Consider the following 57,671-nt stretch of genomic DNA (forward strand, 5'->3'; position numbering starts at 1 on the left):
GCTGGAACAGCACGACCCCGATGCGATCATCGGCTGGAATCTCGTGCAGTTCGATTTGCGTGTGCTCCAGCAGCACGCCGAACAATATCGCGTGCCGCTGCGACTCGGCCGCGGCGGTGCGGTGATGGAATGGCGCGAGCATGGCCACAAACAGAATCACTTCTTCGCGGGTGCCGCGGGAAGATGGATCATCGACGGTATCGAGGCATTGCGCTCCGCAACGTGGAGTTTCCCTTCGTTCAGCCTCGAACATGTATCGCGCACAGTGTTGGGCGAAGGCAAGTCGATCGACAATCCGTACCAGCGCATGGATGAAATCCAGCGCCGCTTCGATGAGGACAAACCTGCGCTCGCGCAGTACAACCTGAAAGATTGCGAACTGGTCACGCGTATCTTTGCAAAGACCGAGTTGCTGCCGTTTCTGTTGGAGCGCGCAACCGTTACCGGCCTGCCTGCGGATCGAAACGGTGGATCGGTCGCGGCGTTCACGCATCTGTATATGCCGCGGATGCATCGGCAAGGCTATGTCGCGCCAAATCTCGGTGACGTAGCCGGCGCCGCGAGCCCTGGCGGCTTCGTGATGGATTCACGGCCCGGTCTTTACGATTCCGTCCTGGTGCTCGACTACAAGAGCCTGTACCCGTCGATCATCCGGACGTTTCTGATCGACCCGCTGGGTCTCGTGGAAGGCATACTGAACCCCGGCGACGATCAATCGGTACCGGGCTTTCTCGGCGCCCGATTCTCGCGCACGCGCCACTGTTTGCCGTCAATCGTCGGGCAGGTATGGCAAGGGCGCGAAATCGCCAAACGCGAGCACAACAAGCCGCTTTCGCAGGCGTTGAAGATCATCATGAACGCCTTTTACGGCGTGCTTGGATCCACGGGCTGCCGGTTCTTCGACCCGCGTCTCGCTTCGTCGATCACCATGCGCGGCCATGAAATCATGCACAGCACACGCGAGTTGATAGAGGCGCAAGGCTACGAAGTCATTTACGGCGACACGGATTCGACTTTCGTATGGCTGAAACACGCACACGACGAGGAAGAAGCGAGCCGCATCGGTCGGGCGCTTGTCGAGCATATCAACGCGTGGTGGCGGCAGAACCTGCAAGAGCGTTTCGGTCTCGATAGCGCACTCGAATTGCAATTCGAGCGGCACTACAAGCGTTTCTTCATGCCGACGATTCGCGGCGCCGAGGAAGGCAGCAAAAAACGCTACGCCGGGCTGACTATCTTGCCGGACGGCAGCGAGGAGATCGTCTACAAAGGGCTCGAAACAGTACGGACCGATTGGACGCCGCTCGCCCAGCAGTTCCAGCAGGAACTCTATGGACGAATATTCAGGCAACAACCGTATCAGGATTACGTGCGCGACTACGTGCGCGATACGCTGGCAGGAAAGCTGGACGATCAGCTCGTGTACCGCAAGCGGTTACGCCGCTCGCTCGGTGACTACGAGCGCAACGTGCCGCCGCATGTGCGCGCGGCACGCGTGGCCGACGAGTTCAACCGGCAACAGGGGCGTCCGTTGCAATACCAGAACGGCGGCTGGATCAGCTATGTGATGACGACCGCCGGACCGGAACCGCTCGAAACGCTGCGCTCGGCGATCGACTACGAGCACTATCTGACACGGCAGTTGCAACCGGTCGCTGACGCGATCCTGCCACTCTTGCGCGACGACTTTACGACCTTGACGTCGGGACAGAAACAGCTGTTCTGAACGTGGCGTAACGTTTGTTCAGCCGTTTCTGCTGGGGCAAAAGACCGTTAAGGTCTATCGTCGAAGACTACCCAAGGTCAAAGCGATCGAGGTTCATCACCTTGTCCCAAGCCGCTACGAAATCACGGACGAACTTCTCCTGCGCATCCGAACTTCCATAAACTTCAACGAGCGCCCGCAGTTGAGCGTTCGAACCGAAGACCAGATCGACACGCGTGCCGGTCCACTTCACCTCCCCTGTTGCACGATCACGGCCTTCAAATACATCGTTGGCGTCCGATACCGGCTTCCACTCCGTGCCCATGTCGAGCAAACTCGTGAAGAAGTCGTTGGTCAGCGCCTCGGGCCGCCTCGTAAAGACACCGTGTTGCGTCTGTCCGTAGTTGGCATTCAGGACGCGCAAACCACCGGCGAGCACGGTCATCTCCGGCGCGGTGAGCGTCAGCAGTTGCGCCTTGTCGACCAGCAGTGTCTCAGCCGATACCGGAGACGTGCCCTTCTGGTAGTTGCGGAAACCGTCTGCGTACGGCTCGAGCACGGCGAAAGCGTCCACATCGGTTTGTTCCTGCGAGGCGTCCATGCGTCCCGGCGCGAACGGAACCGTCACCGCGTGACCGGCGTTTTTCGCCGCCTGTTCGACGCCTGCACAACCGGCCAGGACGATCAGGTCGGCAAGCGAGACTTTCTTGTCTCCGGACTGCGCGCTGTTGAACTCCCTCTGGATACCCTCGAGCGTCTCCAGCACCTTCGCCAGTTGGGCTGGATGGTTGACTTCCCAATCTTTCTGCGGCGCGAGGCGAATGCGGGCACCGTTTGCGCCGCCCCGCTTGTCGGAACCACGGAACGTGGATGCCGATGCCCAGGCGGTCGAAACCAGTTGCGACACAGACAGCCCTGAAGCCAGAATCCTGCCCTTCAGCGCGCCAATGTCCTGCTCATCGAGCAAAACATGATCGAGCGCGGGGATGGGGTCTTGCCAGAGCAGTTCTTCTGCCGGAACTTCCGGGCCGAGATAGCGCGCGAGCGGGCCCATGTCGCGATGCGTCAGCTTGAACCACGCGCGGGCAAATGCGTCGGCGAACTGATCCGGATGCTCGTGGAAGCGCCTTGAAATTTTTTCGTAGGCGGGATCGAATCGCAACGAGAGATCGGTGGTCAGCATGGAGGGCGTACGGCGTTTCGCCGGGTTGTACGGATCCGGCACGGTATCGCTCCCCGCACCACCCTTCGGCGTCCATTGATGCGCGCCGGCCGGGCTCTTCGTCAGCTCCCATTCATAGCCGAACAGGTTGTTAAAGAACTCATTGCCCCACTTCGTTGGCGTGCTGGTCCAGATCACTTCGAGGCCGCTGGAGATCGCGTCACTGCCCCTACCCGTGCCGAAGCTGCTCTTCCAGCCGAGACCTTGCTGCTCGATGGGTGCCCCTTCCGGCTCGGGTCCCACATGAGACGCAGGACCGGCCCCGTGCGTTTTGCCAAATGTATGGCCGCCGGCGATCAGCGCAACCGTCTCTTCATCGTTCATCGCCATGCGCGCAAACGTCTCGCGAATATCGGTGGCCGCTGCGATCGGGTCCGGGTTGCCGTTCGGGCCTTCCGGGTTGACGTAGATCAGCCCCATCTGAACGGCACCGAGAGGATTCTCCAGATCGCGCACGCCCGAGTAGCGCTTGTCACCGCCCAGCCACGTGGTCTCGGCGCCCCAATAGACGTCTTCGTCCGGTTCCCAGACATCTTCGCGGCCGCCGGCGAAACCAAAGGTCTTGAATCCCATCGACTCCAGCGCGACGTTGCCCGTGAGAACGATGAGGTCGGCCCATGAAATTTTCTGGCCATATTTCTGCTTGATCGGCCAGATCAATCTGCGTGCCTTGTCGAGGCTGACGTTGTCGGGCCAGCTGTTGAGCGGTGCGAAACGCTGCTGGCCGGAACCCGCACCGCCGCGGCCGTCGCCGGTGCGATAGGTGCCGGCGCTATGCCATGCCATACGAATGAAAAAAGGCCCGTAGTGGCCGAAGTCAGCCGGCCACCAGTCCTGCGAGTCGGTCATCAGCGCAACGAGATCCTTCTTTACTGCTGCAAGGTCGAGACTCCTGAACTGCTCGGCGTAGTTGAAGCCCTTGCCCATTGGGTCCGACAGCGACGAATGCTGGTGCAGGATTTTCAGGGGTAGTTGATTAGGCCACCAGTCACGGTTCGACGTACCGCCACCGGCGGTGAACTTGAAAGGGCATTTTGCTTCGGTCGACATACGTCTCCTCCGTTGATCACACCTGGCTAGTTGGCCGCGACAGGCAGCCGTTCAATGGCATCGCTTACATCCTAATGCCCCACATCCTAGTGCGGAAATAGGTTTATTTGATGGCGACGCAACAGGAAAGCTAAGGCATGCAATGCGCAAACCGGGACCCCTGAGAGTCGAGAGCCGTTCACGCCCAGGAATCGGAGTTCACATTCGCGATGCCAGAGGTCCGAATCGGGATCACGGTGCCTCGGATCGCAACGGTGTGTTCCGGCTGCAGCAACAAATCTATCTCACAATTTGCGACTGGATCATTATAATGCCTAGGCAACTATTGATTAGGCGCCTAAATAATGACCGAAACTTTTCATCTCTCGTCCGCGGCCGGCGGGGGATACGAAATGGGCGAAAACGTGGGTTATCTGGTCGCACGGGTGACCTCGACGCTGATGAATCTCGTCACGCAGCGCACCCAGGCCGAGCTCGACATTACGGCCGCCCAGGGGCGCACGTTGTACATGGTCGCCAGCGGCAGATGCGTCCTCGCAGTCGAACTGGCCCGGGAATTCGGCATCGACGCCAGCGCGGTTACACGCCTGATTGACCGCCTCGCGCAGCGCAAGCTGCTGACCCGTGAGCGCAGCACGGCGGACCGCCGTGTCGTCCGGCTAGCTGTGACGCCGGAAGGTCAGGACATTGCTGCCCAGATGCCCGTCATTTTCAACGAGGTGCTCGACAGGCTGCTGTCCGGCTTCACGCCAGAGGAAGTCGGATTTCTAAAAAACATGCTGCGTCGCCTGCTCGTCAATCACGCTGATTTCATCGAGAAAAATCATGTCACGGCAACCAATTTTGATAGAAAATCGTAAGAAACCAGTTGCTGAGTCCATTATTAAATCGTACTTCGGTTCACGGAATGGGCTGATGCGGGGCATTTCCCTGCGCGCGGCCGGGTTGTCGCGACGCATGGTTCTAGCTACCGCGATGACAACACTCGTCCTCGGTGGCTGCGCGAATTACGCCGGCATCAGGAGCGACCGGCAGATCGCGAAGCCGGCGCAGTACGAGTCGACCCGGAGCCTGCCGGCCGAAAGCGGGCAATGGCCGGCATTCGACTGGGCGAACCAGTTCGGCGATCCGCAACTGCCGAAGCTGATCGCCGAAGCGCTGGACGGCAACCCATCGATCGCTCAGGCCCAGGCGCGCCTGGCGAAGGCCTCGTCGTATATCGAAAGCACGCGCTCGGCCCTGTCGCCGAAGGTCGACGCCAGCTATTCGTGGAACCGCGAGCTGTTCTCGAGCAACGCGCTGTACCCGCCTCCGTACGGAGGCACCTGGTATAGCGAGAACAATGCGCTCGCCAGTGCATCGTGGGATCTCGACCTGTGGGGCAAAAATCGCCAGCGTCTCGGTCAGGCTGTGTCGCAGGAAAAGGCCGCCGAAGCCGACGTGCAGCAGGCCCGCGTGACCCTCGCCGCGTCGGTCGCCAGCACCTATAACAGGCTGGCGCAGCTATATGCGCTGCGCGATATCGCACAACGCGAAATCCGCAATCGCGAGGATATCGGCCGGATCACCAACGGCCGCGTCACCGCCGGGCTCGACACCGATGTCGAGAGGCAGACCGCTGTCGGCAACATCGCCACAACCCGCTCGAACCTCAGCGATCTCGACGGCCAGATCACAACCACGCGTTATCAGCTCGGCGCGCTGCTCGGCAAGGGTCCCGACCGTGGCCTGCAGATCGCCGCACCAGTGCTGAGCCCCGGTGCGACCGTCGCGCTGCCGGACAACCTGCCGGCCGATCTCGTATCGCGCCGGCCCGATATTGTTGCGGCGCGCTGGCAGGTCGAGGCGGCAATGCACGACGTGAAAGAGGCGAAGGCCGAGTTCTTCCCGGACGTCAATCTCTCCGCTGGTTTCGGTTTCGATGCGTTCGGCTGGGGCCGCTTTCTGACTTCCGCGAGCCGGCAGGCACAGTTCGGCCCGGCGGTACATCTGCCGATCTTCGATGCCGGCGAATTACGCTCGCAGCTGAAGGGTCGCTATGCCGACTTCGATCTCGACGTCGCGAACTACAACCAGACGTTGATCAACGCGCTGTCCGATGCGGCAACGCAGGTGTCGTCGATCCGTTCGATCGATCAGCAGATGGGCGACGCGCAGCGCGCACTCGACGCTGCGACGAAGGCGTACCAACTGGCCGCGATCCGCTACAAGGCCGGCCTGTCGGAACAGTTGCAGGTGTTGAGCGCCGATCAGAACCGCCTTGCCGCCGAACAGACGGTGACCAGTCTCAGGATGACCCGCCTCGATATGCAGATTGGCCTCATCAAGGCGCTCGGCGGTGGTTTCGATGCGACGCAGGCCGGCCTCGTGGTGCCGGGCGATGCCCCGGTCGCCGCTGCGAGTGCCCACCAGGTGTCGGCGAACTGAGCCCAACTGAACCCGAATGTCCATCCCGATGAACGACACAAATTGAAAGAGCACGGAGCTAACCATGAACACCCCGCAGCAACCTGCCGCCGAAACCCAACCGGCCGGCAACGGCAAGCGCAAACACATGACGGCGTTGCTCGTCATCGCAATCCTGCTCGCCGCGATTGCGTACGGCCTTTACTACTTCCTCGTCGCCCGCTTCCATGAAGACACGGACGATGCCTACGTGAACGGCAACGTCGTGCAGATCACGCCGCAGGTTACCGGCACGGTGATCGCCGTGAACGCGGACGACACGCAAACCGTCAGGGCCGGCGACCCGATCGTCGTACTCGACCCAGCCGATGCGCGCGTCGCGCTTCAGCAATCGGAAGCGAACCTGGGACAGACGGTCCGTCAGGTACGCGGCCTGTTCGCCAACGACGATCAATATCTCGCTCAGGTCGCGGTCCGTCAGTCGGACCTGTCGCGCGCGCAGGACGACCTGCACCGCCGGCTGACGGTTGCCGGCACGGGCGCCGTGTCGCAGGAAGACATCTCGCACGCACGCGACGCCGTGAAGAGCGCAGAAGCAGCGCTCGACGCCGCGCAGCAGCAACTCGCCGCGAACCGCGCACTGACGGCCAATACGACCATTGCGGGCCATCCGGACGTGCAGGCCGCCGCCGCGAAAGTGCGCGACGCGTATCTCGCGAACGCGCGCAACACGCTTCCCGCGCCAGTCACCGGCTACATCGCGCAACGCTCGGTGCAGGTCGGCCAGCGCGTGTCGCCGGGCAACCCGCTGATGGGCATCGTGCCGCTGAATGGCGTGTGGATCGATGCGAACTTCAAGGAAGTGCAACTGAAGCACATTCGCATCGGCCAGCCAGTCGAACTGACGGCGGATGCATACGGTTCTTCGGTGGTGTTCCTCGGCAAGGTGGTCGGCTTCTCGGCGGGCACGGGCTCGGCGTTCTCGCTGCTGCCCGCGCAGAACGCGACCGGCAACTGGATCAAGGTCGTGCAGCGCCTGCCCGTGCGTATCGAGATCGATCCGCAGGAACTCGAAAAGCACCCGCTGCGTATTGGTTTGTCGATGCAGGTCGACGTGAACGTCAAGGATGACTCGGGCAGCGAACTCGCCAACGCCAGGAACACCGTCTACCAGACCAGCGTGTTCGAGAACTACGGTAACCAGGCCGACGCGGAGATCGCCCGGATTGTCGCCGAAAACGCTGGAACGAACCGTGCCGCGCAAAAGGTGGCCACTCATGCGGCAAAGACCGGCGCAAAACCGATCGCACAGGTCGATTCGAAACTGATGTAAGCGTCACCGACACCTTACGAGACTTCCCATGGCTCAGGCACCCGCTTCACCTCCCCCACTGCAAGGCCGTCAGCTCGTTCTTGCCACGATTGCCGTCGCACTGGCCACGTTCATGACTGTGCTCGATTCGTCGATTGCCAACGTCGCGATTCCGAACATTTCAGGCGACCTCGGCGTGTCCGTCGACGAAGGCACGTGGGTCATCACGATGTTCGCCGCCGCCAACGCAGTGTCGATTCCACTGACCGGCTGGCTCACGCAGCGCATCGGCCAGGTCAAGCTGTTTGTCGGTGCCATCCTCGCGTTCGTGCTCGCGTCGTGGCTGTGCGGAATGGCGCCGACCTTACCGATACTGCTTGCCGCGCGAGTGCTGCAGGGCGTCGTAGCCGGCCCGCTGATCCCGCTGTCGCAAGCACTCCTGCTCGGCTCGTATCCGAAAGAGAAATCGGCGACGGCGCTATCGCTGTGGGCGATGACCGCGACCGTCGGTCCGATTGCCGGGCCGCTGCTCGGCGGCTGGATCACCGACAGCTACAACTGGTCGTGGATCTTTTACATCAATATCCCGGTCGGCATCTTTGCGGCCGGCGTCACCTGGACGATCTACCGCACCCGCGAAACGCAGACCCGCAAGCTGCCGATCGATGTTGTTGGGCTCGTTCTGCTGATCGCGTGGGTCGCCTCGCTACAGGTGATGCTCGACAAGGGCAAGGATCTCGACTGGTTCCACTCGACCACGATCGTCGTGCTTGCGATCACCGCACTGATCAGCTTTGCGTTCTTCCTGATGTGGGAGCTGACCGAAGAGAATCCGATCGTCGATCTCCGGCTTTTCGGGCAGCGCAACTTCCTGGGTGGAACCATCGCGATCTCGATTGCGTATGCAGTTTTTTTCGGCAATCTTGTGCTGTTGCCGCAGTGGATGCAGGAGTACCTGGGTTACCGCTCCGTCGATGCAGGGCTCGTCACCGCACCGCTGGGCATTTTCGCGGTGATACTCGCGCCCGCGATGGGCCGTATCATGGCGCGCCTCGATGCGCGCATCATCGCAACCCTCGCGTTCAGTGGGTTCGCGATCGTCTTTTTCATGCGTTCGCGATACCTGACCGACATCGACACATGGCATCTGGTACTGCCGACGCTGCTACAAGGCATCCCGATGGCGCTCTTCTTCGTGCCGCTGACAGCCATCATCCTGTCGGGCCAACCGGCGCATCGCATTCCCGCAGCCGCGGGGCTGTCGAATTTCGCGCGGGTGTTTTGCGGTGCGGTCGGCACATCGCTCGCCAGCAACGAGTGGAACAATCGCACCGTGCTGTATCACACCCGGCTCACCGAGCAGGCCAGTCCCAACAACCCGCTGTTCAGCCGGTGGATGGATTCGACGCAGTCGCTGCTGCATCTGAACACGCAGTCCGCGCACGCGCTGTTCGATTCCACGGTGAGCAACCAGGCTGCGATGCTGGGACTCGACGATGTCTTCTACATCTCGGCGATCATCTTCATCGTGATCATTCCGCTGATCTGGATCACGCGGCCGGCGAAGGGCGGTGGTGGCGCCGATGCAGCGGCGGCCGCGCATTGAACGGCGACGAGGAACCTCTCCTCGCTGCAGGAGTCAGGCAGTGAAGCCAGCAGCGTCACCTCGTCGCCTTCGATATCGACACAGACTCGTCTCTCCACGCTACTGAGATATTTTTTCGAGCTCAATACCCTTCGTACGCGGTCCCATCAACCCGATTGCCAGCATGACGATCAGCATCGCCCCAGCGATAAAGACGAAAACACCCGTGGTGCCAAACTGCTTCAACACGGCGGCAATCAGAAACGCTGTGAAGATCGCCGAAAAACGGCTCCACGAATAGACGAAGCCCACCGCCCGCGCCCGGATACTGGTCGGAAAAAGCTCGGTCTGATACGCATGGTAGCTGTACGAAATGATATTGCCCGCGAGCGTCAGACACACGCCAAGGCTCACCAGCAAGACCGCGCCGGACGCCTGGCTGAACCACAGGCCGCACACGATATTCACGGCCGCCATCACCACAATCACCGTCTTGCGCTCGAAGCGGTCGCCGATAAAGAGGCCTATGACCGGACCAAGCGGCGCGGCTAATGCAATGACGCTCGAATACATCAGGCTCGTCGTGATCGTAATGCCCTGCTTGATCAGCAGCGTCGGCACCCAGTTCGCAAAGCCGTAGAAGCCGACCGTTTGGAAGATATTGAAGATCGTCATCATCAGCGTGCGGCTGCGGTACGGCGGGACCCACATATCGCGGAAGCTGCCACGTGGCGCGACCGGCACCGGCGGTGCGGGCGGCGGCAGTTCACGGCCGTATTCGCTGCGCACTTTCGCTTCGAGTTCGTTCATCACGCGATCGGCTTCGGCGAGACGCCCTTGCTGCGCGAGCCAGCGGGGGCTTTCCGGCAACGCGCGCCGGATCCACCAGACAAACAGTGCACCGTGTGCGCCGATCAGCACTACCCAGCGCCAGCCATCGAGTCCGAACGGTGTGCGCGGCACCAGCAGATAGGACAGAAACGCCACCACCGGCACCGCCGTGAAACCGACGGCCTGCTCGCACGCAAAAGCGCGGCCGCGAATCTGTTTGGGCACCAGCTCCGAGATATACGTGCCGATCGTCACCAGCTCGACGCCGATGCCGACCCCCGCCACGAAGCGCCAGAAATTCAGACCCGTCGCCATTTCCTGAAACGCCATCACGACGTTGGCCGCCGTGTACCACAGCAGCGAATACGTGAACACGGCGCGGCGCCCGAAGCGATCCGCCAGAAAACCGCATGCGATCGTGCCGATGAACAGTCCGCTGAACAACGCCGCAATGAAACTCGCGACACCGGTCGAGCCGAACAGGCCATGCGTCGTTGCGGTCAGCAGGCCGCTTTTGACGAGACCGGGCGCGACATAGCCTGAGTACAGCAGATCGTAAAGTTCGAAGAAAAAACCGAGACTCAGCAACACCACCAGCTTCCAGATGGAACGCGTGGCGGGCAGCCGGTCGAGGCGCGCGGAAATACTGCCGGCGTCGAGCGTGGTAGATGCCGCGACTGAGGAAGACGCTGCGCCGTCGGCGCTGCGCGCGACGGACCCGGCGTGATCGGGGGATGCCATATTGTTTGTCTCCTGGTAACGCGGGTCATGCAGGCGATGCACGATGATGCTCGCCGGGGGCCAGTCTTGTGCCGGCCTTTCGTACTTTCGCGTATTACGCGCACCACGATGCCGGGCCACAAGGTGTGTGGCCAGCATTCTAGCTGCGTGCGCGCTTCAGTTGTTCGAAGGTGGTAATTTTTCCAGCTAACGCGCTTGCTGCAACGGTGTAGGGGCTCGCGAGCCACACATTGCCCGGGCCTGAGCGGCCGGGGAAATTGCGGTTGATCGCGCTGATCGTCACCTCGTTCGCGTCGGCCGACTGCCCCGGGCCGCAATTCGCACACGAACCGCAGCCGGGCATCACGAGCGTCACGCCCGCGCGCTCGAAAACCGGCAAATAGCCCTGGCTCTCGCAATACGCACGCACCGCCATTGTGCCGAATTGCAGGAAGAGACGCGTGCCCTTGGGCACACGCATACCCTGCTCCACGCCCCAACGCAATACCTTGTGATAGAAGTCGAAGTCCTCGCGCTTGCCCGCCGTACACGAGCCACCATACGCGATATCGATCGCGACGTCCTGCTCCAGTTGCGGCGCCGGTACGCCGTTGCCCGGATCGCCAGGACGCGCGAGCATCGGTTCGATAGCGCTGGCGTCGATGCGAATCGTGTCGTAATAAGTGGCGCCGGAATCGCTTTTCATCCAGTTTTCAAGGGTGAAATCGACGCCGCGCCGCTCCTTCAGAAACGCCACCGTGCGTTCGTCCGGTTCCACAATGCCCGTGAAGCCGCCCAACTCAGCAACCATGTTGGTCAGCGTCGCGCGCTCGTCGATCGACATCGCGCGCACTGCCGCGCCGCCGTATTCGAACACGAGGCCTATCGCGCCACCCGAGCGGATCGCATCCATCTGCAACAGATGCAGCACGACGTCTTTCGCTGTGACGCCGTTGCGCAACGCGCCGTCGATTTCAATGCGCAAGGTCTCCGGCACTTTGCAGCGCACGTAGCCCGTCACCCAGCTATTGGCGATTTCCGTTGCGCCCGCACCGAATGCGAGGCAACCGAGCGAGCCCGAATGCGGCGTGTGCGAATCGGTGCCGCACGCAACCTGCCCCGGCAACGCGTACTGTTCGGCCATCAGCGCATGGCAGATGCCTTCGGAACCCGGCGCGTTGTCGAGCGCGCCGTGCGAGCGGACCGGATAGTCGCGCGAAAACGACGTGTGCCCTTCCATCAGATTGGCAACGCCCGGCAGCAATCCGTCGCGTACGTGCGGAATGCTTTGCGAAGCGAGCACCAGATGATCCTGGAACGCGATGATGTGATCCGGAGCATGCAGCGGCGCGGGCTTGCCGAACGCGCGATGCATCAGATGCGCGCACATGCCAGTGAAGTAGTCATGGCTGAAGCGCCAGTCGGCGGAGATGAACACGCCGTCGCCGCGCTGCGCGCTTTCAATGCCAGGATGAAGATGGCGCTCGATAATCTTCTCGACCAGCGTCTTCGGTTCGGCGCCGTTTGCACCATGGGCAGCATCTCGCACACGCGGTGCGGGCCAGTCCGCGAACTTGCTGTACGCGAGCAATCCGCCGCTGCGAATAATCTGCTGCGTAAGCGCATCGCGGCCTTTGAGAAACTCGTCGATCGGCACCGCTTCTCCCACGATCAGACGATCGAGCACGGAGAAATCGGTCGTAGTGAGAATGCCGATGTTGTCGCAATTCTGCTGATAGATGCGCTCAAAACTCTCCGCGACGATCAAACGGATGCCCGCCGACAACTCCGCCAACGGACTCGATTCGCGCGACGAACCTTTGCCGTAACGCTTGCCCGCCACCGTCACCTGAAAGCCGCCGTCCCTGATTGCGTTGCGGCCGATCGGCAGGCGTTCGCCCGCCTTGAAGCCAACGTACGGATACTGGCCGAGGCGCTCGTCATAAGTCAGCATGACGGTCACCGGCGTGATTTCGTCGGTGGAGACGTTATCGCGCAGCGCACCTGCCGCGGCACGCGTGAAATTTTCACCGGCCAGTTGCGCCTCGATTACCGCGGCGTCCTGTGACAGGTACAGCACGCGGCCATCCAGACGAATCGTATCGCTCATATGCGTTCTCCTTGCGCTCACTATACGGCGCGTGTCCGCGATGCCGAAGTGCCGGTCGGGCAACGCAGACCTCTCGTTTGGAGAATGATACGAGGCGCCCTGCGAGCTAGGGCTTGCTGCCAAGAAATCCCACCAGCGCCGCGGCGCTAGCGCTTAACTGATCACGCGACTTGAAGATCATGATGAGATGCCGCACCGCCCAGGCATCGCTCAAGGACAGCAAACGCACGTCGAGCGCGTTCACATAGAGCAGTGCCACCTGCTCGGGCACGATCGCTATCCCGAGGCCCGCGTGGACCATCCGGCATAACGCATCGAGGCTGCTGACGCGGATCTTTACGTCGAGTTGCCGCCCCACGCCGGCCGCCTGCTGCGCGAGAAGCTGTGTCAGCGCGCTCTCGCTGCGCAGGCCGACGAAACTATCGTCGAGCAGCGCCTCGAACGCCACGCGCGAGACGCTGGCAAGACGATGGCCACCCGGCACCAGCACCGCCAAGCGGTCTTCCCGATAAGGCATCTGTTCGAAGACTTCGCTACCCGCCACCGGGTTGCAGATGCCAAAGTCCGCGCCATGCTCGCCGACGATACGCAGCACGTCCGCGCTGTTCTCCTCTTCCAGTTCGATCGACACTTCCGGAAACACGCGCCCGAACGCCGCCACGTCTTCCGGCAGAAACTGTACGATCGACGAGAGATTCGCCACCACCCGTACCCGCCCCTTCACCCCCGACGAAAAGCGCGACAACTCGGCGCTCATCTGTTCGATGTTGCCGATGATCGCCAGCGCAAAGCGCAGCACGGTCTCGCCGACCGGCGTCACGGTAATGCCGCGTGACTGGCGTTGAATCACCGGCAAGCCGATCATGGCTTCGATCTCGGCGATGCGCCGGCTCACCGCGGAAGACGCGATGAACTCGCGCTCGGCCGCGCGCGCGATGTTCTGCTCCTGGCAGACGGCGACGAACAGGCGTAGCGAGGTGAGATCGAGCTTCTTGAGGAGATTTTCCATGGAGGTTGCGCTTCACATTTGGACCAGGCCCAACGCTAGCATATAGGCGATCATTGGCTTCACCCCTCTTCCGGATTGATTCAGTTGAGGGCTAACGTCGCGTCCCAATAGGGACGAAGAAAGCGGGACGTAAACGTCCCGCTTTCTTCTCACCTTGTGCTTGTGCTTACGCGTCCAGATAAGCCACTTCGCCATGCAACTCGGTATCGAGCCCCTGCTGCTCGGCGGCTGCATCGACCTTAACGGGCGTCACGCGGTTGATCAGCCATAACATGCCCCACGTGAACGTGAACGCCCAGACGCCGGACACGAGCACCGCCACGCATTGCTTGACGAAGAAAGCGCCGCCGCCCAACAGCAGGCCATCCGCGCCATTGGGATTCCACGCCTTCGACGCGAACACGCCGAGCAGAACGGTACCGACCAGGCCACCTACGCCATGCACGCCCCACACGTCGAGCGCGTCGTCGAGGCCGAGCCGGTTTTTCAGCGCAACCGCGTAGTAACAGATCACACCAGCAGAAATTCCGATCACCGCGGCTGTGCTCAACGACACATAGCCTGCCGCGGGCGTGATGGTCGCGAGGCCGGCGACCGACCCGGTCAGCAAGCCGATGAATTTCGGTTGCCGTGCGTTGGCCCATTCGATCAGCAGCCACGTAATGGCAGCGAACGAAGCGGCGACATCGGTGTTAAGGAAAGACGAAGCCGTGACGGCGTCGACGCGCAGCTCGGAGCCGGCGTTAAAGCCGTACCAGCCGAACCACAGCAGGCCCGTGCCGAGCGCGATCAACGGCACGTTGTGCGGCTTGTGCGTGACGGTCTGACGGCGCCCCACATACAACACCGACGCCAGCGCGGCGAATCCGGCGGTGTTGTGGACCACGATGCCGCCTGCGTAATCGAGCACGCCCCATTTCGCGAACAGTCCATCTGGACTCCATACCATGTGCACGAACGGGAAATACACCAGTACCAGCCAGCCGGTCAGAAACAGGAAGTACGCTTTGAACGTCACGCGGTTGGTGAACGCACCGGTAATCAGCGCCGGCGTGATGATCGCAAACATCATCTGATAGGCGACGTGGACCACTAGCGGAATGCCCGCGTCGTTGCCCGTGTACATGGTTTGCAGCGTAATGCCGTGCAGGAACGCATAGTAGGTCGGGTCGCCGATGATGCCGTGCCAGCTTGGGCCGAAGCACATCGAGTAGCCGAACGCGAACCACAGCACGGTGGTCCATGCGAGCGAGATGAAACTCTGCATCATGATCGCCAGCACGTTCTTGCGTTCGACAAGGCCACCGTAGAAAAACGCGAGACCCGGCGTCATCAGCATAACGAGGCTCGCGCAGAGCAGCATGAAAGCAGTATTGCCAACGTTAATCGGCATGGTTGCGGGAAGCACAGCTTGTCTCCTTGATTGTCGTCGTGAGGTGTGCCCCCAGTGGTGCGTGGCACTGGCGTCGAAAAGAGCCCTTCAGTGCGGAACTTGCTTGCAATTTGTAGGGTTCATCTGTTTTCGCGCGTTTGCAGCAGGCGAAAAGTATTCCCGCGCCGGGGGTGGCGCAATACGGCTGGACGATATAGTGGGATTCACGTGACCCGTATGGCCGTCTCAGGCCCCTGCTGGCGACCGCTCGCCACCGCTGGCGCGCAATAAGCGCGGGTAAACCACGTCCGCTCGGCCAGCCGTTGAGCCTGGCTGGGCCTGGCCTGGCCAAACACCGGGTGCCACATCTGCCCCGCTGACAATCGGTCCCCTGACGAGAATTCCTTGGCGTTTTAGCCTTCGCCTCGCCATCGCGCGAGGTCGACCAGCCATTGATCGTCATGACTCCGCAAAAACGTCGCTTTTTCGCGTCAGTTTCATCGGGGCCGCTCCGGCCTGCCAACAGGCCACATCGGTTAAAAAACACCTATGATTTGAAAGAGATATTTCTTACAAAACGATATTCCGTCACTTCATGAAACAGCTTATTGTAAAAATCCAAAAAGACTTTGGAACCGGTTCCATTTACCATGACGCCGAAATCCGACGACTGCCCCAGGGGCGGCGCCACGGCGCCCTCCCATCTCGTGACATAGAACAATATGGCTCAATCTCCTCTCACTTCTCGTCGTGGCTTCCTGCGCACGGCCGTCGCGCTGGTTCCCGCCGGGACCCTCGCGGGCTGTGAAGTCAAGCAATCCGCAACCACCGCCGCGCCGGGTTCAAACGGCGCCTCCGGCGCCGACTACAAGCCGCATTTCTTCGACGCGAAAGAATGGGCCTTCGTCCATGCGGCCGTCGACCGTCTGATCCCCGCCGACAGTGAAGGCCCGGGCGCGGTCGAAGCCGGTGTGCCCGAATTCATCGACCGCCAGATGGACACGCCGTACGCGCACGGCGCGCTCTGGTACATGCAGGGGCCGTTCGCCCAAGGTGCGCCGGAACTCGGCTATCAGTTGAAGCTCGTGCCGCGCGATCTGTACCGCCTGGGCATCGCAGCGGTCAACGCCTACTGCACGAAGACCTACGCGCACCCGTTCGACGCCCTCGACGCACCCACGCGCGACACCGTACTCACCGCACTGGAGAAAGAATCGATCGATCTCGCGGACGTGCCGGCCGGCGTCTTCTTCGGCCAGTTGCTGCAAAACACCCGCGAAGGCTACTTCTGCGACCCGATCCACGGCGGCAATCGCGACATGGGCGGCTGGAAGATGATCGGCTTCCCCGGCGCGCGCGCCGATTTCATGGACTTCGTCAATCAGAATGGCCAGGCCTATCCGTATGGCCCCGTATCGATCCAGGGAAAACGCACCTGATGACCACGCAAACCAAACCGCACGTCGACGCGGTAATCATCGGCTTCGGCTGGACCGGTGCCATCCTCGCGAAGGAACTCACCGAGGCCGGCCTCAAAGTGGTCGCGCTCGAACGCGGCGAGTATCGCGACACCTATCCGGATGGCGCGTATCCGAACACGATCGACGAGCTGACCTATAACGTCCGTAAGAAGCTGTTCCTCGATCTCTCCAAGACCACCGTGTCGATCCGTCATAACGTCGGCGAAACGGCGCTGCCTTACCGGCAACTCGCGGCATTCCTGCCGGGCGAAGGCGTCGGCGGTGCGGGGCTGCACTGGTCGGGCGTGCATTTCCGGATCACACCGGAAGAGCTGCGTCTGAAGAGCCACTACGAAGAACGCTACGGCAAGGGCTTCATTCCGGAAGGCATGACGATCCAGGATTACGGCGTCAGCTACGACGAACTCGAACCGCATTTTGACTTCGCCGAAAAAGTGTTCGGCACCTCGGGCCAGGCCTATAAGGTCAACGGCAAGGTGGTCGGCGACGGCAACGTGTTCGAAGCACCGCGCACCGACAACTTCCCGCTCGCCGCGCAGTTGAACACGTACTCGGCCGAGCGCTTCGGCAAGGCCGCGCGCGAACTCGGACTGAACCCGTACCGCTTGCCTTCGGCGAACACGTCGGGTCCGTACACGAACCCGTACGGCGTGCAGATGGGTCCGTGCAATTTTTGCGGATTCTGCAGCGGCTACGCGTGCTACATGTATTCGAAGGCATCGCCGAACCTGAACATTCTGCCCGCGCTCAAGCAGTCGCCGAACTTCGAACTGCGCTCGCGTTGCCACGTGCTACGCGTCGAACTCGACGATACGAAAAAACGCGCCAAAGGTGTGACCTACGTCGACCCGGCAGGCAACGAAGTCTTTCAGCCCGCGGATCTCGTGATTGTCGCGGCGTTCCAGTATCACAACGTCCACCTGCTTCTGTTGTCGGGCATCGGCAAGCCGTATGACCCGATCTCGGGCGAAGGCGTAGTGGGCCGCAATTTCGCGTATCAGAACCTCTCAACGATCACCGCGTTCTTCGACAAGGACACCTTCACCAATCCGTTCATCGGCGCGGGCGGCAACGGCGTCGCGGTGGACGACTTCAATGCCGACAACTTCGATCACGGTCCGCTCGGTTTTGTCGGCGGCTCGCCGTTGTGGGTGAATCAGGCCGGCACCAAGCCGATCAGCGGCATCGCGACACCGGCGGGCACGCCGAACTGGGGCGTCGACTGGAAGAAATCGGTAAAGGACCACTACGCCCACACGATTTCGATGGATGCGCACGGCTCCAACATGTCGTATCGCGACGTCTTCCTCGATCTCGATCCGACCTATCGCGATTCGTACGGCCAGCCGTTGCTGCGCATGACCTTCGACTGGAAGGACAACGACATCAAGATGGCCCGCTACGTGACTGGACAGATGCACAAGATCGCGCAGCAGATGGGACCGAAGGACATCAACGTCTATACGCGCGAGTTCGGCGCGCATTTCGATTCGCGCCGCTATCAGACCACTCACCTCGTCGGCGGCGCGGTGATGGGTACGGATCCGAAGACGAGCGTGCTGAACCGATACCTGCAAAGCTGGGACGTGCACAACGTGTTCGTGATGGGCGCGTCGGCGTTTCCGCAAGGCATCGGCTACAACCCGACCGGTCTCGTCGCCGCGCTCGCCTATTGGTCGGCGCGTGCGATTCGCACGCAGTATCTGAAGAACCCCGGGCCGCTGGTGAGCGTATGAAGAAAAAGATCGATATGAAACGCCTGAGGCAGGCATTCAGGCGCGCGGGCGCAGCGTCGTTCTGCGCAGTGGCGACGTTGTCCGCGCCGCTCGGTGCGCATGCGGCAGCGCAATCTCAATCCGACGCGGCCCTGATCGCACACGGCGAATATCTCGCCCGTGCCGGTGACTGCATTGCATGTCACACGGCGCAATCGGGCAAGCCCTTCGCGGGCGGTCTGAAGTTCGACACGCCGATCGGCGCAATCTATTCGACCAACATCACGCCGGACCGCAACACCGGCATCGGTTCATGGACCTTCGCGCAGTTCGATCGCGCAGTACGCGCCGGCGTGCGGCCGAACGGCGACACGCTGTATCCGGCAATGCCGTACCCGTCGTATGCGCGTTTGAGTCAGGACGACATGCACGCGCTGTATGCGTACTTCACGCAAGGCGTCGCACCGGTGAACCAGACGAACCGCGCGGTCGATATCGTCTGGCCGCTATCGATGCGCTGGCCGCTCGGCATCTGGCGTTATCTGTTCGCGCCTGAACCCGTAGCCTTCGACGCGAAGCACTACGCCGACCCGGTGATTGCTCGCGGTGCATACCTCGTTCAGGGCCTCGGCCACTGCGGCGCCTGCCACACACCGCGCGCAGTCACGATGCAGGAGCGCGCGCTGAGCGATCTCGACGGCACAGCGTTTCTCGCGGGCGGTGCGACGATCGACGGCTGGATTCCGTCGAGCCTGCGCGGCAATCCGCGCACCGGCATCGGCGCCTGGAGCGAAACGGATCTCGTGCAATTCCTCAAGACGGGACGCACGCAGCACACCGCGGCATTCGGCGGCATGACGGACGTCGTGCAGCACAGCATGCAGCATATGAGCGACGCCGATCTGACCGCGATCGCACGCTACCTGAAAACGCTGCCCTCGACCGATCCGAAGGAAACGCCGTACGTGTACGACGATACGGCGGCTCGCGCCTTGCGTACCGGCGACGCCACAGCGCCCGGCGCCGCCGTGTACCGCGACAACTGCACCGCCTGCCACCGCAGTGACGGCCGCGGCTACACACGTGTTTTCCCGGCACTCGGTGGCAATCCGATCGTGCAAGGCAAGGACACGACCTCGCTGATTCACGTTCTGCTGTCCGGCAGCACGCTCCAGGGCACGGCAACCGCGCCGTCTTCGTTCTCGATGCCGGCCTTCGGCTGGCGCCTGAACGATCAGGAAGTCGCCGACGTGACGAACTTCGTGCGCAACAGCTGGGGCAACACCGGTTCAACGGTCAGCGCCGCGGATGTCGCCAAGCTCCGTAAGACCGTCACAGTGCGTGTGCCCGAGATGCCGCCTGGCGCCGCGCTCAGTCATTAATTCAGCTATTAAACCGCGCTGTCCCTTGCTACGCGTTCGCAATCAGAGCAAGTAACAAGGTCCGCGCAAGCCGCTTCCCCCCTGCTTCACGCAGTCTGCTCCGTTGTTCACGAGCGGACTGTGTGCACGCGGAAAAAAGAGAGATCGCCATTCAGGCGACTTGAGATAGACGATCCAACCGAGCTATAAAACGATGAAAAAGCACTTGATTGCTGCACCCCTGCTGTTGTCCTTCGCCGGCATTGCGTCCGCGCAGAGTTCCGTCATGCTGTACGGTATCGTCGATGCCGGTATCACGTATCGCAGCAACGAGCGCACCGGCTCCACCGGCGCTTACGCTGGACACTCGAACGTCGCGATGACAAGCGGCAACCTCTCCGGCAGCCGCTTTGGCATCAAGGGCCAGGAACAGCTCGGCGGCGGCTGGAACGCGCTGTTCCAGCTTGAAGACGGCTTCGACATCACGAACGGCAAAACCGGCCAGAACGGCGGGCTATTCGGACGTCAGGCCTTCGTCGGTATCGGCAGCCAGCAATATGGCACGGTCACGCTCGGCCGTCAGTACACGTCGCTGAACGACTTCGTCGCGCCCGTTGCGCCGGTCGCGATGGTCGGTGGCTACGGCGCGCATCCTGGCGACATCGACGATCTCGATCAGACCGCGCGCGTCAATAACTCGATCAAGTACACGAGCGCGAACTACTCGGGCTTTACGTTCGGTGCGCTGTATGGCTTCGGCGGTCAACCGGGCAGCCTGAAACAGCAGAACACGTGGAGCGTGGGCGCGGCATACGGCAACGGCCCGCTGCATGTGGGCGTCGGCTACGAGCGTTCGGACAACAGCAAGAGCGGGACGAAAGACGCGACAGCCGGCAAATGGAACGGCACGGACGACGGCCTGTTCAATTCGTCGATCAATGAAGGCTACGCGAGCGCGCAATCGCAGCAGATCATTGCCGCGGGCGCCACATACAATTTCGGCCCAGCCATTGTCGGAGTGAACTATAGCAACGTGCAATACCGCTCGGGCGCCGATTCGTTGTTCAACGGGCATGCGACATTCAACGTCGCGGGCGTGTTCGGGCAGTGGACCATCCGGCCGGCCGTGCAACTGTTCGCGGGTTATAGCTACACACGCGGCGGTGAAGTGGAAGGTGTGGATGAGCGCGCGCAGTATCACAACGTCACGCTTGGTGCGCAGTACAACATGTCCAAGCGTTCCACGGTCTATCTGATGGGCGGCTATCAGCACGCGTCCGGCGTCACGCTGGATGCACTCGGCAATCCGGTCGCCGCGACCGCATCGGTCAGCGACAAGGGCAACGGCCATTCGTCGGACGCGCAGTCTCAGGCTATCGTCAGCATCGGCTTGCGGCACCGGTTCTGATGAGTCGGAGTGGCACTGGGGCGGTTGGCCGGCGCCGTTGTGCTGCACGCCGCGTCGGCATGGCTGACCGCTTGCGCGGACCGGTAGTGGACTGACAGGAAAGCGCCCGTGGCGATTCGCTCGCCTCGGGCGCTCAGTGCTGTTGCTGGACCGCGTCGATCATCTCAAGATGACGCGCTTCGGTCTCGTCGTCGGCGGGAAACATGCATTCGATGCGCAGTTCCTGCGCAGCGACAGTTTGCGGCGTGCCCACGGTGGCGATCATTGAAAAGTAGTTCAGGACCTTGCCGTCCTTGACGAAGCCAATAGGGATCACCGGCATCGCCGCCGAGGCGGACCCAGCCCCCAAGGTGCGCTGAGCAGACTTCAAGTCAGTTTGCACATCCGGATAAGCGCGCAGCGCGGCAAGCAACTCATGCGTCTGATCGTCGACCACGCGGCCGACCGACTCCCGATAAACACGCTGGATCAGGCTATTCGACACCGCGTGCCAATCGGCGACGAACGGGCGCATCCCGTCCGGATCGAAAATCAGATGCAGCATGTTGCGCGGCCCCGTGCGCGCCGCCATATCGATGAAGCAATTGAAAAAGCGCGGCGCGGATTCGTTGGTCATCAGCACGTTCCAGTAGCGGTCCATGACGAGCGCCGGAAACGGCTCGTGTTGACGCAACATTCGCCCGAGCGCGTTGCTGACGCTCTGCATTTCCTGAGCGTTCCAGGCGCTGTCGGCATACATCGGCGCATAGCCCGCTGCCAGCAGCAACGTGTTGCGTTCGCGTAGAGGAATGTCGAGCGTCTGGGCGATATCCATCAGCATCTGCCGGCTCGGCACGCTGCGTCCGCTTTCGATAAAACTGATGTGCCGCTGCGAGACCCCCGCGTTGAACGACAGGTCCAACTGGCTGATGCCGCGCATGTCTCGCCAGTGACGCAACAATGCGCCGAGTTCATTCGGCGGTGCCTTCCTTTCGGGATTCGCAGGATTCATCGGTCGGTTATCCGCGGGTTGATACAGATAAGGTTCGGTGACCGGTAGCGCCGGAGCATCGTCGATGTCCGGTGCCAACCGGTCGTTCGAACCGCGCAGGTCAGCATACTCCCTGTTGCTGAGCGGTTATTCCAGACAAGACCTACGCGCTCCAGACATAGTCCTGGAACGGCGCTTCCACCGGAGGCCTCGTAATGTTGCCAGCGTAGTTCGTAATCGTCGAAGCGGCGAGTACCGTGAGCACCTCGAGCACCTGGTCCTGACGGAAGCCGGCCTCGAGAAACTGGTTCACGTCCTTGTCATCCAGGTGTCCACGCTTCTCGATCGCCGTTTTCGTCAGGATCGAGAGCGCCGCATGCTTGCGATCGTCCGGCGCGTGGCCTTCGCGAATGGCGTCGACGTCGGCGGGTGAAAGCCCCTCTTTCAGCGCAAGAGCGGTGTGAAACGCAACCGCCCATGAACAGGCATTCGTTACGGCGTTGGTCAGCAACAGCGTCTGAATCTGCGCTTCCGTAAATGTACCGGTATGAACTTTCTGGAAAATGCCGATGAAGCCGCCGATCAGTACCGGCGATTCAGCCATGGCTCCCGCAATGTTGGGGATAAGGCCGAAGTTTTGCTGGAGTTGCCGAAGCACCGGCCTGGACTGTTCGGGTGCGGATTCAATCGTATGGATGTGAAACGTGGGCATGGTGTGTCCTCGATCGTGAGCGCCGCTCGGGATGAGTGGCGCGATGACCGAAGATTAGGCGTGAGGAAGCGGCTCGCCAATTACCTCTGATGTAATAGCCTTGAGTAAGGGGTAAGCCGGGCATGCAACTGTTTGGCCTGCTCTTGCAATTGCCTGTCCGCCATAAACAAAACAGATGGCAATGAAACAAAATCGCAAGCCGCTTGTCAGGCGTGGTGAGACGTCTGGCATATCGCTATACTTGATGGCATCGAATGAGTAGAGACCCATGAACGAGACCACCCAGCACGCAATTGTCCAAACGCTGCGCGAAAAGATCCTTGCGGGCGAGCTTTCGCCTGGGCAACGCCTTGTGGAAGCGCAGCTCGCGCAATGGCTCGGCGTGTCGCGCACGCCGCTGCGGTATGCGCTCAGCGTCCTGTCGTCGGAGGGGTTGCTCGATCGCTCAGGGGGTCGCGGCTATGTGGTGCGGCGCTTCAGCGTGAGGGACGTGCTCAACGCCATCGACGTGCGCGGCGTACTCGAAGGACTCGCCGCCCGCTCAGTGGCCGAAAGCGGTGTGGGCCTGGCGCTGGCGGCTTCTCTCGACGACTGCCTGCGCGAAGGCGACGATATCTTCAACAAAGGTCACCTGAAGAAAGACGACGACGTGCGCTACGCGGAGATGAATGGGCGTTTTCACACGCTGATCATCGACGCGGCCCAGAACACGGCTGTCAGCGCCGCGTTGAGCCTGAACAACAAAATCCCCTTCGTCTCGCCCTCCACGATCGCCTTCGACGAGTCCGCGCGGGAACGCCAGTTCATGATGCTCACCTACGCTCATCGTCAGCATCATGCGATCACCGACGCCTTGAAAAAGGGAGAAGGCGCGCGCGTGGAGGCGTTGATGAAAGAACATACCCACATATCGAAGGAAAGCCTGAACCTGTCGCTTCCGGCGTTGTATCTGATCGCCGGCGCAGCGTGAGAACAACGCGGGTGGGTCACGCCTGACCCGAATGCTCGCAGAGGTAACGGGCGAATGTCAGTGCGCGCCTGTCCGCATTGCCCGATATTCGCGTCGCACGATATCCATCAGCTCCTCGACCGAGGTATTGGCTGCCTCTTTCTGGTAAGTCACACGCCCACGCTGCATCAGCATCACACGATCCGCGATGTCGAGCGTCTGCGCGTAGTTGTGCATGATCATCACGATAGACAGGCCGCCTTTCTCCTTGAGCCGCAGGATCAGGTCGATGATCAGTCCGGCCTCACGGGCACCCATTGCGGCGAGTGGTTCGTCGAGCAGGAGTATTCGTGCATTCGAATTGACCGCGCGAGCGACCGCAATAGCCTGCCGCTGACCACCGGAAAGCTGCTCGACCGGCAGGTCCACTGAAGGGACATGTACGCCGATTTCTTCAAGGCACTCCGCGGCACGATTCCGCATTGCGCGGTTGTTCAGGAGTCGAAACGGCCCTCGGCGGATGATCTCCCGGTTCAGGAACATGTTGTGATAAATACTCAGCGAATTGGCAAGCGCGAGATCCTGGTAGACACATTCAATGCCGAGTGAACGCGCGTGATCCACCGAACGAAGCATCGTTTCTTCGCCGCCTACAAAAAGCTTGCCGCTTGTCTGCTGATGAAACCCCGTCAGAATCTTGATCAGTGTCGACTTGCCGGCACCATTGTCGCCAAGAACACCGAGAATCTCGCCCTGTTTTAGCGTGAGCGACACGCCATCAAGCGCGGTGACCGCGCCGAAACGCTTGACAATATCTTCGCCGCGCAGCGCCTCCACCGCCTCTGACATCACAATTCTCCCTTGCGCGCGAGGCGAACCACGTGGATGTTGAAGATCATGGCGCCGAGAATGGCTGCGCCGAGAATCATGTTGAAGGTGAAGGCATTAATACCGATCAGCGTGAAGCCGTCGTTGAGAATGCCCAGCACCGCCGCACCGATCAGCCCACCAATGATCGTGCCCGATCCACCGGCGAGGGGCGTGCCGCCGATCACGGCTGCGGCAACCGCAAGAAACATGATCTGGTTGCCGCCCGCTTGCGGATCAATCGACGTTATACGGAAACCTTCGAGGATCCCGGTAAAGCCGGCAAGCAAAGCGGCAATGATGAAGTTGCCGAGTTTCAGGCGTCTGACCTGTATGCCTGCTTCGCTCGCGCCAAGCTGGTTCGCTCCTGACGCGATCGTATGCAGTCCCCAGCGGGTGTGACGAAGCAGCACATGCATGACGGCGGCGATAGCGAGCGTCCAGATGATCTCGCTGTAACCCCACCCTCCCATGAACGCCGAAAAAACTGAATCCTCCGGCGGCGAAACCGGGGTACCCCGAGAGATCGTCAGCGTGAGGCCATTGACGAAGAACAACGTACCCAGCGTGGTCACAAAGGATGGGATGCGCAGGTACACCGTGACCGCGCCATTGATCAGCCCGACCAGACCCGCTGCGATAACGCCGGCGAACATCGCAAGCCACGGCGGTAAGCCTGCCTCGATCGCAAAATACATGATGAAAGGCGCAAACGCGAAGACCATCCCGGCGGAAAGATCGATCTCGCCACCAATCATCAGCATGATCTCGCCAAACGCAATGATCGCCACCGGCGCGATGAACTGCGAGAGATTCTGCAGGCTCGCGCTGGTCAGCAGGAAGTCGTGGTTGACTGTCTCGAAGTAGATGCTGAGGATCAGCGCAACCGCAAAGATGCGCATTTCGCTGGAGCGCCCGAGCGCGCCTGACCAGCGCCTCGGGTGTCTAGCGGGTTTTTCGGTCTGCGTCACGGGAGACGTCACCCTTTGATCGCCCCCGTGCGTGGCACGATCTGGGCTTTCGTGCTCTTGCCTTCATAGCGCGTCGACGTGCTCAGATAGGGATCGACCGTGCCCTTGGTGACGAACTTCAGGCCCGTGTTGATATTGGCCGGTCCAACGAGCCCACCGGAGGCGAGAAAGATGAACGCTTCGAGCACGGTATAAAAGCCCTGAACATAAGGCTGCTGGTCGATCGTGAAGTCGAGGAAACCTTCGTGGATCAGATCGACCGTGCGTGGCAGCAGATCGAAGCCGCCGCCATGAACACCTTTGGAAGGCAGATTGGACTCCTTCATCACCTCTGCCACGCCCTGGGTACTACCCGCGTCGACCGCGAACATGCCCTTGAGATCCTGGTGGCCGAGAAAGAACGATTTGATCTTCGATAGCTCTTCGTTGACGGTCGCGCCGGTCGCGATGGTTTGCACATCGATCTTCTTGCCCGACTTCTTGATTGCAGCCGCAGCACCGTCAAGCCGGGGCTGTATGTTGAGCTGGCCAGGCGTAGCGATAAAGAGCGCGACGAGGCCGCTATCGATGAGACTCACGATACGCTCGCCCATCTGATAGCCGGACAGGTAGAGATCCTGGCCGATATAGGCGAGGCGCGGGTTGGTCGAACCCGACGGCGCGTCGGCGTTATAGGCGAACACGGGAATGCCGGCGTCGAGCGCGGCCTGGATCGGTTTGTCGAACGCCTTGGGGTCGACAATCGGGACAGCGATTGCGTCCGCTTTCCCGGCAATCGCGGCGTTCACCGCATTCACCATTTCGGCGATGTCGGCATTGGCCGAGCCGGTCCATTGATAGTCCATCCCCAGCAAAGCGGTCGCGTCCTGAATGCCGTATTGCGTAGGAACGAAGAATGGATTCGTTGTGACATGGTTGACGAATACGATCTTCCAACGCTTGTGCCCCGGAAACGAACCCGCTTCTGCCGCCTGCGCCGGCGTGATCACACCGCCCAATAGCGCCAGCGCTGCGCTCAGGCCAGCGCCCTGCAGCAAACCGCGGCGCATGCCCTGCACTTCATCCTTGTCTTCCTGCTCGTGCGCCATCTCACTCTCCGTCTCTCAGTTGATTAACACTTCACTGTGCATGACGGCGCAGGCCGGAAAAGCACCGGAGCCGGGTTTCACACCTTCACGAAACCCGCGTGCACGCGCGTACACATGACGACCCTGCAGAAAATGCTATATCACGGCACTTTTACCTACTAATCGATGTATACCCTTAACTAGTCGGACTAATTAATTCCATCGGTGCAGCAAAGCTTTCTGTAATCAAAGTCGGCAGTGCGGCGTAATGTAATGCTGGTATGGGCCTGATTCAGCGAACACCATCCCTTGGGTATCGACACGATCCATACGATGCGCCGCTTTAATAGTATTACTATCAAAGTAGCTTCACGGAGGAGAGGTTTCATGGCAAACCAATTATTGGGATTTGCGACGCGTGGTCCGAATCGGCGCCGTGTAATGCGCACTTCCGAAAGCTCGCCGAATACGTGAAACGCGGCGTGCTGGAAGCCGCCGGCAAAACGACCCTGCCGACGCGAGCGGCTATCGGCACCTTTACGTTGAGCACGTATTGCGGGCCGATCAGGGATGTGACTTCGATTTTCTGGTGGGCTGCCGGGGGGCGGACGTACCGCGCCATTCGCATTGAGCGGCGCAGACTCAGCCGCCGCGTTCGGACAAGGCTTACGCCGGATACTGGGTCACGGTTTCCAGTACGCTCTCGGCGTCCGCGCGCGCATGGTCGAGTTGAACCAGGCTTGCCTGCCGCGCGCCGAGCGGGTCGCGGCTCTGGATCGCGGTGAGAATCGCCTTGTGACGCGGCAACGAAAGCGCATGCGTGTCGGGATGACGACTCGTCAGCTTGATCGATTCCGACAGAGCGAGAGACAGCATGTTGCCAATATAGGCCAGCAGGTCGTTATGGGTGGCCGCCATGATTGCGCGGTGAAACTCGAGATCGGGATCCAGTAGCGCGCTTGCGGTTTCCGCATGCTCCATCTGGTCATAAGCCGACGCAATGCGCGCAAGATCGTCGCTTGTCGCTGCGGTGGCGGCGAGTGCGGCCGCCGCGGGTTCGATCACGCGGCGCACGGTCAGGAGCGAACCGAAAAACTCGCCTTCCGGAACGCTGTTGATCGTCCAGTACAGAACATCCGGGTCAAGCATGTGCCACTCGGCGCGAGGCTTCACGACACTGCCGACACGCGGTTTCGACACCACCAGCCCTTTCGCCACGAGCACGCGAGTGGCCTCGCGCAGTACCGAACGACTCACGCCATAGCGTTCACACAGGACAGTCTCGGCGGGCAAGCGCTGACCCGGCTGTACCTTGCCGCTCACGATATCCATGCCGAGTTCCCGCACGATGCGACCATGCAGGCTCTTGCGCTGTTGCAGATGACGGTAGTCCATGATCAGCGATCGAGGTCGTGCCCGGCTCAGCCTTGTGCCGACCGGTGCGGCATTCTGAACGGCACTTGCCTTGCCGTCGACACGAATGCAGGTCTGCTTCGTGGCGATCCATTGTCGATTCAAGCATAGCACGCGACATCGGGGCCACTGATCGCTCAATGCACCACGCCGAAGATCGCGCTGACAGCGTCCGCAGGTGCCAGTCCTACGTTGAAATAGCCTTCCAGCCTCACTGCGGTCGCGTCATCGAGTATGAAGGGCGGCCGAATGAAGCCGAGCGAGACCGCGTGGTCGTACCACCCGCTCATCCACGCGCGCAATTCTGTCTCGTGCCTCGACAGTCCACCCGTGTTGTCTGCGGTCATTCGGGGTGCCCCCTGTGCTCATGGTTCCCATCAGATGATCGTGAGGTAGCGACAAAGATTATTCAGTCGGTAGCGGCGGATTGTTGATTCAGGAAACACTGGTTCAACCCTCAGGATTTCCTTAACGGCAGCGTCATTGCGTCACCAGACCGTGCCTGATCGCGTATCGGATCAGCTCGGCGTTATTGCTGAAGCCGAGTTTCTGCATGAGACGCATCTTATGGGTGCTGATGGTCTTGGCGCTGAGCGAACACGATTCGGCTACGTCGTTGAGGCTGTTACCGGCCGCCAGCATTCGCAACACCTGGAATTCACGGTCGGACAGAACTTCGTGGGGCGGTGCGTCGCCGGAATGCGTCTCGAAGACCATGGCATCGACCAGCTTCGGATCGATGAACCGCCCTCCGCCAGCCAGCTTGCGGATCGCGGCGAGAAGAATGTCGGGGTCGCTGTCCTTTGTCACATAGCCCGTCGCGCCGGCTCGCAGCGCGCGCGAAACGACCTGCGCCTCGTTGTGGATGCTTAACACCAGCACGGGCAGGCGCGGCTGTTCGGCACGCAGGCGCCGGATCAGATCGACCCCGCTGATCCCAGGCATCGTCATGTCCAGCAACACAAGATCGAATTGTTCCGTGCGCAGCCGCTCGAGCACTTCTGAACCCTGTGCGGCCTCGGCGGCGACGACGATGTCGCTCGTCGTCGCGATGATCTGTTTCAGACCGCCGCGCACGATCGCGTGGTCATCGGCGATCAGGACGTTAATCATGATGGTTGTCGCCTGCGAGCGGAATGTGAATGGAAATGGCCGTACCCATGCCCTGCGCACTATCGATCGTCATTGCTCCGCCAATCAGGCGGGCGCGCTCCTGCATGCCGAGCAGGCCGTACGAATAACCTGCGCGCGCGGTTGCCGGATCAAAACCGCAACCGTCGTCGCTCACATGGAGGTCGAGCGTCGCCGTGGTGCTGGTCAGCGTTACGTCGACCCGCGCCGCATTCGCATGACGCCCAACGTTGGTCAGCGAAGCCTGAACAATGCGGAAAACGGCGGTGGCGTAGGCATCCGGCAACACCGGCTCGCCGCCATTGATGTGCAACTGGCACGGAATGCTGTTGCGCCGCACGAAGTCCTCGACCAGCCACTCCAGCGCCGAAACGATCCCGAAGTTCAGCGCCACCGGCCGCAAATGGTTCGCGACATTGCGGACCATCCAGATCGTTTTCTCGACGAGTTCGCGCATGTCGTCCGCCTTGCGCATCGCGTCGGGATCTGCGCCCAGACGCATCTTCAGCAGCGAAACGTCCATCCTCAGAGCCGTCAACAGTTGCCCTAGTTCGTCGTGAACTTCCATCGCGATGCGCTTGCGCTCCTCCTCGCGAATCGCCTCCATATACGCGGACAATTCGCGCAATTGATTGCGCGACTCGAACAGCTCCTGCTCAATGCGCTTGCGCGCCGTAATGTCGTTCAGACCAACGTAGATCGCTGGGCCGTCGCCGAAGGTCGCCACGCGCGCGGTCGCCATGGCCCAGAACTCAGTGCCGTCTGCTCGCCGCATATGGACTTCGCTGTTGTTGAAGCTCCCCTCCTTGCACAGATGAGACACCAGCCGGTCACGGTCGCCGGGATCCACATAGAATTCGACGATGTTGGTCAGCATGCCCGTGCGTGCATCGAGACCGAACAGATCCCGCAGCGGTTCGTTCGCGTACAGGATATTTCCTTCGGGCATCGACGTAATGCATAACGGTATGGGACTCGTCTCGACAATGGTGCGAAAGCGCGCTTCGCTCGACTGCAGTTTTGCTTCGGCCCGGCGGCGCTCGTCAACCTGAGCGGAGAGTCTGGCATTCGACTCCGCCAGTTGCCTCGTGCGCTTATCGACGCGTTGTTCGAGTTCATCGCGCACACGCGACAAGGCGGCCTCGGCCTGCTGGCGTACCGACACTTCGGTCAGAAGCTGCTGGTTCTGCGCGACAAGTTGCCGATGCATCACGCGCAAGGCCAGGTGGGTCTCGATCCGGGCCATCATTTCATTGACACGAACTGGCTTGGTCACGTAATCGACGCCACCGGCCGAAAAACCCTCGATCATGTCTTCGCTGCCCGTCAACGACGTCATGAAAATCACAGCGATATCACGCGTGTGCTCATCTGCCTTGAGCCGCCTGCAGGTCTCGAAGCCGTCGATACCAGGCATCTTCACGTCGAGCAGGATCAGGTCCGGCTGCGAAAACAGCGCACGCGCAAGCGCCTCCTCGCCGTCGAGCGCAACGAGTACCCGAAAGCCGCGCGCCATCAGGCTGTCAACGACCACCCCGAAGTTCGCCGGCGTGTCATCCGCAATGAGGATCGTCGGACCTTCGCCGGCATGTGTGTTCGGATCGCTCATGGCTCAGGTTCACATTTCAAATGTCGTTCAATCATCCTCGCGAGCGCTATGGTTCTGGTTTTGACTATTCTGCACGCGTTACGGAACCGGAAGTATGCGCCGCAGAGTCAGGAAGCCCGGAATATGGAGTAAGGAAATCCTGAATACCGGCCCGGCCGCTGCGCTCAGGTTGGGCACGCGGCCAGCACGGGCCTTCCACCTAAGGCCCGGAAAGCGCGGTACGACGCGCACTGCGATCACGCCGCCCGTCGCCCAGCTCAGAACAAATGATGGATCCCGCTCAGAAACACCGTCTGCCTTCCACCTGACGCCGCGCCGATCCCGAGCGTGTTCGCCACTGCCCCGCCACCCGCGGTCTCGAACATCAGGTCCGCGTAAAGTTGCGTCGCTTTCGACAGTGAATACACGTTCGCCACAGTGAATTGCGTCCAGCGACGCCCGGCGAGTGTCGCGGTCCACGCGCCCGCCGCAATCTCCTCCGCAGGCGTCAAACGCACGTTTACGCCGCCGTCGACGGTACGAAAAGCTCGCTGCCGCCGTCCGACTGAATCCGCACATCCGTTGCGAGCGCATGCAACGTCACGCGTTCAAAGCGATACGAACCGCCGATGCCCATGTCGCGCACCTGTTTCGCGTTGAAGCTGGCGCCAGGCGCAAGCGTCTGCCCTTCGAACGAAGTCAGGCCGAGCCCATTGGCAAGCGGCAGCAAACGGTCGCGGTATTCGGAGTACACCGCCACCAACTTGAGCGGCCCGTTCGTGTAGTTAGCGCCCAAACTGATGGTCCGCCCGTTGGTGTTACTGGCCGATGCGCCAGGAAAGCCGTAGAGCGCGCCAAAACTCAGCCCACTGTAATTCACACTCTTCCATTTCACGGTACTCGACAACTGCACCGGCAAGGTGCTGCCGAGACCATCGAGATTGCCGGGATGAAACGCGGAGAAGTCCCCGAGCAGTTGACCCGTCGATACCGAGCCGAGCCAATCGAAATTCCAGTCGCTCTGACGGCCGAGCGTCACGGTACCGAACATCGGATCGGACATGCCGACGTAAGCCTGACGATTAAAGAAGGTACTGGTGCTGGCCGACGCACCAGTCGTCGTGACAAAGCCACTCTCGAGCCGGAACACGACCGATCTGCCTGCGCCAATATCTTCGACACCCTGGAAGCCGAAGCGGTCGGCTTGCAGCGTGCCCTGCTCCGCAATATAAGCGTGAGCACCATGCAGGTTGCTCACATAGCCGACACCCGCGTCGAGACTTCCATACAACGTGACACTGCTCTGGGCGTTAGCCGTCGTGGAAACGACGGGCGCAGCCAGGCACGCGACGACCGTCGCGCGGAAAGCGAAATTGGTTTTCATGGCGTATGGGTTGAAGCGTTCGAGGAAGGACTGCGGAGGGGCGTTGGTTCAAGCCCGGTGAAGCGCGATCAGATGCAATAAAAGCCGGACATCAGGTTGTCTGGATCTTCTCCGCGGACCTGAGGCGCCAAGTGCCGAAAAACAGATTGACGACGATGGCGGTGAGCGTCCCCGCCGCCATGCCGTTGCCCAATACGATCTGCGAATAGCCGGGGAACGATGCGTACACGTTCGGAACCAGAACCGGTATCAGCCCGACAACAAGCGCGGCGGCGAGCGTGTACTGATTGCCGCGTGCATGCAGGTCGACCTTGCCGAGCAGACTGACACCCATCACGCCGATCATCGCGAATACGATCAGCGCTGTGCCGCCCACCACCGGTGCGGGGATCGCGTAAGCAAAGCGGCCCAGCGGTGCAAACAGCGCGATGACCATCAGCATCGCACCGGCCGTTGCGGTCACATAGCGCGAGCGCACGCCGGTGGTCTGCACGACGCCGATATTCTCCGCGCTCGTGATGATGAGCGAGGTGCCCAGCAGCGAGCCGAGCAACGACGCCACCGCATCGCCGCGAATGGTCCTTGGCACATCGCGGCGCATGTCGATCTTCCTGCCGGTGATCTCGCCGACAGCAACCGTCTGCCCCGTTGCCTCGGCCATCGAGATGACGCTGAAGATCAGCATCGGCAGCGCGGCAAGCAGGTCGAAGCGCGGCATACCGAAGGGCAGCAGCGTCGGCAGTGTGAAGAGCGGAGCGCCCCACATGCCGCCTGCCGGCATCAGCCCGATTGCCCAGCCTGCGCCCGTACCGATCGCGAGGCCGATCAGCACGGCAAGGCGCCCCGCCGTGCCCGTGAACAGTCGCGCCACGGCCAGGGTGGCCACGATCGTGAGTAGCGCGAGGCCAAGCGACTGCGGCTGCGCAAAGCCCGGCGTTCCCGGCTGGCCGACGATGATGCCCGCATAGATCTTGATGAGACTCACCGACACCAGCAACAGCATCGTTCCCACCACCACACGCGGGAAAAACCGCAGGCAGCGCGCGAATACCGGCAGTACGAGCCAGTAGAACAGGCTGGTGAGGATCGTCGCGCCCGCGGCGGTGCGCAGATCCGTCTGCGTGGCAATGACGGCGAAAAGCATGGCGGGCGCGCCGCCCGGCACCATGACGAAAGGCAGCCGCGAGCCGATCGGCCCCACCCCGAGCGATTGCAACAGCGTGCCTGCGCCGCAGGCAAAGAAGGTCGCGCCAATCAGATGCACGGTCATGTCTGACGAAAGCGACAACATCCTCGACACCAGAAAAACCGCGGTAACGGGCGACGCCGCCATCGACAGGACATGCTGCAAGCCGAACAGCACGAGTTGCCACGCGGGCAAGCGTGCATCGACACTATGTGTGGCTGGGTCTGGATTCACGTTACCCCCGAGGGATCGAAAACGCGGCGTTCAGGCGCGCAGCCACGGCAATTGCTCGCGGCTGTAGCGGAAGGTCTGGAAGACGCTGTTCAACTGGCCGGGGCCGGTTTTGCGCGCCGCTTCGTCCGGGTATTCGCCGAACCAGGGAATCACATACTCCCACACCACCTCGCCCGCGGGCGTCACTTCGAAGAGGCGGCCCGTCGCGGACTCGGTGATGTGCGTGTTGCCGTTGGCGAGTCGCTGTGCGTTGCCCATGAAAGCGCTGTAGAACGCATTCACCATGTCGTCGGCGTACGACCACACCACCTCGTTGTTCGACGGATCGATCTCCAGCACACGCGAGAAAACCACGTGCGCACCGGTGCGGAAATTGCCGTTGTCGAACGTGAGAATGTTGCCGTTGGCGAGTGCCACGGGTGCGTGCTGGTGCGACACCACGCTCGGCGGAATGTGCATCGTGACGCCACCCGTCTTGCGGTCGACGGCGATAATGCCCGACGTGGTGCGCAAGCTCATCAGCACCTCACCTTTCGCATTCACGCCAAGCCCGTTCACGAGCGGCCAGTGATACCGGCCGAAGCCGGACGCGATCGGAAAGTCCTTGGGGTTAAGGTGTTCCCACGCCTTCCATTCCCACACCAGCTCGCCGGCGCGATTCACTTCGCGGATCACGTCGGCGTACATGACTTCGTCGGGACCGTGCGCCGTACCGCCCGGCACGCGGTCGGCAAATCCAGCCGGCACCGGCGCGCACGCGGCGTAAAGCAGATTGCCGTTGGCGAGCCACTGCGCGTCATGGTGATGCGCCGGATCTTCGTAATGCCAGACCACCTCGCCCGCGGGCGTGACTTCGGAGAAATCACCGCCATGCCACATCGACCACGGCGCGTAACGGTTTTCCGATCTGGCATGGTTGCCGTTGTAGCCGAGATTGCCGTTGGGAAGAATCACCGCGTGGCGTCCGGCCCGCACGGGCATCTTCCACTCGTGAACCACTGCGCCGCCCATGTCGACGAGATAGACATGGCCGCCCGCCGTTTGCGGAGCAATGAGTGTGTAGCCGCCGGCCGACGCCTTCGGATCGTAAGCAATGAGGCCAACGCCGCGGCGCCGCTGGGTAATTTGATCGACTGTCGTGGTCACGGTTCGCTCCGTTAAGATGATGAAGCGAAATCTAGGCTATCCGACCTGTCAATAAAACCTGATTATTCTTAACGGCCCGTATGGAAAAACCATACGCTCGATTTATGCGTCCAATATCGCAGACATTCCGTTGTTTCGACGAGGTGGTCAGACGCGGTTCGATCCGCAAAGCGGCCGAATCGCTGCACCTCACCGCAGCCGCGGTGCACCAGCAAATCCTCAACCTGGAAGAGCAGGTCGGTTCGCCGCTTTTCGACCGTTTGCCGCGCGGCATGCAACTCACCACGGCCGGCGAAATCATCATTGCTGCGGTGCGGCGCGGGCAACGCGATTTCGATAACGCGATGACTCAGGTGGAAGATCTGCGCTCGCTGCGTCGCGGGCATATCAACCTGGCGGTGTCGCCTTCGTCCGCCGAGCAGTTGGTGCCCGAAGCTATTCAGGCGGCCATGAAAAGCTATCCGGGGGTGACTTACAGCGTGCGCTCGGGCAACGGCGAGAGCATTCTCAAGTGGGTGGAGACCGGCGAAGCCGACATCGGCTATGGACTGCGCCGCAAGCCGCCGCCCGGCGTCGTGGAAGTGCGCGCCTTCTCGCAGCATCTCGGGCTCGTCACGGCACCGGGACATCCGCTGACGAAACTCGGCAAGCGGCCCCGGCTGCGGGACTGTCTCGACTACCCACTCATCCTCATGACACCGGATACGGAATTGAGGGCAATGGTGGATCAGATCGACCACCGGGAACAGCGCAAGGCACGTCCGCTGGTTGAGACCAGTTCGGTTTCGATGGTGCGCCGGCTCGTGGCGAACGATGTCGGTATCGGCTTCCTGATTGCGGAGAATGTGGCGGAGGACGTGACGCTGCAGAAGCTCGCGTGGACTCCGCTCGCTGATGCAGGCGCGAAGTCGTTCAGTTGCCTCTATCAACGCTCGGACCTGACCACGACCGTCGCGATGAGCATGTTCCTGCAGTTTCTCGGCCACGCGATCGAGGTGACCGAGAGCCAGTTCCACACCTCGGCGCAAGCGGGCCGCAAGCGTCAACAGCGTGTCAAATGAGGAATCCGAAGACATCCGGTTCGGCACGATCCGTTAGGACTTAGGGCACAGCGCTATACTTTTGTATCCCTCATAGCGGCATGACTCACAACCCCACCATGGAACACATTACTTTCCGGACCGCGGCATTCGCCGATCTTCCCGCCATCATCGGCCTGCTAGCGGACGATAAGCTCGGCAGCCAGCGCGAGACGATCAGCAACCCGTCGGACGAACGATATGTTGCCGCGTTCAAGGCCATCGAAGCGGACTCGAATCAGCAGCTCGTTGTTGCCGTCGACGAAGAGACCGTGATCGGCACACTGCAACTGTCGTTCATCCCCGGCATCGCTCGCCGAGGTGCATGGCGCGGGCAGATCGAAGCCGTTCGGATCGCCGCGGCATATCGCAGCACGGGTATCGGCCAGCACATGTTCGAATGGGCGATTGCGGCGTGCCAATCACGCGGCTGCGCAATCGTGCAACTCACCACCGACAAGGGTCGTCCGGACGCACACCGCTTCTATGAAAAACTCGGCTTCGTGGCCAGCCACGAAGGTTACAAGATCATTTTCTAGCGCTGCAGATTTCGGCAGCATGGTCGGCGGAGAATCGCTCCATACACGCCTGCCGCACTCGCTCGACGCTCACCGACCAGCCCTCACCCGTCTCCCGGCGAAACAGCCGCAGCGTGTGCGGATACCAGGGCGAATCGCTGCGCTCGTGCATCCAGCGCCAGTCGATGTCTTTCTCCGGCAACATCACCCAGCACGGTTTGCCTAGCGACGCGGCCAGATGCGCCGTGGACGTATCCACGCAAATCACCAGATCGAGCTGCTTGATGATCGCGGCGCTGTCCGCGAAATCGTTCACCGCCGAGCCGAGCTCGAGCAGCGGCTGACCGGCGGGCGGGTTTTGCGCCTCATCCTCGCCCTGACCTTTTTGCAGACTCACGAAGCTCAGGCCCGGCACGCTCCAGAGCGGCGCGAGCGTGGCCAGCGTGGGTATCGACCGGTTCGCGTCGTTATGATGTTTCGCATTGCCCTTCCAGACCAGCCCGATTTTGCGGCCGGGCGGCATGGTCTTGAGCATCGGCTGCCACTTTTCGCCGAGTGCCGGCTCGACCGTGAGTCGAACCGCGCGCGGAATCGTCTCGAGAGTCGTACGCAAATGCAACGGCGCGCTCAGCAGACTCGTCCAGCAGTCATAGGTGGACGCGGCTACGCGGACCATTGCCGTGTCGTGATCGAGCACGGCGTCGACACCGTCCACCGAGGCCATCAAACGGTGCAGAGCGGGCACGCACGCAAAAGCGATATGGGCGGCCCTTTGTGCCTTGAGCAAGGCGAAATAGCGGCTGAACTGAACCATATCGCCGAGCCCGTCTTCCTGCCAGACCAGCAGGGACTTGCCGGCAAGCGTGCCGCCTTGCCACTGCGGACAGCTCAACATCGCGCGCGTCTTGTGATGCACGAAACCCGGCTGGTCGTAGCGGCACTCGTACAAGCGCCAGCCTTCCTCAAAGCGGCCCATGCCGAGCACCATCACGGCCAGACCGAATCTGGCGTCGCCGTAATCGGGACGTAATGCGAGCGCCCGAAGGTAAGCGGCTTCGGCTTCGGGCAGCCGCCTGAGTTGCGCCAGCGCGGTCCCGACGTTGTAGTGCGCCTCGGCCAGATCGGGACGAAGCGCGAGCGTCTGTGCGAAGGCCTCAATGGCTTCGGGCAAACGGTCGAGCAGACGAAGCACGCAGCCCAGGTTGTTGTGCGCCTGGACGATGTCGGGCCGGCAGCGAATCGCCTCCCGGTAAGCCGCTTCGGCCTCCGGCAGACGCTCCATATTGAACAGCGCGAGCCCGAGGTTGTAATGCGCCTCCGCATAGTCCGGGCGATGCGAGATTGCGTCCCGGTAGGCCACTTCGGCCTCGGGCAAACGCTTGAGATCCGCCAGCACCGCGCCGAGGTTGAGGTGCGCCTCTGCGTAATCCAGACGAATGGCCAGCGCGAGCCGGCATGCCAGTTCTGCTTCAGGCAGACGATGCGCGGCCTTCAGCACACTGCCGAGGTTATTGAGCGCCTCGGGATACTGAGGCTTGATGGTCAGCGCCTGCCGGTAAGCGGCGTCGGCCTCGGCAACGCGCCCGAGTTCCATGAGCACGTTGCCCAGATTGTTGTGCGCCTCGGCGTGCTCGGGCAGCCCGATCAGCGCCTGGCGATAGGACACCTCTGCTTCGTGCAGGCGGCGCAGTTCGTGCAACACGATGGCCCGGTTGTAGTGCGCCTGGGCATAGTCGGGACGGATCGCGACCGCCTGATGATAGGCCGCCTCCGCCTCGTCCCTGTATCCCATCCCGTAGAGCACGATGCCGAGATTATTGTGCGCGTCGGCCTGATCGGGCCGCAGCGCGACCAGTTGCCGGTAGACCGCTTTGGCCGCCGACAGTTGCCCGAGCGATTTGAGCAGCATGCCGAGACTGCTGTACACCTCAGCGTAGCCGGGTTTGGCGCGCAGGCATTGGCGCCAATAGGTTTCCGCGTCCGACAACTTCCCCAGCGCATACGAACAGGCCCCCGCGATATTCAACGCATCCGCCCGCGCGTCTTCCGATACCTCGGCGCGCGGTTCGAGGACCGGCTTCACCAGCAACCAGGCCTCGGCGAATTGCCCAGCCGAGCAGAGCGACGCCGCTTGCTGATTAATGTCGGTTATCGAGGATGCGCGCGTCTGCGTGGGTGTCATGAGTCGTCATAGCTGGAGTCGGCGGCGTTCAGGCCGGGTCAATCGCATGTTTCACGCCCTGTCCGGCGTGCCGTGTATCCGCGCATTGACACGGGCATGCCGGAACGCCGGCATGGAAAGCCGAACATGTACCACGCAGCTTAAGGGAAACGGACAGGCGGTAACGCCCGGAAATGAGCGGGTTTCGGGCGTCTAATCCACCGCTATGTCCAATGCAATAAACGGAATCACACGAGAAAAGACCGCGCGGCAGTGCTAGAATCGCCCGCGTCTTTACCTTGACCATCATGACTCTACGCTCCCGCAACCGCATGACCGCATGGCTTGGCCTGATCGCCATGTGGCTCGTCGTGTTCGCGCCGGTCGTGAGTCAGATGCTGGTGTCGAACCGCGCGCACGAGCCCTTCGCCGCGCTCTGTTCGGCGCTACAGCCGGTTAATCAGAGCCTCGCGAGCCAGTCCACGCCCGCCAGCCCGGCGCCCGTCCATCTAAGCCACGACGACGCCTTCGGCGCATGCGGTTACTGCCACCTGCTCGAACATCACGTCGCCATGCCGAGCGTCGCGGCCGTCGAACCGTCGGCCGCGCTCGCGCTGACCGGCACCGCGCCGGCCGCCCTCTCCACCCGCTTCACGCCGCTCGGCGCGTTCCCATCCGGACGCCCAAGAGACCCACCTGCCGTTTCCTGATCGCTGTTGTTCCTGATCGCGCATCTCGTCGCACCTGCTGAGGGGCGCGCGATCGCCTGTTCAATGCATCAAGGAAATGTTCATGTTCAACTTCCCTCTGCGAAGGCTGCCCTTTTGCGCCCGCCGCGGCGCCAGGCGCATTACATCCGGTCGGCGGCCGCTGTCGTATTTTCCGGTTTGTCTGCCTGTGTTAGTTCCGGCGTTCGCGCTGGCATTCATCTCATCCCCGGCTTACGCGGATAACGCGCCCGCCGACGCCACGCTGCCCGCTGTCAGTGTCACCGCGAATGCCGTCGCCACCCCGCGCGCGGTCGACCCTAACCTGCCGGCCTCCGTTGAAACCGTAACGCGTGAACAGTTCGACAACTGGAACATCGTCAACACCGAAGACGTGTTGAAGTACATGCCGAACCTCGCCGTGCGCAAGCGATTTATCGGCGATCTGAATTCGATCATCGCCGTACGCGGCACGAGCAACACGCAGAGCGCGCGCGGCCTCGTCTATGCGGACGGTCTGCTGCTCAGCAATCTGCTTGGCAATAGTTATTCGTTTCCGCCGCGCTGGTCGATGGTGTTTCCCGACGAGATCCAGCAGGTCGACGTGATCTATGGGCCGTTTTCCGCGCTCTATCCGGGCAATTCATTAGGCGCCACGGTGCTCATCAGCACCCGCATGCCGAAGAAGTTCGAAACCGACGCGGACGTCAAAGCCTTCACCCAGCATTTCAGCCTGTTCGGCGTGAATCAGAATTTCAACGGCAGCGAAGCGAGCGCGTCGATCGGCGACCGGATCGGTAAATTCTCCTATTTGCTGGGCGTGAATCACCTGGAGAACACGAGCCAGCCGCTGCAATTCGCCACGCTCGCCAAGTCCGGCACGCCCGCGAAAGCCGGCGACACGCCAGCGACCGGCGCGTATTTCTACAACAACCAGACCAATACGCCGACCGCGGTACTCGGCGTGAGCGGCGAAGGGATCGAACATACGGTGCAGGACCAGTTCAAGCTGAAGATGCAGTACGACTTCACGCCGACACTGCAGGCCGCCTTTACGCTCGGCTACTGGCACCAGACCTATAACAGCACGACATCGAGTTTTCTGCGCGACGCGAACGGCAACCCTGTATACAGCGGCAAGGTCGCGATAGACGGCTACGAATACACGATTCCGGCGGCTGCGCTCGCCCCAAGTCTCGGCCACAGCGAGAACTGGCTGTACGGCGTCACGCTGAAGACCCGCAACGCCACCGGCTGGAACGGCGAAGCGATCGCTTCGTATTACGACATCGGCAATAGCGTGGCGCGCACCGCGAATTCAGGGGCGCCGGGCAACGGCCCCGGCACGGTGATCTTCGGCGACGGCACCGGCTGGAAAACGCTCGATCTGCGCACCACCTACACGCCCGTCACGCCGCAAGCGGGGTGGACGAACCACGCGCTGAGCTTCGGCTATCACTACGACAACTACTTCCTCGATAACGAGAGCTACAACACGCTGAACTGGCGGGACGGAACGGCCACGTCATTTGCCAATGCGTTCGCCGGCAAAACGCAGACTCAGGCGCTGTATGCGCAGGATGCATGGCACTTCCTGCCGCGCTGGAAATTGGTCTATGGCGTACGGTATGAAGACTGGCAAGCCTACGGCGGCTCGCAAGCGCTGCCCGGCAAAGCCATTCCGTACAGCGACGCAAATCAGCATCACTTTTCGCCGAAAGCCTCGTTGTCGTTCGATGTCACCGACGATCTGACCTTGCGCGCTTCCATTGGCCGCGCTTATCGCTTTCCGACGGTGGGTGAGATGTTCCAGGGGCAAGTCAACGGCTCGTCGATCATCAACAACAATCCGAATCTGAAGCCCGAGGACGACCTCTCGAAAGAGCTGACCGCCGAATGGGCGCACTGGAATGGCGTGTTCCGCTTCTCGCTGTTTCAGGACGACGTGAAGAACACGATCTTCAGTCAGACCGATACGACCGTGATTCCGAACGTGACGAACTTCCAGAACATCGGCAAGGTGCGCTCACGTGGCGTCGAAACCAGCTACTCCGGACAGGATGTGTTGATACGGGGCCTCGATCTGCTGGCGAGCGTGGCGTACACGCAGTCGAAGATCATCGCGAATGCACAGAACCCGGCGACCGTCGGCAAGTACTTCTATCGGATTCCGTTGTGGCGCGCCAATCTCGCCGTGACGTATCACATCGACGAACGCTCGGCGCTCACACTGGCCGCGCGTTATTCCGGCCGCGAATACAACACGCTCACCAACACCGACACGAATCCCAATGTATTCGGCGGCACCAGTTCGTACACGGTTGCGGATGCGAAGTTCACGTTCAAGCCGACAAAGCTGAGTGAAGTCGGGATCGGCGTGGACAACCTGTTCGACGCGCGTTACTTCGTCTATCACCCCTATCCGGGCCGCACGTTTTACGTCGAAGCGAAGCTGCGCATGTGAACGCGAACACGCGATTGGCACGCGCCATTTTCACTCGCCTCGTAGTCGATGCACTCGATGCACTCGCGAGCGGCAAACCAGCGCGTGCATCGCTGCGCAAACCGATCGACCCACTATCTGTTTCAGGAGGATTCCATGTCCACCACCACCGCTCAACGCACGACCTCGGCGGCAAGCACGGCGAGCGCCGGCTACCGCACGCTCTGGCGCTGGCATTTTTATGCGGGTCTCTTTGTGATGCCGTTCCTGGTCGTGCTTGCGATCACCGGCACGCTGTATTGCTTCCAGCCGCAAATCGAGCCGCTGCTTTACCCGCACCGTCTGATCGTCGAACCGCAAGCTGCACCCAGGCTGACCGAAGATGCATTGCTTGCCAAAGCCCGTACGGCCATGCCGGCCAATGCGCGTGCGGTGACCGCGCCCATCACGCGCGCACCGGACCGCAGCACCGAGTTCATTTTTCGTCTCGCCGACGGCGAAAAACAGAGCGTCTATCTGAACCCGTACAGCGGCGAAGTATTGGGCACGCTGAGCGTCGAGCGCCGCTTCATGCAGGTGGACCGCATGCTTCACCGCAAGCTGCTGCTCGGCAAGCCAGGCGAATTGCTGATGGAGCTGGCCGCATGCTGGACGCTGGTGATGATCGGCACCGGCGTCGCGCTCTGGTGGCCGCGCGAAAAAACTACTGCACGCGCGGCGCTGGTGCCCCGTTTCTCGCTACAGGGACGCCCGTTCTGGAAGAGCCTTCACGCCGTGATGGGTATCTGGCTCGCGCTCGGCGCGCTCGTATTCGTGCTGAGCGGTCTGCCCTGGACAGGTTCGTGGGGTAAGCAGTTCAAGGCGCTCGCGACCGCCGCCAATCTCGGCGCGCCGCCGGGATCCTGGGGTGGCTTGCCATTGCGCTCCGTACTGCCAGGCGTGCACACCGATGCGCAGGCGGGCACGGCGGCAACGCCTGCGAAAACGCAGTTGGCGCATGCATCACCCAATGAACACGACGAGCACGACGCGCACCAGGCGAACATGGACTCAATGCCGGGCATGGTAATGGACGACCTGCCGCTGCCGCTCACGCCATGGGCCGTCGGCAACGCGCCGGTGCCGCAATCCGCCGATGCCCTCGCGGCCCACACGCTACCGCTTGGACGCATCGTCGCTTTGGTCGCATCGCTCGGTGTCCCGCGCGGCTACGACATCGTGTTGCCCACCTCCGCTACGGGGGTCTACACCGTCTCGTACTTCCCGGCCGATCCGAAAGACGAACGTACGCTGTACATCGACCAATACAGCGGCGCGGTGCTGAAAGACATCCGTTACGGCGACTACGGCGCGATATCCAAAGCTGTGTCGTACGGCACATCGTTGCATATGGGCCGCTATTTCGGCCTCGCCAATCAGATTCTCTGCGCCGTGATTTCGCTTGGGCTCGCGGGGATGGCCGTGACCGGCTTCGTGATGTGGTGGAAGCGGCGGCCGCAGCGCTCGCTCGGCGCACCGTCGCGCGAACGTGCCGCACCGCCGATGCGTGGCTGGAAAACCGGCCTCGTTCTGCTCGGCATCGTCTTCCCATTGATGGGCGCTACGCTACTCGCGGTATGGCTCGCCGACCGCACGTTTTTTGGCCGCACCACGCGGCAACCTGCTTAAAGCCTCATTCCCGCAGTCAAAACCAAGGAGCACATCATGAAGATACCCCGCAAACTTCTACTCGCCGCGTTGCTGTGCGGTTCATCCATGCAGGCGTTCGCGGGCGCCGCGGCAACCGCGCACGTATCGGACTGCTGGATCCGTGCGTTGCCGGGCGATCTGCCATCGGGCGGCTATTTCAAGGTCAGCAACACGGGCGACCAACCGGTCAATCTCGTCGCTGTCGGCTCCGATGCGTTCGGCATGGCCATGCTGCATCAGACGCAAAGCCAGGGCAGCACGTCGTCGATGGCAATGGTCGATCAGGTGGCCGTGCCCGCGCACGGCTCGCTCGCCTTCGCACCGGGCAACTATCACGTGATGCTGGAGCATCCGAAACAGCCCCTCAAGATCGGCACGACGATCCCGCTGACGTTCTCGTTCGGCGACGGCGAAAAAGTCACCGCGGCTTGCACGGTAAAAAGCGCGGGCACGATGGCCCCGTGATGGTCCGGATGTCGACCGAAGGGCCCTGAAAATCGTTCGAATACCCCGTCCAGCCGGTCATTTGCAGCGATCGCTCGTTTACGATATATTTTGCTCGATTATGATCGATTTGCAATCAGGCAAGGTAACGTCATGCAACGAACGCGACAGGACGCAATGGACGGGCTTCTGCCCGAAGAACGGGAGCGGCTGATTCTGGAACGGCTGCGGGCGCAGGGCCGCGTCCTGGCGTCCGAACTCGCGGCTGAATTCCAGACCTCCGAACACACGGTCCGCCGTCACCTGCGCGAGCTCGCCGAACAGGGCTATTGCAAGCGCGTTTACGGCGGCGCCCTGCTGATCTCGCCTTCCGGCAAAAGTGCGGAGCTTCCGCATGAGCGAAGCGGTGGACCGCAAGGCTCATCTTGCCGCCGCCGCTGCGTCCATCGTCCGGCCGAAGCAGATCGTGTTGCTGGACACCGGGTCGACCAATGTCGCCATCGCTGCGGCGCTCCCGGACAATGCGGATCTCACCGTCGTAACGAACTCGCCGGAGGTGTGTGCACGCCTTCTCAACCGGCCGGGCTTCGACATCATTCTGATCGGCGGGCGCATCGCCCAGAGCGCGGCCGGCTCCGCCGGCGCCACCGCCTTGCTGCAGATCCAGCAGATCAAGGCCGATCTTTGCTTCCTCGGCGCCTGCGCGTTCGATCCAGATGAAGGACTCGCCGCGTTCGACGTCGAAGAGGCCGAACTCAAACGGGCGATGGTAAAAGCAAGCAGCCAGGTGGCGATTGCCATGACGTCGGAAAAGCTGATGACCACCGCGCCGTTTTCCGTTGCACCGGCATCCGCCGTGGACTATCTGTTCGTCGAACCAGATGTGACGGCCGAGCGGCGTGCCCTGCTCGAAGCGGTCTGCGATAACGTGATGGTGGCGTGCTCATGAAAACACTCGCCAAGCCGTTCGTGCTGCCGGCCACGAGGCCGCTCAAGGAGCGTGTGGCCACCCTCGGTGTGTTTCTCGCCAACGGATTCGGGATCGGCGCCTGGGCGGTCGAGGTGCCGCGCATCAAGGAAAGCCTGTCGCTGAGCGACACCTCGCTGGGCATCGCTTTGTTCGCCTTTGCGCTGGGCGCGATCGTAGCCATGCCGCTGGCGGGACAGTTGGCGCCGCGCTTCGGCAGTGGCCGGGCCACGGCGCTGCTCGGCGCGGCGTTTGTCGTGGCGCTGCCGCTACCCGCGTTCGCACCGAACCTGGCCACACTGTTTATCATGCTCCTCGCCCTCGGCGCGGCGAACGGCGCGCTCGACGTATCGATGAACGGGCACGCCAGCACGATCGAAACACAATGGAAGTCGCCAATCATGTCCTCGTTTCACGCGGCGTGGAGTGCGGGCGGCCTGCTCGGCGCGGCGACGGGCGCCATGATCCAGAAAGGCGGCGTCGGCGTAATCGGCGGTCTTGTGTTGCCAGACGTGTTCATCGCCATCCTCATGGTCGCCGCCGCGGTGCTTGCGTTGCGCGATCTCGGTCCGCGCGCGGCCGCGTCCTCCGGTGGCCTTGCGTTGCCCAACGCCAAGGTGATGAAACTTGCCCTGCTCGCGTTCCTTTGCATGATGGTGGAAGGCGCCGTGGCCGACTGGAGCGCGGTGTATTTGCGCGCCACCTTGAGTGCAGCGGCCAGCGTCGCGGCGGTCGGCTATTCCGCGTTCGCGTTCTCGATGGCGGCGTGCCGCATCGTCGGCGATGTGTCCGTACGGCGCTTCGGTTCGAGCAGGGTGATCGGCTTCGGCGGCCTTCTCGCGGCGGCCGGACTCGCGCTGGTGCTGAGCCTGCCCAGCGTGCTCATGGCTTGCGTGGGTTTCGCGATGGTCGGCGTCGGCCTCGCGAATATCGTCCCGGTGATTTTCAGCGCGGCGGGCCGCTCGACCGTTACACCTGCTGTCGGTGTTTCGATGGCGGCCACGGCGGGTTATGCCGGTTTCCTGGTCGGTCCGCCGTTGATCGGACTCGGCGCGGGCTTGCTCGGCTTACGCGTGGCGCTATGCGTGCTCGTGGTGGCCACCATGATCGTCTGCCTGGCGGGCGGTAAAGCGGTGCGCAGCGCGAGCGTTGCCTAGAACACGCCTGGGATCACGCGATAACGTACGCGCCCCTTGTACGTCCGATACCCTTCGTCCGCCGATAGAAGCCGTTCTTCCCGCACGATTCGGCCCACCTGCAGTGCAAACTGGCAGCCATACACGAGCAGGTTCTGCAGACCGAAGTTCACCAGCAGAAAGCCGATGTCGGCGATGAAGTAACCGAGATACATCGGATGTCGCACAAAGCGATATGCGCCTCGCGATACAACACCGCGATTGGCCGGCAAGATGCCGAACGAGCGGGAGAGCGACCCCTTCGCGAACAGTTGCCAGAAAATGCCCAGCAACTGCAACGACGCACCCACTGTCTCCGGCACAAGTTGCGCGCCGGGCGAAAGGCGTACGGCCAGAAAGTAATACGTGCCGCCCATCGAAAAGATGAACGCGAGCGGCCGCCAGTCGCGTTTCATCGGCGCACGCGAGAACAGCGACAAACCGACCGTCACGCACGCGGCCAGCACCAGCAGGAGCAACGTGATCCGCGACGGCGCCGCGCACCACCGCATGATCGCGGCGTAGGCGAACAGACTCAGCATCGTCGTGGCGCCGAGCCGGGCCGCGATTTCCACCAACGCGTGGCGCAAGCCGGTGGACGCGACCCTATCGGCTGCGAATGCTGGGGAGGCAGCCGCAGCGTCCATAGCGATGAGAGCGAGCGGCAGATCTTGCAAGGATGTCGTGGGTGTCATGGCGCTCACCTGGAAATGCGGAGAATTTGCGAGGCCAGTTGCGAGAAGCACGGCTTCAGATCGGCCGGCGTCGCGGCGTAGCAAAACACGCCGACAGGCTGTTTCGGGTTGTAGCACCGGGCAAGCGAATCCGGCGTGTTAGCCATGCACTTGAGAACGTCCTCGCCCAGTTCGTTGTCCGGCCCGGCCGGCGCGACGAGTTCGGGTCCATAGCCCAGCGTGAACACATAGGTGCCCTCGATGCGCGCCTGCGCCGCCATCGCTTCGAGCAGATTGCGCGAGGCGCGATTGACGTTCACATAGGTGATGTTGCCGTTCGGCACGGCGCGCGGCGCGGTCACCGGCCAGACTGGGAAAATCTGCTCGTTGACGTTGTGCGCGTTGTACCACTTCGGCATCGCGGTGACGAGCCTGGTGACGTTACTTTGAAAGCACGGCGACCCCAGCGCCTGATTCAGCGCGGTCATGCTGTACAGCCCGGACATTGTGCCCGCGCTGTCAGGGCTCGCTATCGTCCCGGCCTTGTTATTGCAGCCGCTCTGATTCGTCGTGAAGAACGACGAGAAGCTGTTCGGCGCGCCGTCCGAGAAAAACACGATCACCCGCAAACTGGACGGCTGCGTGATCACCGTATTCAACTGGTTGCGCGCATTCCAGATCGCTTCAGCCGAGTTGGTGCTGCCATTGAAGGTGTAGTTGTTGATATCCGTGGTCATCGTCGCACGGTCGAAGCCACGTGCATTGCCGTTGAACGGCACATCAACCACCGTGCCGTACGCGAAGTGCATTAGCGCCACGCGATCGTTCGTCACGTCGAAATTGTTCAGGAACGCCACCGCATTCGAGCGCACCGCGGCCGGCACGCCGGACGTGTTGAGCGAACCGGTGTTATCGATCACGAACGCCATATCCAGCGTCCTGCGGATCGCCTGTGAGGAGGCGCTCACGTTCAGCACCTTGAAGCCAAGCGTCTGCATGAACGTGACCGGCACGCTCGCCTGTGCCGTCATGCCGATCGTGACCGTGCCCGCGTTGAACACAATCGACGGCGTACCCGCCGCTACGCTCGAACCGAGAAAACCCGTCGGATAATTTGCCGCGAAGAAAGCGGTGGCCGCCTGCTGCGCGTTCGCGGTTTGTTGCGTCTGGTTGTTGCCGCGTGTGACCGCTTCACCGGCCGCGATCACCGCGCCGTCGGTGGCGGCATCGAGCCGCGCCTTGATCATGTAGCCGAAGCCGGAGTCCACCACGAGCCCGATAATGCCCAGCAACGCAACCAGCGACACCGCCACGATAATGCTGACCGAGCCCTTCTGCCCTTTATGCACCGCTATTTTTTTCATTGCATCCCCCGGCTTGCGTTTTTTATTTGGATCCATTCCTGTCTGAATCAGAACACCGTCATCGCGTAGAGATTTGGCGAAAGCGCTGGTGTTTTGATGCTGCCCAGATTCAATGAGCCAATCAGCGGTGTCTGCAGATAAAACGTCTCGACCGCATAGGCGATCTGACCATCGGAGAGCTTGCCTTGCAGCAGGTTCACCACCGGCGACGTGGTCCCCGCCGCCGGAATGCCGCTGCAACTGCCCGTGCCATCGGTCGCCCAGCGTGTGCCGCTGCTGCCGCAACTCCACAACTGGCTCGCCGGAAAATAATTGCCGCCGTTCCAGCGATACTGGGCGACTACGACGCCCGTGCAGTTGTTGCCGTTGCTATCGCAGTTGTTGTTGCCCATGATCTCGGTGATGTAGATCATCCCGTGCGCGTCCATGTTCAGCGGCGGTGTAGTCGAGGTCAGCGACGACATGATGGTCTGCATCGGATACGTGAGCGACGCGCGCGACGACAGGCTCGCGCCTTCGCGGCTCACGTTGATCAGAATCATCTGCGCCTGGATGTTGCGCGCGATGTCGTACACCGGCAGCGCGAGTGCAACCAGCATCGGCAGCAACAACGCCATTTCCACGCTGACGATGCCTCTGGCTGCGTGGCGGCTTCTTCGCAAGGAACGTGTGCGCATGTCAGAAGCCCTCGTTACGCATCGTCGCCGCGACGCTGAAGCTGAACTTGCCATTGGCAAAGAACGGCTTGACCAGCGGCGTCAGCAGCGGCCAGATGCAATTGATCTGCAGCACGACGATGTCGCCCGGATTACCAAACATGCCGGTGCTGTAACTCGTTTGCGTGTTGTAGGTTTGGGTTGCGCCGTTGATGGTGATCACGTAACTCGGCGAGACGAGCGAGTAGAGACCCATCGAGCTGTTCCTGATCTCCTGCACGATCGCCAGATAACGCTGCTGATTGGTCGCGTTCGGATCGAGGTTGCTTTGCCCCGTCACCGAGTAACGCGCGCCTTCCCGCACTGCGTATTGCATCGTCAGATTGACCCATAGCGCGATGCCCATGTCCATCGCGATGCACAGCAGCAGAAGCAACAGCGGCGCGAGCAGCGCGAATTCGACCGTGACTACGCCGCGCTGCCTGCGTGCTTTGTCCCGTTGCCTGGACTTCAGGAACTGGGGTTTCGGGGTGGTATTCACTTGACCTCCTTATCCGGGATCGCAATCGCTCAGCCACCTGACATGGCGGTCATGGTGGGGAACAACTGACGCGCGACCTGGATCGCTGACGGCCCGATCAGCACAACCAGAAGCGTCGGAAAAATGAAAAACATCAAGGGAAAGAGCAGTTTCAATGCGATCTTTGCAGCCTGCTCTTCAGCTCGCAAGCGCCGTTTGGTGCGCAGGTTGTCGGTATAAACGCGCAGCGAATCGCCGACGCTGGTGCCGAAGCGGTCCGCCTGGATCAGCATCGCGGCGAGTGTGTCGATATCTTCGACGCCGGTGCGCAGCGACAGATTGCGCAGTGCCTTGTCGCGTCCGGACCCAGCACGCAATTCCAGCAGCACCATGTCGAACTCGTCCTTCAAGGCGTGGCTTTTGACGCCAATTTCCTGGGTGACACGCGTCATCGCCGCGTCGAGCCCGAGGCCCGCCTCCACACAGACGGTCATCAGATCGAGTGCGTCGGGCAGGTCTTCGAACAGCTTGCGCTGGCGACTGCCGATCAGGCGCGTGAGCACCAGGTTCGGCAAATAGAAGCCGGCCGCCGACACCGCCAACTCCGTCAGCAGCAGCCATATCCGCTTGTCAGCATCGAAGCTGTTGCCAAGAAAGATCAGTGCGACAGCCGGCAGAACGAGCGCCAGCAGCGTCTTGGCGGCGAAATAGACGGCCGGCGCGGACGGCGTGCGAATGCCCGCGTTCGCAAAACGCAGGCGCAGCGCGGACTTGTCCCAGTCGTCTTTCGGAAGCGAAAGCCTGGCGACATGTTCGGACACCTTGGCGACGGTTTCGACCCAGCTCTTCTGTGCGCCGGCGTCGTCTTCCGCATCGGCGTGATTCATGGCGCCGGAATGCCCGACTTTCTCGATACGCCGTTGCACCGGATCGGGCTTCAGCAGCATCATCGCTTTCAGCGCGGCGCCGAATACGATCAGGAACATCACCCCCAGCATGACGATCTGTTCTGTTTTCATGGTCTGCGGGCGGGGCCCGCGCTCCTCTTTTTTTCAAACAGATGGAACCGATGGAACCCGTGGGCTAGATATGAATACGCACGACTTTGCGCATCCATAAGATGCCGAACAGCATCATCGTCAGCGCGACAGTGGCAAGGTGCACGCCCGCCGGGTCTTGCCAGAACACGTTGATGTAGCCAGGATTGAGCATCGACAGCAGGCCGAGAATCGCAAACGGCAACACACCCAACACCCAGGCCGACAAGCGCCCCTCCGCCGACAGCACGCGCACCTTGCCGAGCAGCTTCAGCCGCTCGCGAATGATGCTGCTGATACTGCCGAGAATCTCTGCCAGATTGCCACCCGCTTCCCGCTGGATCAGCACGGCGATCACGAAGTAGCGCAGATCGTCGACCGGCACGCGGTTCACCATATTCAGGAGCGCGTCGTTCATCGACACGCCGTAGTTGACCTCGTCGAACACCAGCGCGAATTCGCCGCCGAGCGGATCGGGCAGTTCTTCGCCGACCATGCCGAGCGCGGCGGGAAACGAGTGGCCGGCGCGCAGCGCACGAGCGATCAGATCGGCTGCGTCGGGCAACTGGCGTTCGAGTTGCAGCACGCGCTTCGCGCGCTTGCGGCGCAGGATCATGGCGGGCAATAGGCCCAGCACGCCTGCCAGAACCGCCGTCAGCAAAGCCGGTGTCTGCATCAGGAACCCCGGCACGGCGCCGGCGAGCGCGCACAGCAGCGTATAGGTGGCAAAGCGTGCTACCGACCAGCGCAGCCCGGACTGCAGCAACTGGCGGTCGAGCGCGTGCACACGCGGCACATGCAGCAATAACCGCATGACAAACGGCGATTCGCTCAGAAGGCGCTGCTTGAGGATCGACAACTGCTCCTTGCTGATATTGCCGCCCGCCGAAAGCGCCCGGAGGCGCTCGTCCATGCGCTTGACGGCCGTGCCATGACGGCTGCTCCAGAACAGATAGACGGCTTCGATCAGCAGCACGATCGCGAGAAACGCAAGTACCGCAAAGCCGATAAGCGATGTGTTCATGTCCGTCTCCTTGACGCTGTTGCGTACCGCATGCTCACACCTCGAAGCGCCTTGCCGGATCGAACATCTGATCCGGCAAGGCAATGCCGAAGCCCGCCAGCCGGTCGCAAAATTTCGGCCGTACACCGGTTGCGCAGAAATGCCCTTTGATCATTCCGTGTTCGTCGACACCAGTCCGCTTGAACGTGAAGATTTCCTGCATGTTGATGACATCGCCTTCCATGCCGGTGACTTCCTGAATGCTCATTAGCTTGCGGCGCCCGTCGGTCAGACGCGAGGCCTGCACCACTACCGTGATCGCGGAGGCGATCTGCTGACGGATCGCCTTGATCGGCATCGTCAGACCGGCCATGCCGACCATGTTCTCGAGCCGCGTCAACGCGTCGCGTGGCGTGTTGGCGTGCAACGTAGCCATCGAGCCTTCGTGGCCGGTGTTCATTGCGTGCAGCATGTCGAGCGCTTCAGCGCCGCGCACTTCGCCGAGCACGATACGGTCAGGGCGCATCCGCAATGCATTGCGTACCAGCGAGCGCTGCGAGATTTCACCCTTGCCTTCAATGTTCGGCGGCCGCGTTTCAAGCCGCAGCACGTGCTCCTGACGCATCTGCAATTCGGCCGCGTCTTCGATCGTCACGACCCGTTCGTCGCCGGGAATGAAACCCGACAGCAGATTGAGCAGTGTGGTCTTGCCGCTGCCCGTGCCGCCCGAGATCAACACGTTCAGCTTCGCCTTGATGAGCGCTTCGAGCAGTTGCGCCATGGCCGGCGTAAAGCTCTGGTTGTTCACCATGTCGGTGACCGTCAGCGGATTCACCGCGAAGCGGCGAATCGAGACCAGTGGACCGTCGATCGCCGAGGGCGGAATGATTGCGTTGACACGCGAACCGTCGGGCAGGCGCGCATCGACCATCGGCGTGGATTCGTCGATCCGGCGGCCCACGCGCGAGACGATGCGCTCGATGATCTTCATCAGATGAGCGTCGTCATAGAACGTCACGTCGGTGTGTTCAAGACGGCCATGCCGCTCCACGTACACGTGCTGCGACGTGTTGACAAGAATGTCGGAGATGGTCGGATCGTTGAGCAAAGGTTCGAGCGGACCGAGGCCGACCATTTCGTCGTGGACGTCCTGCGCGAGACGACGGCGCTCGAGTTCGTTCATCGGAATCTTGTCTTCGTCGACGATCCGTTCCACCAGTTGCGCAAGTTCGCGTTTGATCTGTTCGGGCGACAGGCGTTGTAGTTTGTCGAGCTCGACCCGATCGATGATCGCCTGATGAATGTTCATCTTGAGTTGCTGGTATGCGCGCCGCGCCGCGAGGCTTTCGGCCGCGATGCCGGCTGCCGCCGCGGTGCCGCCGCTGGCGTCGTCGAACGGCATGGTGCCGTTTTGCATCATCAACTGTTCGCGCAATGACATGGTGCTCTCCGCTTTCTTTTTCGATGACAACCCGGCTCAGTCAGGCCGAGCCAGGCTTAGTGTCCGGTCTTCAGTTGCGGCGGCGCATTCGGCCGGCCACGGAATAGGCGCCCGAGCACGTTCTTACGCACCACGACAGGCCGCGGCCACAGCACCTCAGCCAGTTGCGCGATGCCTTGAGCGAGCGCCCCGCCCTTCGCCGAGGTGACGAGCGGCACGCCGTGGTTGAGCGCCTCGGTGGCCTGCTTCTCGTCACGCGGCAGGTGATGCGTGACCTTCGCGCCGAGTGTTTCTTCTAGCGTCGGCAGATCGATGCGCGCGTTCTTGTCGTACTGATTGACGATCATCCTCACCTTGCTCGCGGGATAGCCGAGTTCCTTGAAGATGTCGAGCATGCGGCGCCCGGCATGCAGATACAGGATGTTCTGCCGCACCACCATGCAGATCGAGTCGCTGTGATCGAGCGCATGAATGGCAAGCGGATTGATGTTCTGGCCGACGTCGATCAACACCGCGTCGTATTGCTCGCGTACCAGCGTCAGGATTCGCTCCAGATGCGCGGCGCGCAGCTCGCCCGACTTGACCGGGTCGCCCGCGCCGGCCAGCACATCGAGATTGGCGTGAACGTGCATCACACAGGCTTCGAAGAAAGCGGCGTCGAGCCGGTCGATTTGCGCGCAGAGGTCGGCGAGCGTCGCGGGCGGCGGTTTGTCGGCCACCAGCAAACTTGCGTCGGCGAACTGCTGATTCAGATCGATCAGCAGCACGCGCTTGTCACGCTGCGCCGCAAGCGTATAAGCGAGATTCACGGCGATCAGCGTCGTCCCGCTGCCGCCTTTGCACGATGTGAACGAAATCACACGGCCATCACGGCGCATGCCCGCGTTTTTCTTCGCCGAAACATGCGCGAGCGCATCGGCAAGTTCCGCTTCGTCGAGCGGCCAGGACAGCACGTGCCGCACGCCAACGCGCATGGCCGCCATTAGCAACGTGGTCGACGGCGCAGGTGTCACCAGCATGCAATGCAGATTCGGCGTGTGCGACAGGGCCTCCTCGACGCCGCTCAGTTCGCGTGGCGTCAACTCGGCATCGTCGATGATCAGCAGATCGGCGTTCTTGATCGCCGCGGCGTGCACGCGCAACTGCTTCGCGTTGCCGTGCAGCGTACGCAACCGGAACGCAATGCCGCTTGCTTCGAGACGCGCGGCGATCTGCGGCCCGCGCTCGGTACTGGACGAAATCAGGAGGGTGTCGATCATGGTCTGTCTCCGCTGGCTCGAACCGAGCCGCCTGGCTGCGCTGTTTCAGTAGCTACTCGACGAACCGATGCCGATCGTGAAGTTATTGGTCGGCGCGGGCGGCGCCGTGAACGATTTGGCATAGCTCTTCTGCGCCGCGGCGGCCGCCACGCCGTCGATACCCGCAACCGGGTCGGTATTGGCCGAAGCTTGCGGATTGAGCGTCTGCATTTCCTTGATCTGGTTGAGCGAGTCGCCGAACGTCGCGTCCCAATGCGGCGTCGAGGTCAGGCAGCCGGCGAGCGCGGTGCTCAGGCCCGCGCACAAGGCGGCGCGGATCAGTGTCCTGGTGGATGTCATGTCGATCTCCAATGTGCCGCGAATCAGCGCGCGGCGTGTGAGTCGGTGCCGGCCGCCGATACCTGGCCGGCGAGCGTGGCGTCGCGGGCCACATCGGGCTTTACGACTGTGAGCAATTGCGGTACACCGCCGTCGCTTGCCGCCGATGGTCGGGTTGGAGCGGTCGCCGCCATCGGCGCTGCCGCGCTATCGTTCGGACCCGGCGCGGGTTGCGTGGGTTGCGTGGGTTGCAAGGGTTGCGTGGACGAGGCCGGCGTTGCGACAGGCGTAGTGATTACCGATGTCTGCGTAATCGCTGCGGGTGTCGCGGGCGCGGCCGGTGCCATGGGCGCGCCAGGCGCCACCGGTGCCGAAGCTCCCGCTGCGGGCGCGCTGCGCTTCGTGCCTTCCATATGGCCGGTCAGATACACGTTCCCTTCACTGGCATCGTTGAAACCATCGGTCGGCAGCGGATAGTGCTGCGGCAGCGGCTTGGCGAGACGCGGCGTCACGACGAACACCAGCTCGGTCTTGTCCTGCTCGTAGCTGGTGCTGCGAAACAGCGCACCGAGCACCGGCAGTTCCGCCGCGCCGGGCAGCCCCTTGATCGAGCCGGTCACGTTGCTCTTCAAAAGGCCACCGATCGCGAAGCTCTGACCGTCGAACACCTGCAGCGTGGTCGAGGCGCGTCGCGTCGTAATCAGCGGCAGGATCGACGTCGTGTTGGAGTTGCCCGCGCTGACCACCACACCGGTCGACGACAGCTCGGACACTTCCGGCGACACCTTGAGATTGATACGGCCACCTTCGAGCACCGTCGGCGTGAAGGTCAGGCCGACACCGTATTGCTCTTCCTGCAGGACGATCGTCGTGCCGCCCGAGCCGTTGCTTTGCGGCACCGGAATGTAGACCTTGCCGCCTGCGAGGAAGCTCGCTTCCTGGCCGCTGATCGCCATCAGATTCGGCTCGGCGAGGATCTTCACGAGCTGATCGGTTTTCTGCGCGTCGACCGCGAGGTTGAGCGGCAGATTGTTCGCTTTCGAGGCGGTCAACGCACTCAATCCGCCGGACAGATAATTGGCCAGCAAGCCGAAACTCCAGCTGCCAATGCCGCCCTGGATGTTGGCCGCGACGCCAAGCTGATCGATCAATGTCTTCGAGACTTCGGCGACTTTCACTTCGAGCATGACCTGCTGCGGCGCGGCGACACGCATCATGTTGATGATGCGTTCGCCGCCCGCCCAGCCGAGCGATGGCGCAGGCGCACCCATTGCCCGAGGCGCGGTGCCGATGGGCAGCGGACCGCTTCCCATGGGCGCGCTGCTTTGCAACGCGGCGGTCGGCCGGGCCACGAAGGCGCGGGCCAGCTCCATCACGCGCTCGGCTTTAACCGCATCGGAAACCGTGCCGGTCAGCACCAGCGTATCGGCGGCTGCTTTGACCTGAATTTCAGTTTCCTCGGGCATCAGCGCGGTGAGCGTCTGTTGCAGACCGCCCGGGTCCGCGCCGACGCTCACGTCGATAATCGTGCAGGAGCCGCTGCGGCCCTGCACGATCATATTAGTAGTGCCGACATCCGTCCCGAGCAGATAAAGGGTTTGCGGCGACACCAGCATCGCCTGCACGATCGACGGATTGCCGACGGTGCGGGTCCGCACCGGCTCGCGCAAGTCGACCATCGCCGACTTGCCGACCGGGATCGTGACCGAGCTATGTTCGGCGACCGGGCCGCTGCAATTCGGCCCACGGCTGCTTTGCGCCGCGCCGCCGGACGACGTGCCGCCGCCTATGCCTGTGGCGGCAATAGTCAGATGCACGGCTCCGTTTGACGCCACGATAAGCGGCATGTCCGGCAGGCCCGGCACATTGCCCGCCATATTCTGGCCGGCCGCCTGCGCCGCCGGCAGCATCGACAGATACAGTCCGACCACCACGCAGGTGCAAGCTTCGGCGATCCGGGTCCGGCCGCGTGGCGAGCGCGCGTTCGCTTTGCGCGGGCCGAGCGGATCCTGCGGCGCGCAAGCGCGCTGATTGGTTCTGGCGTTCATGTCCTACCCCCGTTATGTGCCGCTTTTTTACGTGCTGTACCTGGAGGTCAGTCACGCATCGGTCACGGCTTGCAGGCTAAGGCCTGTCAAAAGCATTCTTGTCTTGCGTCGGCGCCGTCGAGTACGCGCACGCAATTACCCGGTGCACGCGCCGCCACTTTCCGTACGATGCTCACCGGTTTCGGCTCGGGCGCGGCGACCACGGCAACCGGCATCTTCAACAGCGAGGCTTTGGTCGCGCCGGCGGTATCGATGGCCTGCGGGTCGATCTGGTTGCGCAACACCAGCGAGAGCGTGCCGATGCTGCGTGCCAGGTCGATTTTCTCGGCCTGTTCCGGCGACACTTCGAGCGTCACCGCATCGACCACCTTCGGTTTGGTTTCGTCGCGGCCCACTTCCTGCGCGACGGCCAGCACGAGAATCTTCTCGAGTACGATCTTCGAAATATTCTGGTCACGCTGGGCACCGGGATCGCGCGTATCTTTCTGCGTATTGACGATGATGTCGACGTAGTTACCCGGCAACGCGAAGCCCGCCACGCCGATCACGTCGTTCACACGTACCGTGATGGCCCGCTTGCCTTCGCCGATCACCGCCGACAAACCGCCGAGCGTGCCAACCGGTGTCAGCTTCGCTTCGACAATCGGCTCGCCGTGCAGCAGGCTTTCCTTGAGCACCCGGCCGTCGAGTTTCTGGGTATCGGTGAACGCGCCAGGCGGCACGCTGTTCGACGGCCAGTCAGTGAGTTTCAGGAAGTCAGGCCCGATCCGCTGACCGAGATTGATATCGGTTGCGGCCACCACCACCTTGGTCGTGGCATTCGACGCCTGCGAGACCATCCAGCGTGAAGCGAACACGACCGCGGTAAGGCCGGCCAGCGTCGCGATCAGCAGCATCGTTACAGCGCGCGCATTTTTCATTTTCAACCCCCGATTTTTTTGCCCTGCTGGTCAGCGTCACACGCTGTAGAACAACACGAGTGCGCTGCCTATTGCTATAGCCACTCCGTACGGCATGGACCCCGTCGAACTAGTTGCCACATCGCCTTGCCGCTGCTTCGCGCCGTATCCCGGCGTCGTGCAACTCATCAGCAATGCCGCCACCCTGCTCAGTCCGACGCGCATCTGTTGGCGCCGGAGCAATATTGCAAGCGACCCGATTCCACCTATCACACAAGTCGCAAGGCTAATTTCGAATGCGCCGTAAGCGCCGCAGAAAGCGCCGATCGCTGCCATCAGCTTCACGTCGCCCGCGCCCATCAGC

The 57,671-nt window shown here is 61.9% G+C and carries 49 protein-coding genes and 2 pseudogenes (2 of these 51 running past the window's edge); 20 read left to right on the forward strand and 31 right to left on the reverse strand.

The window, feature by feature from the left end:
- Nucleotides 1-1,726 carry the 3' portion of a DNA polymerase II gene (locus ACUN0E_RS15990; RefSeq protein ID WP_445567213.1) on the forward strand. Its footprint begins 641 nt before the window's first position, so only the last 1,726 of its 2,367 coding nucleotides appear in the window; its start codon lies off the left edge, out of view; the stop codon is at nucleotides 1,724-1,726.
- 67 nt (nucleotides 1,727-1,793) lie between these two features.
- On the opposite strand, the gene katG is transcribed toward ACUN0E_RS15990, so the two are convergent.
- Complete coding sequence (gene katG / locus ACUN0E_RS15995) at nucleotides 1,794-3,977, reverse strand: catalase/peroxidase HPI (protein WP_445567214.1); 2,184 nt, start codon at nucleotides 3,975-3,977, stop codon at nucleotides 1,794-1,796.
- Between the two features lie 344 nt (nucleotides 3,978-4,321).
- Between katG and ACUN0E_RS16000 the strand changes: the two genes are divergently transcribed.
- The 4 genes from ACUN0E_RS16000 to ACUN0E_RS16015 all read left to right on the forward strand — a co-directional run bounded on the left by ACUN0E_RS16000 (nucleotide 4,322) and on the right by ACUN0E_RS16015 (nucleotide 9,301).
- Complete coding sequence (locus ACUN0E_RS16000) at nucleotides 4,322-4,837, forward strand: MarR family winged helix-turn-helix transcriptional regulator (protein WP_445567215.1); 516 nt, start codon at nucleotides 4,322-4,324, stop codon at nucleotides 4,835-4,837.
- A 55-nt stretch (nucleotides 4,838-4,892) separates the two neighbouring features.
- Entirely contained in the window at nucleotides 4,893-6,404 is a 1,512-nt protein-coding gene (locus ACUN0E_RS16005; RefSeq protein WP_445567216.1) for an efflux transporter outer membrane subunit, read from the forward strand.
- A 64-nt stretch (nucleotides 6,405-6,468) separates the two neighbouring features.
- Nucleotides 6,469-7,716, forward strand: coding sequence for an HlyD family secretion protein (locus ACUN0E_RS16010; RefSeq protein WP_445567217.1), 1,248 nt, complete (start codon nucleotides 6,469-6,471; stop codon nucleotides 7,714-7,716).
- 28 nt (nucleotides 7,717-7,744) lie between these two features.
- Nucleotides 7,745-9,301: a DHA2 family efflux MFS transporter permease subunit gene (locus ACUN0E_RS16015; protein WP_445567218.1), complete on the forward strand. Its 1,557-nt coding sequence runs from the start codon at nucleotides 7,745-7,747 to the stop codon at nucleotides 9,299-9,301.
- Between the two features lie 99 nt (nucleotides 9,302-9,400).
- Here the strand turns inward: ACUN0E_RS16015 and ACUN0E_RS16020 are convergent, their stop codons facing one another.
- The 4 genes from ACUN0E_RS16020 to ACUN0E_RS16035 form a co-directional block, all read right to left on the reverse strand.
- Nucleotides 9,401-10,852 carry an MFS transporter gene (locus ACUN0E_RS16020; protein WP_445567219.1) on the reverse strand — a complete coding sequence of 484 codons (1,452 nt, stop codon included), beginning with the start codon at nucleotides 10,850-10,852 and terminating at the stop codon, nucleotides 9,401-9,403.
- A gap of 139 nt (nucleotides 10,853-10,991) precedes the next feature.
- Nucleotides 10,992-12,941 (reverse strand): aconitase family protein, encoded by a 1,950-nt coding sequence (locus ACUN0E_RS16025; protein WP_445567220.1) that lies wholly within the window; start codon nucleotides 12,939-12,941, stop codon nucleotides 10,992-10,994.
- A gap of 106 nt (nucleotides 12,942-13,047) precedes the next feature.
- Entirely contained in the window at nucleotides 13,048-13,950 is a 903-nt protein-coding gene (locus ACUN0E_RS16030; RefSeq protein WP_408229844.1) for a LysR family transcriptional regulator, read from the reverse strand.
- Between the two features lie 166 nt (nucleotides 13,951-14,116).
- A complete protein-coding gene (locus ACUN0E_RS16035) occupies nucleotides 14,117-15,358 on the reverse strand; it encodes an ammonium transporter (RefSeq protein ID WP_408229841.1) in 1,242 nt (413 codons plus the stop codon).
- 686 nt (nucleotides 15,359-16,044) lie between these two features.
- On the opposite strand from ACUN0E_RS16035, the gene ACUN0E_RS16040 reads away from it, so the two are divergent.
- The 4 genes from ACUN0E_RS16040 (at nucleotide 16,045) to ACUN0E_RS16055 (ending at nucleotide 21,287) form a co-directional block, all read left to right on the forward strand.
- The gene (locus ACUN0E_RS16040; RefSeq protein WP_408387662.1) at nucleotides 16,045-16,761 is read left to right on the forward strand and encodes a gluconate 2-dehydrogenase subunit 3 family protein; all 717 of its coding nucleotides are present in this window, start codon (nucleotides 16,045-16,047) and stop codon (nucleotides 16,759-16,761) included.
- Complete coding sequence (locus ACUN0E_RS16045; protein WP_408229835.1) at nucleotides 16,761-18,539, forward strand: GMC family oxidoreductase; 1,779 nt, start codon at nucleotides 16,761-16,763, stop codon at nucleotides 18,537-18,539. The genes ACUN0E_RS16040 and ACUN0E_RS16045 overlap by 1 nt, the downstream gene beginning before the upstream one ends.
- Entirely contained in the window at nucleotides 18,536-19,900 is a 1,365-nt protein-coding gene (locus ACUN0E_RS16050) for a c-type cytochrome (protein ID WP_445567221.1), read from the forward strand. Before ACUN0E_RS16045 ends, ACUN0E_RS16050 begins: the two co-directional genes overlap by 4 nt.
- A gap of 193 nt (nucleotides 19,901-20,093) precedes the next feature.
- Nucleotides 20,094-21,287: a porin gene (locus tag ACUN0E_RS16055; protein ID WP_408335321.1), complete on the forward strand. Its 1,194-nt coding sequence runs from the start codon at nucleotides 20,094-20,096 to the stop codon at nucleotides 21,285-21,287.
- Nucleotides 21,288-21,420: 133 nt separating this feature from the next.
- Here the strand turns inward: ACUN0E_RS16055 and ACUN0E_RS16060 are convergent, their stop codons facing one another.
- Nucleotides 21,421-22,278 (reverse strand): helix-turn-helix domain-containing protein, encoded by an 858-nt coding sequence (locus ACUN0E_RS16060; protein ID WP_408229826.1) that lies wholly within the window; start codon nucleotides 22,276-22,278, stop codon nucleotides 21,421-21,423.
- Nucleotides 22,279-22,420: 142 nt separating this feature from the next.
- Nucleotides 22,421-22,969 carry a carboxymuconolactone decarboxylase family protein gene (locus ACUN0E_RS16065; RefSeq protein WP_445567222.1) on the reverse strand — a complete coding sequence of 183 codons (549 nt, stop codon included), beginning with the start codon at nucleotides 22,967-22,969 and terminating at the stop codon, nucleotides 22,421-22,423.
- Nucleotides 22,970-23,237: 268 nt separating this feature from the next.
- Between ACUN0E_RS16065 and ACUN0E_RS16070 the strand changes: the two genes are divergently transcribed.
- On the forward strand, nucleotides 23,238-23,939 hold the full coding sequence (locus ACUN0E_RS16070; protein WP_445567223.1) for a GntR family transcriptional regulator: 702 nt from the start codon (nucleotides 23,238-23,240) through the stop codon (nucleotides 23,937-23,939).
- A 57-nt stretch (nucleotides 23,940-23,996) separates the two neighbouring features.
- On the opposite strand, the gene ACUN0E_RS16075 is transcribed toward ACUN0E_RS16070, so the two are convergent.
- From ACUN0E_RS16075 to ACUN0E_RS16085, 3 genes are read right to left on the reverse strand one after another with little or no spacing between them, the layout of a single operon-like run.
- On the reverse strand, nucleotides 23,997-24,767 hold the full coding sequence (locus ACUN0E_RS16075; RefSeq protein ID WP_408387668.1) for an ATP-binding cassette domain-containing protein: 771 nt from the start codon (nucleotides 24,765-24,767) through the stop codon (nucleotides 23,997-23,999).
- Nucleotides 24,767-25,768: an ABC transporter permease gene (locus ACUN0E_RS16080; RefSeq protein WP_445567224.1), complete on the reverse strand. Its 1,002-nt coding sequence runs from the start codon at nucleotides 25,766-25,768 to the stop codon at nucleotides 24,767-24,769. Before ACUN0E_RS16080 ends, ACUN0E_RS16075 begins: the two co-directional genes overlap by 1 nt.
- The gene (locus ACUN0E_RS16085; RefSeq protein WP_408229811.1) at nucleotides 25,765-26,844 is read right to left on the reverse strand and encodes a sugar ABC transporter substrate-binding protein; all 1,080 of its coding nucleotides are present in this window, start codon (nucleotides 26,842-26,844) and stop codon (nucleotides 25,765-25,767) included. Before ACUN0E_RS16085 ends, ACUN0E_RS16080 begins: the two co-directional genes overlap by 4 nt.
- 362 nt (nucleotides 26,845-27,206) lie before the next feature.
- Between ACUN0E_RS16085 and ACUN0E_RS16090 the strand changes: the two are divergent.
- Nucleotides 27,207-27,323 (forward strand): annotated as a pseudogene (locus ACUN0E_RS16090) (dihydroxy-acid dehydratase domain-containing protein); the annotation flags it as partial.
- Nucleotides 27,324-27,489: 166 nt separating this feature from the next.
- Here ACUN0E_RS16090 and ACUN0E_RS16095 read toward each other — a convergent pair.
- The 8 genes from ACUN0E_RS16095 to ACUN0E_RS16130 form a co-directional block, all read right to left on the reverse strand.
- Entirely contained in the window at nucleotides 27,490-28,218 is a 729-nt protein-coding gene (locus ACUN0E_RS16095) for a FadR/GntR family transcriptional regulator (protein WP_408229923.1), read from the reverse strand.
- 155 nt (nucleotides 28,219-28,373) lie between these two features.
- On the reverse strand, nucleotides 28,374-28,583 hold the full coding sequence (locus ACUN0E_RS16100; protein ID WP_445567225.1) for a hypothetical protein: 210 nt from the start codon (nucleotides 28,581-28,583) through the stop codon (nucleotides 28,374-28,376).
- A gap of 133 nt (nucleotides 28,584-28,716) precedes the next feature.
- Nucleotides 28,717-29,349, reverse strand: a complete 633-nt coding sequence (locus ACUN0E_RS16105) for a response regulator (protein WP_408387670.1) — start codon at nucleotides 29,347-29,349, stop codon at nucleotides 28,717-28,719.
- On the reverse strand, nucleotides 29,342-30,976 hold the full coding sequence (locus tag ACUN0E_RS16110; protein ID WP_445567226.1) for a response regulator: 1,635 nt from the start codon (nucleotides 30,974-30,976) through the stop codon (nucleotides 29,342-29,344). The genes ACUN0E_RS16105 and ACUN0E_RS16110 overlap by 8 nt, the downstream gene beginning before the upstream one ends.
- 257 nt (nucleotides 30,977-31,233) lie before the next feature.
- A complete protein-coding gene (locus ACUN0E_RS16115; RefSeq protein ID WP_445567227.1) occupies nucleotides 31,234-31,473 on the reverse strand; it encodes a hypothetical protein in 240 nt (79 codons plus the stop codon).
- Nucleotides 31,474-31,475: 2 nt separating this feature from the next.
- Complete coding sequence (locus ACUN0E_RS16120) at nucleotides 31,476-32,339, reverse strand: porin (RefSeq protein ID WP_445567228.1); 864 nt, start codon at nucleotides 32,337-32,339, stop codon at nucleotides 31,476-31,478.
- Nucleotides 32,340-32,430: 91 nt separating this feature from the next.
- Nucleotides 32,431-33,759, reverse strand: a complete 1,329-nt coding sequence (locus ACUN0E_RS16125; RefSeq protein ID WP_408229797.1) for a uracil-xanthine permease family protein — start codon at nucleotides 33,757-33,759, stop codon at nucleotides 32,431-32,433.
- 30 nt (nucleotides 33,760-33,789) lie between these two features.
- The gene (locus ACUN0E_RS16130; protein ID WP_445567229.1) at nucleotides 33,790-34,905 is read right to left on the reverse strand and encodes an aryl-sulfate sulfotransferase; all 1,116 of its coding nucleotides are present in this window, start codon (nucleotides 34,903-34,905) and stop codon (nucleotides 33,790-33,792) included.
- 104 nt (nucleotides 34,906-35,009) lie between these two features.
- On the opposite strand from ACUN0E_RS16130, the gene ACUN0E_RS16135 reads away from it, so the two are divergent.
- Complete coding sequence (locus ACUN0E_RS16135) at nucleotides 35,010-35,966, forward strand: LysR family transcriptional regulator (protein WP_445567230.1); 957 nt, start codon at nucleotides 35,010-35,012, stop codon at nucleotides 35,964-35,966.
- Between the two features lie 80 nt (nucleotides 35,967-36,046).
- A complete protein-coding gene (locus tag ACUN0E_RS16140) occupies nucleotides 36,047-36,523 on the forward strand; it encodes a GNAT family N-acetyltransferase (protein WP_445567231.1) in 477 nt (158 codons plus the stop codon).
- Here ACUN0E_RS16140 and ACUN0E_RS16145 read toward each other — a convergent pair.
- A complete protein-coding gene (locus ACUN0E_RS16145; RefSeq protein WP_445567232.1) occupies nucleotides 36,513-38,684 on the reverse strand; it encodes a tetratricopeptide repeat protein in 2,172 nt (723 codons plus the stop codon). The genes ACUN0E_RS16140 and ACUN0E_RS16145 overlap by 11 nt on opposite strands.
- A 287-nt stretch (nucleotides 38,685-38,971) precedes the next feature.
- Between ACUN0E_RS16145 and ACUN0E_RS16150 the strand changes: the two genes are divergently transcribed.
- From ACUN0E_RS16150 to ACUN0E_RS16180, 7 genes and pseudogenes are all read left to right on the forward strand, one after another.
- The gene (locus tag ACUN0E_RS16150) at nucleotides 38,972-39,373 is read left to right on the forward strand and encodes a DUF2946 domain-containing protein (RefSeq protein ID WP_408508879.1); all 402 of its coding nucleotides are present in this window, start codon (nucleotides 38,972-38,974) and stop codon (nucleotides 39,371-39,373) included.
- 82 nt (nucleotides 39,374-39,455) lie between these two features.
- On the forward strand, nucleotides 39,456-41,834 hold the full coding sequence (locus ACUN0E_RS16155; RefSeq protein ID WP_445567233.1) for a TonB-dependent receptor: 2,379 nt from the start codon (nucleotides 39,456-39,458) through the stop codon (nucleotides 41,832-41,834).
- A gap of 135 nt (nucleotides 41,835-41,969) precedes the next feature.
- The gene (locus tag ACUN0E_RS16160; protein WP_445567234.1) at nucleotides 41,970-43,481 is read left to right on the forward strand and encodes a PepSY-associated TM helix domain-containing protein; all 1,512 of its coding nucleotides are present in this window, start codon (nucleotides 41,970-41,972) and stop codon (nucleotides 43,479-43,481) included.
- 36 nt (nucleotides 43,482-43,517) lie between these two features.
- Nucleotides 43,518-43,967 carry a copper chaperone PCu(A)C gene (locus tag ACUN0E_RS16165; RefSeq protein ID WP_408508882.1) on the forward strand — a complete coding sequence of 150 codons (450 nt, stop codon included), beginning with the start codon at nucleotides 43,518-43,520 and terminating at the stop codon, nucleotides 43,965-43,967.
- Nucleotides 43,968-44,123: 156 nt separating this feature from the next.
- Nucleotides 44,124-44,252: pseudogene (locus ACUN0E_RS16170) on the forward strand (DeoR family transcriptional regulator); the annotation flags it as partial.
- 88 nt (nucleotides 44,253-44,340) lie between these two features.
- Nucleotides 44,341-44,895, forward strand: a complete 555-nt coding sequence (locus tag ACUN0E_RS16175; RefSeq protein WP_445567235.1) for a DeoR/GlpR family DNA-binding transcription regulator — start codon at nucleotides 44,341-44,343, stop codon at nucleotides 44,893-44,895.
- Nucleotides 44,892-46,070 (forward strand): MFS transporter, encoded by a 1,179-nt coding sequence (locus ACUN0E_RS16180; protein ID WP_445567236.1) that lies wholly within the window; start codon nucleotides 44,892-44,894, stop codon nucleotides 46,068-46,070. The genes ACUN0E_RS16175 and ACUN0E_RS16180 overlap by 4 nt, the downstream gene beginning before the upstream one ends.
- On the opposite strand, the gene ACUN0E_RS16185 is transcribed toward ACUN0E_RS16180, so the two are convergent.
- From ACUN0E_RS16185 to ACUN0E_RS16240, 12 genes are all read right to left on the reverse strand, one after another.
- On the reverse strand, nucleotides 46,067-46,783 hold the full coding sequence (locus ACUN0E_RS16185; protein ID WP_445567237.1) for a methyltransferase family protein: 717 nt from the start codon (nucleotides 46,781-46,783) through the stop codon (nucleotides 46,067-46,069). The genes ACUN0E_RS16180 and ACUN0E_RS16185 overlap by 4 nt on opposite strands.
- Nucleotides 46,784-46,788: 5 nt before the next feature.
- Entirely contained in the window at nucleotides 46,789-48,126 is a 1,338-nt protein-coding gene (locus tag ACUN0E_RS16190; RefSeq protein WP_445567238.1) for a VWA domain-containing protein, read from the reverse strand.
- A 47-nt stretch (nucleotides 48,127-48,173) separates the two neighbouring features.
- The gene (locus ACUN0E_RS16195; protein WP_445567239.1) at nucleotides 48,174-48,803 is read right to left on the reverse strand and encodes a TadE/TadG family type IV pilus assembly protein; all 630 of its coding nucleotides are present in this window, start codon (nucleotides 48,801-48,803) and stop codon (nucleotides 48,174-48,176) included.
- Between the two features lies 1 nt (nucleotide 48,804).
- On the reverse strand, nucleotides 48,805-49,323 hold the full coding sequence (locus tag ACUN0E_RS16200; protein WP_408229753.1) for a TadE/TadG family type IV pilus assembly protein: 519 nt from the start codon (nucleotides 49,321-49,323) through the stop codon (nucleotides 48,805-48,807).
- 29 nt (nucleotides 49,324-49,352) lie between these two features.
- Nucleotides 49,353-50,321: a type II secretion system F family protein gene (locus ACUN0E_RS16205; RefSeq protein ID WP_408335272.1), complete on the reverse strand. Its 969-nt coding sequence runs from the start codon at nucleotides 50,319-50,321 to the stop codon at nucleotides 49,353-49,355.
- A 64-nt stretch (nucleotides 50,322-50,385) separates the two neighbouring features.
- Nucleotides 50,386-51,363: a type II secretion system F family protein gene (locus ACUN0E_RS16210; protein WP_445567240.1), complete on the reverse strand. Its 978-nt coding sequence runs from the start codon at nucleotides 51,361-51,363 to the stop codon at nucleotides 50,386-50,388.
- A gap of 34 nt (nucleotides 51,364-51,397) precedes the next feature.
- Nucleotides 51,398-52,783, reverse strand: a complete 1,386-nt coding sequence (locus tag ACUN0E_RS16215) for a CpaF family protein (protein ID WP_408335269.1) — start codon at nucleotides 52,781-52,783, stop codon at nucleotides 51,398-51,400.
- 56 nt (nucleotides 52,784-52,839) lie between these two features.
- Nucleotides 52,840-54,042, reverse strand: coding sequence for an AAA family ATPase (locus ACUN0E_RS16220; RefSeq protein ID WP_445567241.1), 1,203 nt, complete (start codon nucleotides 54,040-54,042; stop codon nucleotides 52,840-52,842).
- 45 nt (nucleotides 54,043-54,087) lie between these two features.
- Complete coding sequence (locus tag ACUN0E_RS16225) at nucleotides 54,088-54,381, reverse strand: hypothetical protein (RefSeq protein WP_445567242.1); 294 nt, start codon at nucleotides 54,379-54,381, stop codon at nucleotides 54,088-54,090.
- A 23-nt stretch (nucleotides 54,382-54,404) separates the two neighbouring features.
- Nucleotides 54,405-56,408: a type II and III secretion system protein family protein gene (locus ACUN0E_RS16230; RefSeq protein ID WP_445567243.1), complete on the reverse strand. Its 2,004-nt coding sequence runs from the start codon at nucleotides 56,406-56,408 to the stop codon at nucleotides 54,405-54,407.
- Nucleotides 56,409-56,494: 86 nt separating this feature from the next.
- Complete coding sequence (cpaB, locus tag ACUN0E_RS16235; RefSeq protein ID WP_445567244.1) at nucleotides 56,495-57,328, reverse strand: Flp pilus assembly protein CpaB; 834 nt, start codon at nucleotides 57,326-57,328, stop codon at nucleotides 56,495-56,497.
- Between the two features lie 36 nt (nucleotides 57,329-57,364).
- Nucleotides 57,365-57,671 carry the 3' portion of an A24 family peptidase gene (locus ACUN0E_RS16240; protein WP_445567245.1) on the reverse strand. Its footprint extends 272 nt past the window's final position, so only the last 307 of its 579 coding nucleotides appear in the window; the start codon falls outside the window, past its right edge; the stop codon is at nucleotides 57,365-57,367.

It is taken from the genome of Paraburkholderia sp. D1E (genome assembly GCF_052682275.1).

Excerpts from the sequence above, each read along its gene's own strand:
- ACUN0E_RS16110 (WP_445567226.1), bottom strand. The coding sequence starts at position 30,976 with ATGAGCGATCCGAACACACATGCCGGCGAAGGTCCGACGATCCTCATT.
- ACUN0E_RS16075 (WP_408387668.1), bottom strand. The coding sequence starts at position 24,767 with ATGTCAGAGGCGGTGGAGGCGCTGCGCGGCGAAGATATTGTCAAGCGT.
- ACUN0E_RS16140 (WP_445567231.1), top strand. The coding sequence starts at position 36,047 with ATGACTCACAACCCCACCATGGAACACATTACTTTCCGGACCGCGGCA.
- ACUN0E_RS16015 (WP_445567218.1), top strand. The coding sequence starts at position 7,745 with ATGGCTCAGGCACCCGCTTCACCTCCCCCACTGCAAGGCCGTCAGCTC.
- ACUN0E_RS16050 (WP_445567221.1), top strand. The coding sequence starts at position 18,536 with ATGAAGAAAAAGATCGATATGAAACGCCTGAGGCAGGCATTCAGGCGC.
- ACUN0E_RS16040 (WP_408387662.1), top strand. The coding sequence starts at position 16,045 with ATGGCTCAATCTCCTCTCACTTCTCGTCGTGGCTTCCTGCGCACGGCC.
- ACUN0E_RS16025 (WP_445567220.1), bottom strand. The coding sequence starts at position 12,941 with ATGAGCGATACGATTCGTCTGGATGGCCGCGTGCTGTACCTGTCACAG.
- ACUN0E_RS16100 (WP_445567225.1), bottom strand. The coding sequence starts at position 28,583 with ATGACCGCAGACAACACGGGTGGACTGTCGAGGCACGAGACAGAATTG.
- ACUN0E_RS16220 (WP_445567241.1), bottom strand. The coding sequence starts at position 54,042 with ATGATCGACACCCTCCTGATTTCGTCCAGTACCGAGCGCGGGCCGCAG.
- ACUN0E_RS16225 (WP_445567242.1), bottom strand. The coding sequence starts at position 54,381 with ATGACATCCACCAGGACACTGATCCGCGCCGCCTTGTGCGCGGGCCTG.
- ACUN0E_RS16185 (WP_445567237.1), bottom strand. The coding sequence starts at position 46,783 with ATGACACCCACGACATCCTTGCAAGATCTGCCGCTCGCTCTCATCGCT.
- ACUN0E_RS16060 (WP_408229826.1), bottom strand. The coding sequence starts at position 22,278 with ATGAATCCTGCGAATCCCGAAAGGAAGGCACCGCCGAATGAACTCGGC.
- ACUN0E_RS16230 (WP_445567243.1), bottom strand. The coding sequence starts at position 56,408 with ATGAACGCCAGAACCAATCAGCGCGCTTGCGCGCCGCAGGATCCGCTC.
- ACUN0E_RS16105 (WP_408387670.1), bottom strand. The coding sequence starts at position 29,349 with ATGATTAACGTCCTGATCGCCGATGACCACGCGATCGTGCGCGGCGGT.
- ACUN0E_RS16095 (WP_408229923.1), bottom strand. The coding sequence starts at position 28,218 with ATGGACTACCGTCATCTGCAACAGCGCAAGAGCCTGCATGGTCGCATC.
- ACUN0E_RS16085 (WP_408229811.1), bottom strand. The coding sequence starts at position 26,844 with ATGGCGCACGAGCAGGAAGACAAGGATGAAGTGCAGGGCATGCGCCGC.
- ACUN0E_RS16070 (WP_445567223.1), top strand. The coding sequence starts at position 23,238 with ATGAACGAGACCACCCAGCACGCAATTGTCCAAACGCTGCGCGAAAAG.
- ACUN0E_RS16005 (WP_445567216.1), top strand. The coding sequence starts at position 4,893 with ATGCGGGGCATTTCCCTGCGCGCGGCCGGGTTGTCGCGACGCATGGTT.
- ACUN0E_RS16030 (WP_408229844.1), bottom strand. The coding sequence starts at position 13,950 with ATGGAAAATCTCCTCAAGAAGCTCGATCTCACCTCGCTACGCCTGTTC.
- ACUN0E_RS16165 (WP_408508882.1), top strand. The coding sequence starts at position 43,518 with ATGAAGATACCCCGCAAACTTCTACTCGCCGCGTTGCTGTGCGGTTCA.
- cpaB (WP_445567244.1), bottom strand. The coding sequence starts at position 57,328 with ATGAAAAATGCGCGCGCTGTAACGATGCTGCTGATCGCGACGCTGGCC.
- ACUN0E_RS16150 (WP_408508879.1), top strand. The coding sequence starts at position 38,972 with ATGACTCTACGCTCCCGCAACCGCATGACCGCATGGCTTGGCCTGATC.
- ACUN0E_RS16175 (WP_445567235.1), top strand. The coding sequence starts at position 44,341 with ATGAGCGAAGCGGTGGACCGCAAGGCTCATCTTGCCGCCGCCGCTGCG.
- ACUN0E_RS16160 (WP_445567234.1), top strand. The coding sequence starts at position 41,970 with ATGTCCACCACCACCGCTCAACGCACGACCTCGGCGGCAAGCACGGCG.
- ACUN0E_RS16065 (WP_445567222.1), bottom strand. The coding sequence starts at position 22,969 with ATGCCCACGTTTCACATCCATACGATTGAATCCGCACCCGAACAGTCC.
- ACUN0E_RS16120 (WP_445567228.1), bottom strand. The coding sequence starts at position 32,339 with ATGAAAACCAATTTCGCTTTCCGCGCGACGGTCGTCGCGTGCCTGGCT.
- ACUN0E_RS16215 (WP_408335269.1), bottom strand. The coding sequence starts at position 52,783 with ATGTCATTGCGCGAACAGTTGATGATGCAAAACGGCACCATGCCGTTC.
- ACUN0E_RS16145 (WP_445567232.1), bottom strand. The coding sequence starts at position 38,684 with ATGACACCCACGCAGACGCGCGCATCCTCGATAACCGACATTAATCAG.
- ACUN0E_RS16000 (WP_445567215.1), top strand. The coding sequence starts at position 4,322 with ATGACCGAAACTTTTCATCTCTCGTCCGCGGCCGGCGGGGGATACGAA.
- katG (WP_445567214.1), bottom strand. The coding sequence starts at position 3,977 with ATGTCGACCGAAGCAAAATGCCCTTTCAAGTTCACCGCCGGTGGCGGT.
- ACUN0E_RS16155 (WP_445567233.1), top strand. The coding sequence starts at position 39,456 with ATGTTCAACTTCCCTCTGCGAAGGCTGCCCTTTTGCGCCCGCCGCGGC.
- ACUN0E_RS16045 (WP_408229835.1), top strand. The coding sequence starts at position 16,761 with ATGACCACGCAAACCAAACCGCACGTCGACGCGGTAATCATCGGCTTC.
- ACUN0E_RS16010 (WP_445567217.1), top strand. The coding sequence starts at position 6,469 with ATGAACACCCCGCAGCAACCTGCCGCCGAAACCCAACCGGCCGGCAAC.
- ACUN0E_RS16180 (WP_445567236.1), top strand. The coding sequence starts at position 44,892 with ATGAAAACACTCGCCAAGCCGTTCGTGCTGCCGGCCACGAGGCCGCTC.
- ACUN0E_RS16135 (WP_445567230.1), top strand. The coding sequence starts at position 35,010 with ATGCGTCCAATATCGCAGACATTCCGTTGTTTCGACGAGGTGGTCAGA.
- ACUN0E_RS16020 (WP_445567219.1), bottom strand. The coding sequence starts at position 10,852 with ATGGCATCCCCCGATCACGCCGGGTCCGTCGCGCGCAGCGCCGACGGC.
- ACUN0E_RS16190 (WP_445567238.1), bottom strand. The coding sequence starts at position 48,126 with ATGAAAAAAATAGCGGTGCATAAAGGGCAGAAGGGCTCGGTCAGCATT.
- ACUN0E_RS16195 (WP_445567239.1), bottom strand. The coding sequence starts at position 48,803 with ATGCGCACACGTTCCTTGCGAAGAAGCCGCCACGCAGCCAGAGGCATC.
- ACUN0E_RS16205 (WP_408335272.1), bottom strand. The coding sequence starts at position 50,321 with ATGAAAACAGAACAGATCGTCATGCTGGGGGTGATGTTCCTGATCGTA.
- ACUN0E_RS16210 (WP_445567240.1), bottom strand. The coding sequence starts at position 51,363 with ATGAACACATCGCTTATCGGCTTTGCGGTACTTGCGTTTCTCGCGATC.
- ACUN0E_RS16055 (WP_408335321.1), top strand. The coding sequence starts at position 20,094 with ATGAAAAAGCACTTGATTGCTGCACCCCTGCTGTTGTCCTTCGCCGGC.